60 protein-coding genes (1 of these 60 running past the window's edge) are annotated in these 57,671 nt (G+C 40.3%); 31 read left to right on the top strand and 29 right to left on the bottom strand.

What is annotated here, in order from left to right; translation table 11 throughout:
* Positions 1-114 precede the first annotated feature (114 nt).
* From IQ264_RS09735 to IQ264_RS09760, 6 genes are all read left to right on the top strand, one after another.
* A complete protein-coding gene (locus tag IQ264_RS09735; RefSeq protein WP_193980576.1) occupies positions 115-450 on the top strand; it encodes a rubredoxin in 336 nt (111 codons plus the stop codon).
* Between the two features lie 193 nt (positions 451-643).
* Positions 644-1,651, top strand: a complete 1,008-nt coding sequence (locus IQ264_RS09740; protein ID WP_193980578.1) for a photosynthesis system II assembly factor Ycf48 — start codon at positions 644-646, stop codon at positions 1,649-1,651.
* A gap of 83 nt (positions 1,652-1,734) precedes the next feature.
* A complete protein-coding gene (psbE, locus tag IQ264_RS09745) occupies positions 1,735-1,983 on the top strand; it encodes a cytochrome b559 subunit alpha (protein WP_193980580.1) in 249 nt (82 codons plus the stop codon).
* Between the two features lie 23 nt (positions 1,984-2,006).
* Positions 2,007-2,138 (top strand): cytochrome b559 subunit beta, encoded by a 132-nt coding sequence (gene psbF, locus IQ264_RS09750; RefSeq protein WP_193980582.1) that lies wholly within the window; start codon positions 2,007-2,009, stop codon positions 2,136-2,138.
* Positions 2,139-2,147: 9 nt separating this feature from the next.
* On the top strand, positions 2,148-2,270 hold the full coding sequence (locus IQ264_RS09755) for a photosystem II reaction center protein L (protein WP_073594179.1): 123 nt from the start codon (positions 2,148-2,150) through the stop codon (positions 2,268-2,270).
* A gap of 64 nt (positions 2,271-2,334) precedes the next feature.
* The gene (locus IQ264_RS09760) at positions 2,335-2,454 is read left to right on the top strand and encodes a photosystem II reaction center protein J (protein WP_193980584.1); all 120 of its coding nucleotides are present in this window, start codon (positions 2,335-2,337) and stop codon (positions 2,452-2,454) included.
* A 149-nt stretch (positions 2,455-2,603) separates the two neighbouring features.
* Here the strand turns inward: IQ264_RS09760 and IQ264_RS09765 are convergent, their stop codons facing one another.
* Both IQ264_RS09765 and IQ264_RS33855 read right to left on the bottom strand, forming a co-directional pair.
* A complete protein-coding gene (locus IQ264_RS09765) occupies positions 2,604-4,523 on the bottom strand; it encodes a hypothetical protein (protein ID WP_193980585.1) in 1,920 nt (639 codons plus the stop codon).
* A 120-nt stretch (positions 4,524-4,643) separates the two neighbouring features.
* Positions 4,644-4,760 (bottom strand): DUF4351 domain-containing protein, encoded by a 117-nt coding sequence (locus IQ264_RS33855; RefSeq protein WP_413470344.1) that lies wholly within the window; start codon positions 4,758-4,760, stop codon positions 4,644-4,646.
* Between the two features lie 44 nt (positions 4,761-4,804).
* Here IQ264_RS33855 and IQ264_RS32880 point away from each other — a divergent pair, with 44 nt between their 5' ends.
* The 4 genes from IQ264_RS32880 (at position 4,805) to IQ264_RS09785 (ending at position 7,549) form a co-directional block, all read left to right on the top strand.
* Positions 4,805-4,930, top strand: coding sequence for a CHAT domain-containing protein (locus IQ264_RS32880; protein WP_228061410.1), 126 nt, complete (start codon positions 4,805-4,807; stop codon positions 4,928-4,930).
* 120 nt (positions 4,931-5,050) lie between these two features.
* Entirely contained in the window at positions 5,051-5,842 is a 792-nt protein-coding gene (locus IQ264_RS09775; RefSeq protein ID WP_193980586.1) for a tetratricopeptide repeat protein, read from the top strand.
* Between the two features lie 159 nt (positions 5,843-6,001).
* A complete protein-coding gene (locus tag IQ264_RS09780) occupies positions 6,002-6,724 on the top strand; it encodes an actin-binding WH2 domain-containing protein (RefSeq protein ID WP_228061411.1) in 723 nt (240 codons plus the stop codon).
* Positions 6,725-7,549 (top strand): SirB1 family protein, encoded by an 825-nt coding sequence (locus tag IQ264_RS09785; RefSeq protein ID WP_193980587.1) that lies wholly within the window; start codon positions 6,725-6,727, stop codon positions 7,547-7,549.
* A 10-nt stretch (positions 7,550-7,559) separates the two neighbouring features.
* Here IQ264_RS09785 and IQ264_RS09790 read toward each other — a convergent pair whose 3' ends face one another.
* Entirely contained in the window at positions 7,560-8,027 is a 468-nt protein-coding gene (locus IQ264_RS09790; protein ID WP_228061412.1) for an SRPBCC family protein, read from the bottom strand.
* A gap of 441 nt (positions 8,028-8,468) precedes the next feature.
* Between IQ264_RS09790 and IQ264_RS09795 the strand changes: the two genes are divergently transcribed.
* Positions 8,469-10,163 carry a mechanosensitive ion channel gene (locus IQ264_RS09795; protein ID WP_193980588.1) on the top strand — a complete coding sequence of 565 codons (1,695 nt, stop codon included), beginning with the start codon at positions 8,469-8,471 and terminating at the stop codon, positions 10,161-10,163.
* Positions 10,164-10,473: 310 nt separating this feature from the next.
* Here the strand turns inward: IQ264_RS09795 and IQ264_RS09800 are convergent, their stop codons facing one another.
* Positions 10,474-11,943 carry a GTP-binding protein gene (locus tag IQ264_RS09800; protein ID WP_193980589.1) on the bottom strand — a complete coding sequence of 490 codons (1,470 nt, stop codon included), beginning with the start codon at positions 11,941-11,943 and terminating at the stop codon, positions 10,474-10,476.
* A 121-nt stretch (positions 11,944-12,064) separates the two neighbouring features.
* On the opposite strand from IQ264_RS09800, the gene IQ264_RS09805 reads away from it, so the two are divergent.
* A complete protein-coding gene (locus IQ264_RS09805) occupies positions 12,065-12,328 on the top strand; it encodes a DUF3146 family protein (protein ID WP_193980590.1) in 264 nt (87 codons plus the stop codon).
* 18 nt (positions 12,329-12,346) lie between these two features.
* On the opposite strand, the gene IQ264_RS09810 is transcribed toward IQ264_RS09805, so the two are convergent.
* The 3 genes from IQ264_RS09810 to ntcA form a co-directional block, all read right to left on the bottom strand.
* Complete coding sequence (locus IQ264_RS09810; RefSeq protein ID WP_193980591.1) at positions 12,347-12,805, bottom strand: pre-16S rRNA-processing nuclease YqgF; 459 nt, start codon at positions 12,803-12,805, stop codon at positions 12,347-12,349.
* 98 nt (positions 12,806-12,903) lie between these two features.
* Positions 12,904-14,595, bottom strand: coding sequence for a DUF3084 domain-containing protein (locus IQ264_RS09815; protein WP_193980592.1), 1,692 nt, complete (start codon positions 14,593-14,595; stop codon positions 12,904-12,906).
* A gap of 145 nt (positions 14,596-14,740) precedes the next feature.
* A complete protein-coding gene (gene ntcA, locus IQ264_RS09820; RefSeq protein ID WP_193980593.1) occupies positions 14,741-15,412 on the bottom strand; it encodes a global nitrogen regulator NtcA in 672 nt (223 codons plus the stop codon).
* Between the two features lie 465 nt (positions 15,413-15,877).
* Here ntcA and fabI point away from each other — a divergent pair, with 465 nt between their 5' ends.
* Together fabI and hisB are read left to right on the top strand one after the other, a co-directional pair.
* On the top strand, positions 15,878-16,657 hold the full coding sequence (fabI, locus tag IQ264_RS09825; RefSeq protein ID WP_193980594.1) for an enoyl-ACP reductase FabI: 780 nt from the start codon (positions 15,878-15,880) through the stop codon (positions 16,655-16,657).
* Positions 16,658-16,684: 27 nt separating this feature from the next.
* Entirely contained in the window at positions 16,685-17,329 is a 645-nt protein-coding gene (gene hisB, locus IQ264_RS09830; protein WP_193980595.1) for an imidazoleglycerol-phosphate dehydratase HisB, read from the top strand.
* 127 nt (positions 17,330-17,456) lie between these two features.
* Here the strand turns inward: hisB and IQ264_RS09835 are convergent, their stop codons facing one another.
* Positions 17,457-18,215: a hypothetical protein gene (locus IQ264_RS09835; RefSeq protein WP_193980596.1), complete on the bottom strand. Its 759-nt coding sequence runs from the start codon at positions 18,213-18,215 to the stop codon at positions 17,457-17,459.
* Positions 18,208-19,347, bottom strand: a complete 1,140-nt coding sequence (locus tag IQ264_RS09840; RefSeq protein ID WP_193980597.1) for an AAA family ATPase — start codon at positions 19,345-19,347, stop codon at positions 18,208-18,210. Before IQ264_RS09840 ends, IQ264_RS09835 begins: the two co-directional genes overlap by 8 nt.
* 173 nt (positions 19,348-19,520) lie before the next feature.
* On the opposite strand from IQ264_RS09840, the gene IQ264_RS09845 reads away from it, so the two are divergent.
* The 4 genes from IQ264_RS09845 to IQ264_RS09860 all read left to right on the top strand — a co-directional run bounded on the left by IQ264_RS09845 (position 19,521) and on the right by IQ264_RS09860 (position 24,723).
* Positions 19,521-20,975 carry a folate/biopterin family MFS transporter gene (locus IQ264_RS09845; protein ID WP_193980598.1) on the top strand — a complete coding sequence of 485 codons (1,455 nt, stop codon included), beginning with the start codon at positions 19,521-19,523 and terminating at the stop codon, positions 20,973-20,975.
* Between the two features lie 91 nt (positions 20,976-21,066).
* The gene (locus IQ264_RS09850) at positions 21,067-22,584 is read left to right on the top strand and encodes a carotenoid oxygenase family protein (protein WP_193980599.1); all 1,518 of its coding nucleotides are present in this window, start codon (positions 21,067-21,069) and stop codon (positions 22,582-22,584) included.
* Positions 22,585-22,763: 179 nt separating this feature from the next.
* Entirely contained in the window at positions 22,764-23,981 is a 1,218-nt protein-coding gene (locus tag IQ264_RS09855) for a glycosyltransferase family 2 protein (protein WP_193980600.1), read from the top strand.
* A 211-nt stretch (positions 23,982-24,192) separates the two neighbouring features.
* Positions 24,193-24,723, top strand: a complete 531-nt coding sequence (locus IQ264_RS09860; RefSeq protein ID WP_193980601.1) for a phycobiliprotein lyase — start codon at positions 24,193-24,195, stop codon at positions 24,721-24,723.
* A 38-nt stretch (positions 24,724-24,761) separates the two neighbouring features.
* On the opposite strand, the gene IQ264_RS09865 is transcribed toward IQ264_RS09860, so the two are convergent.
* From IQ264_RS09865 to IQ264_RS09885, 5 genes are all read right to left on the bottom strand, one after another.
* A complete protein-coding gene (locus IQ264_RS09865) occupies positions 24,762-24,956 on the bottom strand; it encodes a hypothetical protein (RefSeq protein ID WP_193980602.1) in 195 nt (64 codons plus the stop codon).
* A 127-nt stretch (positions 24,957-25,083) separates the two neighbouring features.
* Positions 25,084-25,242 carry a hypothetical protein gene (locus IQ264_RS09870; protein WP_193980603.1) on the bottom strand — a complete coding sequence of 53 codons (159 nt, stop codon included), beginning with the start codon at positions 25,240-25,242 and terminating at the stop codon, positions 25,084-25,086.
* Between the two features lie 150 nt (positions 25,243-25,392).
* On the bottom strand, positions 25,393-27,117 hold the full coding sequence (locus tag IQ264_RS09875) for a diflavin flavoprotein (RefSeq protein ID WP_228061413.1): 1,725 nt from the start codon (positions 27,115-27,117) through the stop codon (positions 25,393-25,395).
* A gap of 87 nt (positions 27,118-27,204) precedes the next feature.
* The gene (locus tag IQ264_RS09880; RefSeq protein ID WP_193980604.1) at positions 27,205-27,786 is read right to left on the bottom strand and encodes a phosphate-starvation-inducible PsiE family protein; all 582 of its coding nucleotides are present in this window, start codon (positions 27,784-27,786) and stop codon (positions 27,205-27,207) included.
* Positions 27,787-27,960: 174 nt separating this feature from the next.
* Positions 27,961-29,682 (bottom strand): diflavin flavoprotein, encoded by a 1,722-nt coding sequence (locus tag IQ264_RS09885; RefSeq protein ID WP_193980605.1) that lies wholly within the window; start codon positions 29,680-29,682, stop codon positions 27,961-27,963.
* Between the two features lie 110 nt (positions 29,683-29,792).
* Here IQ264_RS09885 and IQ264_RS09890 point away from each other — a divergent pair, with 110 nt between their 5' ends.
* Positions 29,793-30,539 (top strand): pantothenate kinase, encoded by a 747-nt coding sequence (locus tag IQ264_RS09890; RefSeq protein ID WP_322744650.1) that lies wholly within the window; start codon positions 29,793-29,795, stop codon positions 30,537-30,539.
* A gap of 70 nt (positions 30,540-30,609) precedes the next feature.
* On the opposite strand, the gene IQ264_RS09895 is transcribed toward IQ264_RS09890, so the two are convergent.
* Positions 30,610-31,065 (bottom strand): NUDIX domain-containing protein, encoded by a 456-nt coding sequence (locus tag IQ264_RS09895; RefSeq protein WP_193980606.1) that lies wholly within the window; start codon positions 31,063-31,065, stop codon positions 30,610-30,612.
* Between the two features lie 395 nt (positions 31,066-31,460).
* On the opposite strand from IQ264_RS09895, the gene IQ264_RS09900 reads away from it, so the two are divergent.
* On the top strand, positions 31,461-31,649 hold the full coding sequence (locus IQ264_RS09900) for a hypothetical protein (protein WP_193980607.1): 189 nt from the start codon (positions 31,461-31,463) through the stop codon (positions 31,647-31,649).
* A 131-nt stretch (positions 31,650-31,780) separates the two neighbouring features.
* On the opposite strand, the gene argH is transcribed toward IQ264_RS09900, so the two are convergent.
* The 6 genes from argH to IQ264_RS09930 form a co-directional block, all read right to left on the bottom strand.
* On the bottom strand, positions 31,781-33,169 hold the full coding sequence (argH, locus tag IQ264_RS09905) for an argininosuccinate lyase (protein ID WP_193980608.1): 1,389 nt from the start codon (positions 33,167-33,169) through the stop codon (positions 31,781-31,783).
* A gap of 194 nt (positions 33,170-33,363) precedes the next feature.
* Entirely contained in the window at positions 33,364-33,621 is a 258-nt protein-coding gene (locus tag IQ264_RS09910) for a hypothetical protein (protein ID WP_228061414.1), read from the bottom strand.
* Positions 33,622-33,800: 179 nt separating this feature from the next.
* Complete coding sequence (locus IQ264_RS09915; RefSeq protein ID WP_193980609.1) at positions 33,801-35,315, bottom strand: PP2C family protein-serine/threonine phosphatase; 1,515 nt, start codon at positions 35,313-35,315, stop codon at positions 33,801-33,803.
* Between the two features lie 506 nt (positions 35,316-35,821).
* Positions 35,822-37,567, bottom strand: coding sequence for a signal recognition particle-docking protein FtsY (ftsY, locus tag IQ264_RS09920; RefSeq protein ID WP_193980610.1), 1,746 nt, complete (start codon positions 37,565-37,567; stop codon positions 35,822-35,824).
* 152 nt (positions 37,568-37,719) lie between these two features.
* Positions 37,720-38,346, bottom strand: coding sequence for a transcription antitermination factor NusB (gene nusB, locus IQ264_RS09925; protein WP_193980611.1), 627 nt, complete (start codon positions 38,344-38,346; stop codon positions 37,720-37,722).
* 226 nt (positions 38,347-38,572) lie between these two features.
* Entirely contained in the window at positions 38,573-39,298 is a 726-nt protein-coding gene (locus tag IQ264_RS09930) for a DUF502 domain-containing protein (RefSeq protein ID WP_193980612.1), read from the bottom strand.
* A gap of 403 nt (positions 39,299-39,701) precedes the next feature.
* On the opposite strand from IQ264_RS09930, the gene IQ264_RS09935 reads away from it, so the two are divergent.
* Positions 39,702-40,229 (top strand): type II toxin-antitoxin system HicB family antitoxin, encoded by a 528-nt coding sequence (locus IQ264_RS09935; protein ID WP_193980613.1) that lies wholly within the window; start codon positions 39,702-39,704, stop codon positions 40,227-40,229.
* 98 nt (positions 40,230-40,327) lie between these two features.
* Here the strand turns inward: IQ264_RS09935 and IQ264_RS09940 are convergent, their stop codons facing one another.
* Together IQ264_RS09940 and IQ264_RS09945 are read right to left on the bottom strand one after the other, a co-directional pair.
* Positions 40,328-41,236 carry a glycosyltransferase family 2 protein gene (locus IQ264_RS09940; RefSeq protein ID WP_193980614.1) on the bottom strand — a complete coding sequence of 303 codons (909 nt, stop codon included), beginning with the start codon at positions 41,234-41,236 and terminating at the stop codon, positions 40,328-40,330.
* A 100-nt stretch (positions 41,237-41,336) separates the two neighbouring features.
* Positions 41,337-42,161: an HpsJ family protein gene (locus IQ264_RS09945; protein WP_193980615.1), complete on the bottom strand. Its 825-nt coding sequence runs from the start codon at positions 42,159-42,161 to the stop codon at positions 41,337-41,339.
* A 485-nt stretch (positions 42,162-42,646) separates the two neighbouring features.
* On the opposite strand from IQ264_RS09945, the gene IQ264_RS09950 reads away from it, so the two are divergent.
* Positions 42,647-43,195 (top strand): 3-isopropylmalate dehydratase, encoded by a 549-nt coding sequence (locus IQ264_RS09950; RefSeq protein WP_193980616.1) that lies wholly within the window; start codon positions 42,647-42,649, stop codon positions 43,193-43,195.
* 148 nt (positions 43,196-43,343) lie between these two features.
* A complete protein-coding gene (locus IQ264_RS09955; protein WP_193980617.1) occupies positions 43,344-43,697 on the top strand; it encodes an NAD(P)H-quinone oxidoreductase subunit M in 354 nt (117 codons plus the stop codon).
* Between the two features lie 208 nt (positions 43,698-43,905).
* On the opposite strand, the gene IQ264_RS09960 is transcribed toward IQ264_RS09955, so the two are convergent.
* On the bottom strand, positions 43,906-44,169 hold the full coding sequence (locus tag IQ264_RS09960; RefSeq protein ID WP_193980618.1) for a hypothetical protein: 264 nt from the start codon (positions 44,167-44,169) through the stop codon (positions 43,906-43,908).
* 277 nt (positions 44,170-44,446) lie between these two features.
* Between IQ264_RS09960 and IQ264_RS09965 the strand changes: the two genes are divergently transcribed.
* The 4 genes from IQ264_RS09965 to IQ264_RS09980 all read left to right on the top strand — a co-directional run bounded on the left by IQ264_RS09965 (position 44,447) and on the right by IQ264_RS09980 (position 49,799).
* Positions 44,447-44,704: a DUF6737 family protein gene (locus tag IQ264_RS09965; RefSeq protein ID WP_193980619.1), complete on the top strand. Its 258-nt coding sequence runs from the start codon at positions 44,447-44,449 to the stop codon at positions 44,702-44,704.
* A gap of 74 nt (positions 44,705-44,778) precedes the next feature.
* Positions 44,779-47,088, top strand: a complete 2,310-nt coding sequence (locus tag IQ264_RS09970; RefSeq protein ID WP_193980620.1) for a protein phosphatase 2C domain-containing protein — start codon at positions 44,779-44,781, stop codon at positions 47,086-47,088.
* Positions 47,089-47,190: 102 nt separating this feature from the next.
* Positions 47,191-48,825 carry a CHAT domain-containing protein gene (locus IQ264_RS09975; RefSeq protein WP_193980621.1) on the top strand — a complete coding sequence of 545 codons (1,635 nt, stop codon included), beginning with the start codon at positions 47,191-47,193 and terminating at the stop codon, positions 48,823-48,825.
* Positions 48,826-49,172: 347 nt separating this feature from the next.
* On the top strand, positions 49,173-49,799 hold the full coding sequence (locus tag IQ264_RS09980) for a hypothetical protein (RefSeq protein WP_193980622.1): 627 nt from the start codon (positions 49,173-49,175) through the stop codon (positions 49,797-49,799).
* Between the two features lie 221 nt (positions 49,800-50,020).
* Here the strand turns inward: IQ264_RS09980 and IQ264_RS09985 are convergent, their stop codons facing one another.
* The 3 genes from IQ264_RS09985 to IQ264_RS09995 form a co-directional block, all read right to left on the bottom strand.
* Complete coding sequence (locus tag IQ264_RS09985) at positions 50,021-50,215, bottom strand: hypothetical protein (protein WP_193980640.1); 195 nt, start codon at positions 50,213-50,215, stop codon at positions 50,021-50,023.
* Positions 50,216-50,236: 21 nt separating this feature from the next.
* Positions 50,237-50,800, bottom strand: a complete 564-nt coding sequence (def, locus tag IQ264_RS09990; RefSeq protein WP_193980623.1) for a peptide deformylase — start codon at positions 50,798-50,800, stop codon at positions 50,237-50,239.
* A 69-nt stretch (positions 50,801-50,869) separates the two neighbouring features.
* The gene (locus IQ264_RS09995) at positions 50,870-54,112 is read right to left on the bottom strand and encodes a Calx-beta domain-containing protein (protein WP_193980624.1); all 3,243 of its coding nucleotides are present in this window, start codon (positions 54,110-54,112) and stop codon (positions 50,870-50,872) included.
* A gap of 128 nt (positions 54,113-54,240) precedes the next feature.
* Here IQ264_RS09995 and IQ264_RS10000 point away from each other — a divergent pair, with 128 nt between their 5' ends.
* Both IQ264_RS10000 and IQ264_RS10005 read left to right on the top strand, forming a co-directional pair.
* Positions 54,241-54,432, top strand: a complete 192-nt coding sequence (locus IQ264_RS10000; protein WP_193980625.1) for a hypothetical protein — start codon at positions 54,241-54,243, stop codon at positions 54,430-54,432.
* A 425-nt stretch (positions 54,433-54,857) separates the two neighbouring features.
* Positions 54,858-55,700: a DUF3598 family protein gene (locus IQ264_RS10005; RefSeq protein WP_193980626.1), complete on the top strand. Its 843-nt coding sequence runs from the start codon at positions 54,858-54,860 to the stop codon at positions 55,698-55,700.
* Between the two features lie 50 nt (positions 55,701-55,750).
* Here IQ264_RS10005 and aat read toward each other — a convergent pair whose 3' ends face one another.
* Positions 55,751-56,326 carry a leucyl/phenylalanyl-tRNA--protein transferase gene (gene aat / locus IQ264_RS10010; protein ID WP_193980627.1) on the bottom strand — a complete coding sequence of 192 codons (576 nt, stop codon included), beginning with the start codon at positions 56,324-56,326 and terminating at the stop codon, positions 55,751-55,753.
* Positions 56,327-56,609: 283 nt separating this feature from the next.
* Here aat and IQ264_RS10015 point away from each other — a divergent pair, with 283 nt between their 5' ends.
* Positions 56,610-56,939 (top strand): hypothetical protein, encoded by a 330-nt coding sequence (locus tag IQ264_RS10015; protein ID WP_193980628.1) that lies wholly within the window; start codon positions 56,610-56,612, stop codon positions 56,937-56,939.
* Positions 56,940-57,079: 140 nt separating this feature from the next.
* Here the strand turns inward: IQ264_RS10015 and rpsN are convergent, their stop codons facing one another.
* Entirely contained in the window at positions 57,080-57,382 is a 303-nt protein-coding gene (rpsN, locus tag IQ264_RS10020) for a 30S ribosomal protein S14 (RefSeq protein ID WP_193980629.1), read from the bottom strand.
* 123 nt (positions 57,383-57,505) lie between these two features.
* On the opposite strand from rpsN, the gene IQ264_RS10025 reads away from it, so the two are divergent.
* Positions 57,506-57,671: the 5' portion of a GIY-YIG nuclease family protein gene (locus IQ264_RS10025; protein WP_193980630.1), read on the top strand. Its footprint extends 101 nt past the window's final position; 166 of the gene's 267 nt are visible here — the first part of the coding sequence; its start codon is at positions 57,506-57,508; its stop codon lies off the right edge, out of view.

Below are 57,671 nucleotides of genomic sequence, written 5' to 3' on the forward strand. Positions count from 1 at the left end.
ATCTCCCCATCTCCCCATTTCTTCAACTTCTGAGCCAGAAAGACATAATATGTCATAATCTGTAACAGATATTTTAATATTTCCGCCTGCTTTTCTAATAATCCAAAGAGAGCAATGACCAACCAAGCTGTTGATCCGAATCCGTTGGATCGATATGAGTGTAATGCCTGCGGCTATGTTTATGAGCCGGAAAAGGGAGACGACAAGAACGATATTGCTGCTGGAACTCCCTTTGAGCAATTGCCAGCAGATTGGCGCTGTCCCGTTTGTGGCGTGCGGCAGCAAGCCTTCCAAAATATTGGGCCAAAAGGAACTGCATCGGGATTTAAGTCTAATTATGGCTATGGCTTCGGTGTTAATACTCTTACACCCACACAAAAAAATCTCCTGATTTTTGGTGCCTTGGCACTGGGCTTTTTGTTCTTCCTCAGTCTGTATGGATTACAATGATAAGCTTTGGCATTCACAGTAGGGCGAAGCATTCTGGCAATAATTTGTTGGTTGTGAACCTAAAGATATTTGCTAGAGTGCTTCGGCCTTACAACATCCCCGATGCCGTAGGATGAAAAATTGGCTGATTTTGAGAAGATTAAAAGTTTGGCAGAAAAACTAGGCAAGACAAGTTAGAGAATACTGGGCAAAAATGCGATCGCTATTAAGAAATTTGCAAAAATTAGGAGTGCTGCTAGCAGTTGTCCTGCTTTGTGTAGCTTGTAGTAAAGTACCCACTATCAGCGACAATCCTTGGGAAATCCTCAATTTACCCACAGAAAGTAACCTGTCAGATGTTGCTTTTACTGAAGACAAAAATCACGGCTGGATAGTGGGAAGCAACACCACTTTGCTAGAAAGCACTGATGGCGGCAAAACGTGGCAACCAAAAGTTCTAGATTTAGGTGAGCAAAAGTATCGGTTTAGTTCAGTCAGTTTTTCTGGCAAAGAAGGATGGATTGCTGGACAACCTTCCCTGTTGTTACACACCACTGATGAGGGACAATCTTGGTCACAGATTACTTTGAGCCAAAAGCTTCCAGGTAATCCTAATACTGTGCTTGCCCTTAGCCCAAACTCGGCAGAAATGACTACTGATGTAGGCGCAATTTACCGGACAGCTGATGGCGGTAAAACCTGGAAAGCAATGGTGGAAGAAGCTGTCGGCGTAGTGCGAAATATCTCGCGTTCGGCTGATGGTAAGTATGTGGCGGTTTCCTCACGGGGAAATTTTTACTCGACTTGGGAACCGGGGCAAAGTGCCTGGGTACAGCATAACCGCAACAGTTCTCGCCGAGTGCAAAACATGGGTTTCACCAGCGATGGTAGATTGTGGATGTTAGCTCGTGGTGGTCAACTGCAATTTACTGACCCTAAAGATCCAGAAGTATGGTTAGATGCTGATTATCCAGAGTTTTCCACCAGCTGGGGTTTGCTGGATGTAGCTTACCGCACTCCTGACGAACTTTGGGTGGCTGGTGGTAGCGGGAATTTACTTCGCAGCTTAGACGGTGGAAAAACTTGGGAAAAAGACCGTCAGGTGGAAGATGTGCCGTCTAATCTTTACCGAATCGTGTTTCTGAGTCCAGAGCAAGGATTTATTATCGGTCAGAATGGCACTGTGCTGAAATATAACCCGAATATTGTTGGCGCAGCTTAAACATTCTCAATCTTGTCTTGTGAGAGTGTTTAATATTTCGTATCATTTGTTTAAGCTTTGATCTTGTTGTTGGAGGATGAAGAATGGCCGGGACTACTGGAGAGCGTCCGTTTTCGGACATTGTTACTAGTATTCGTTATTGGGTAATTCATAGCATTACTATCCCAATGTTGTTTATTGCTGGTTGGCTGTTTGTGAGCACTGGGTTAGCATACGATGCTTTTGGCACCCCTCGTCCTGATGAGTATTACACTCAAACTCGTCAAGAATTGCCGATCATTAACGATCGTTATCAAGCAAAAGACCAAATTCAAGAGTTTTCTGGTAAGTAGTTTTTAATCATTGGTAGCGAAATATGAATACTCCCTCGAATCAACCCGTTTCTTATCCGATTTTTACTGTGAGATGGCTGGCTGTACATACACTGGCTGTACCTACAGTTTTCTTCCTGGGCGCGATCGCCGCTATGCAATTCATTCAACGCTAGGAGAAACTAATGCCTACTCGTACCCCGAATCCTAATAATCAACCAGTTGAGTTAACCCGGACGGCTCTTTATTTGGGTTTACTCTTGATTTTCGTTCTTGGTTTGTTGTTCTCCAGTTATTTCTTTAACTAACTGGTTTTCAGTGATATTCTGTTTCAAAAAATAGAAAGTTGTTGTTTAAATAGGAGGTAATGCTGTGTCTGGAAGTGGAAGAATTCCTTTGTGGATTGTTGCTACCGTAGCAGGTTTAGGCGTAATCACCGTTGTCGGCATTTTCTTCTATGGTGCATACGCTGGTTTAGGTTCTTCTTTGTAAGAATTATCTAAGTTTAAATTTTCGCAAAAAAACCGCTTACCTAAAATTAGGAGAAGCGGTTTTTAATTTTTTTGGGATTTGGGATTAGGGACTGGGGACAAGGGGACAATTTAATTCTCCTCTGCCCTTCTGCCCTTGAAGCCTTTCCGTCACAAACTATTTAAGTCTTCGGAAAACTGGGGTAAGTCTGGGGGAACGACGCTGCGATTAACTTGGGCTTTGTGACTTTCTTGTTTGGTGGAAATGTCGGAGGAAATTGCTTCAAAGCGAATTTCTAAGCAACCGAAAGGAACTGTCATTTGGAAAGATGTTTCTAAGTTGCCCCAAGCGTCGAAATAAAAATCACCTAACCAGTGTGGGCCTTCTACGAGCGATCGCGTTTGCAAATCTACTACCCAAAACTTTACACCGAGTCGGGGTTGTCGCATTGGTACTTTGACTCGCACCCGAATTTGTTGTCCGGCGGTTAGTTCTCCTTCTGGTACATCTAATTCTGGGGTTGGTAAAGCTTCCACTTCAGTTTCATCACCAGAACTTTCGCCAAGGGAACTAAGACTATTTTCTGGTTTTCCTGGTTGTTCTTCTTCTACAACAAACTCCATTGCGGCTAATTCGGCATCTGGGCCAGTATAAATAGCAGCAGCAGGAGTTTCGGTTTCTTCTTCTATGTCTTCAAAAACCGGATCTTTAGTTAATTCTGTGGATAATTCTGCATCTGCGGCGATCGCATTTAGACGCGACCAAAAACGCTCTTCTAATTTTAAAGATTGAAAAGCTGTATCAATATTAGCTGGTTCTGTTTCGGGTACGTTTGAATCTTCATCAACAGTAACTCGATCGGAAATTTCTGCTGCTTCTGTATCCATCTCAGAAGTAATACTTTCTTCCGTTAAAGTTGTTGATTCTTTTGATTCTATTTCCGAACTTTCCGTTGTTTCAGGAGTTGCTTCAGGATTGCCAAAATTCCCAAAACTTGGCAATTCTATCTTTTTAATTGGGTTTCTGATCAAATCTGGTTGATAGATTTGTGGTGGTAAAATTTGTTTGCCACCGGGTTGAAAAACTGGAAAATTCAGATTTGTTGGGGTGGTGGCTTGGTTATATGCTGCTAAGTCTAAAGCTGCTGATTTAGATTGATTTGCGGACATTTCCAAGACTTCTGTTTCATGGAAGTTATCTGCGATCGCACTCAGTAAATCGTCTAAATCTGCGGTAATACTAAAAGATCTACTTGCCAGAACCAATGGAGTATCATTTGGTATTTCTGGCACATCATAAATAGTAACTTCACCTAACAGTAAATGAGTTTTACTGTGGGCTGGAATGTGAATGTTGCAAGCAAAAGAAAAAGGTATTTCCTGTGTGGTTAATTGCTGCTGACGTTGGGCTAAAACTTGTCCACTTTGGGGATCGCGTAGACGAATTCGCATTTCTCCTGTTAATGCTAATTCTTCCTCAGTCTCCTGATTTTCAATTGGATTTGGCAGTTCTACATATCCTGCTAAATTAATTGATTGTCCAGCACGCGCCATGTATGTTTCTTGCTTGAGAGTTAAGCGCAAAGGATAAGGATCGGGGGTCGCAGATTTAATACTAGAAACTGGAATTTTAGATTGATGAGAAATGGTTAAATCGCCAATTTTTCCCTGTTCTCCTACTCCCGTATTACCATCTTTTGCTGATTTTGGCTGAGGATCAGGGGGCAAAATATTTAATTTGAGGGTTTTTTGCCAAGATTCTCCCATTAAATCTTCAAACAAATCTGGCAAACAACGAAACTCCCAAATTCCCGGAGCGAGATCGGTAAAAGGAATCAGCACCATTAACCCTTCGGAGTTGATGCGACGCGATCGCTTTTGTAACCTACGCTTAGGCGGGTTTTCGTGGATTGAGTGGTGAATGATGCGAATGTCTATATCGGTGTCTGCACGGTTGGAACGCACTACAAGACGATACCTGCCTTCAGGAAGCTCAACTTCGGGTGATTTCAGGGATTGCCAAGAGCGATCGTTTTCTTTTTGAATGAGAAATTCCCAGTATTCCATCGGTAGCCGGAAAGATAGCGCCAATTCACCTTAATCGTAGACTAGGGAAGGTTACACGGCAAATGTTTGTTGGTTAGAATCTAGGCGATTGAAGTCGCAGCTACACAAACTAAGTCCGCCTACGCGGACTGAAGAAAGCTTTGTCTATGATTGGTAATTTTGCAACCAAGTAGTTAAATCTGAGGGTTGGCAGAAATCTAATAGTGCTTCTGCCAAGTCTTCTATTTGTGAAATCGATAAAGTCTGAATTTGCGCTTGGATTTCGGGAGTGACTTAGCCAATTTTACGGGGAAGCAGGCGCGGTAATGAGTTTGTGGCCCGTTTTAGATAAAGCAACTGCCTTATTAATGGAGCGTTTTTTTGATAATTTGGCACGCGGGTTTGGTTTTATTGGGGTGCTTGGGTATGTCAGGGAGAGACAACAAAATTAAAAGATATTCTTAGTCTAAAAAATTTTTCCAGCATAACTGCATAGGTCGTTTTCACCCAGACATATAGAGGAGTAGACAGGCAAACAAATCTTTCTACAACTGACTTTGGATGTAGGGACTATGAAATTTAATTTTAAACATCTCAGCTTGATTTCTTTAACTTTAGTAATTGCTTTGGTTACTCCAGTTTCTGCAATTACAAATGTCAAAACACCTGTTATCCAAGCGCAAGCAGATAATTCTAAATTAGAAGCAGCGACTCAATTGTATGAACAAGGATTAGAACAGTACAAACAACAACAATTTTCAGAAGCATTACAAACTTTTACCCAAGTTTTAGGAATGATGCGGAAACTTGGTTACAGTCAGGGAGAAATGTTAACTCTTTATCGATTGGCGATGATTTACGAAGATTTGCAAGATTATCCTCAAGCGCAATCTGCTTATGAAAAGGCGTTGGTAATTAGCCGTAAGTTGAACGATCGCTTTAATGAAGCTGCATACTTAGATTATTTGGGTGTTGTTTATAGAAGACAAGAAAAATATCAGCAAGCACTTGATTATCATCAACAATCTTTGGCACTTTTTCGGCAATTAAAAACTCCCCGTAGTGAAGCAATTGTTCTCCGTAATTTAGGTATGGTTTACCTGGGACAAGAAGAATATGAACAAGGATTAAACAGTTTTCAAACAGCTTTAAAAATAGAAGAATCTCTGAGTCAGCCAAGAACTAAAGCTGTTACTTATTATATGATTGGTTTAACTTATGGTTATCTGAATCGCCAGCAAAAAGCAATGGATTCCTATCAACAAGCATTGTCTTTGTTCCGGGAAGTTGGAGATGAAGAGGCTATGCAACAAACTCTCCGCCAAATTCGCGAAGTCCAACAAGCACTGTCTCAAGTTGGATAGGAAAAATTTAACTCAAAAAACTTACGCTAATCTCACAAATTTTAATTGTGTACGTTGTTGCGCTGTCTTCGCCCAAGGGCAACAACGTACATTTTGGAGCAAATTCTAAAGCATTCTGGAAAAGTTAAAAGTTGTCATGTAGCTATGGAGGATGTAAATATGGTTCCGGGAGAAGGGAAAATGCAGCATTCTTTTAAAGTGGGTAATTATTTTGGAGTGTTAATTGGGCTTTTGCGCGATCGCAAAACCTTTTTAGAAGAAATTCGCCAAGGCACCAAAATTCATCATAAAATTATTGCCTTACTGGTTTGTAGTTCCATATTTTTCGCCATTTATGGAGCAATTATCGGTCTATCTCATAGCCCAATTCAAGCTTTATCTGCTGCTATTAAATTACCAATTCTTTATTTACTGACAATTTTAATTTGCTTACCTACTTTGTACATTTTTAATATTTTCTTTGGTTCTGGGCGCAGCCTAGCAGCGCATTTTTTGGTTGTATTAACGGCTGCATCGGTGATTAGTGCGCTTTTAATTGCTTTTGCACCAGTGACGTTGTTTTTCCTGATCACTACTAATAATTACCAATTTTTTAAATTACTAAATGTTGCTATTTTCATCTTTACAGGCGTAATTGGTGTACACTTCCTTTATCAAGGAATGCAACTAATTTCCGATCCTGACAAAGAAGGTCAAACAACCCGAACTCGACTGTTACAATTTTGGTTAGTCCTTTATGGGTTTGTTGGTAGTCAACTAGGATGGACACTTAGACCAATTTTTGGTTCACCAAACACAAAATTTGAGCTATTTCGTCAGTTACAAGGTAACATTTATCTTGATATCGTTAAGGCAATTTCCGAAGTACTAGGTTTTCACTAAATGAACTTTCCTCTGGCGCGGCAATATTTTTACAGAGAGATTCATCAGGCTGAGAAAAACATTAATCTAGCAAAAGCAGCCTTGTATATTGCTCAGGAAGAATATCCCGACCTCGCTCCAGAGGAATATCTTAATGCTTTAGATACAATGGCGGAAGAGATTGAGGAACGTTTACCCAGGGAATCTTATCCTTTACGGGTTATCCAATGTATTAATAATTATCTTTATGATGATTTGGGTTTTACTGGTAATAGTGATGATTATTATGACCCACGAAACAGCTACTTAAATCAAGTGATTGAACGGAGAACTGGAATTCCAATTACTCTTTCTTTGGTTTATTTAGAAATAGCTCAACGTATAGATTTTCCAATGATGGGCATCGGAATGCCAGGTCATTTTTTGATTCGTCCCGATTTTCAAGATGTGGGAATTTATGTGGATGCTTTTAATAGAGGGGAAATTTTATTTGAACAAGATTGCGAACAAAGATTGAGCCAAATTTATCAGCAATCTGTAAGGATTTCTCCGAATTTATTAGAACCTGTAACTCCCCGTCGCTTTTTGTCAAGAATGCTGATGAATCTGAAAATGATTTATCTTAATCGCGGGGAATGGCAGAAGGCTTTGGCAAGTATTGAACGGATTTTATTGTTGTTTCCTGGGACTCCGACAGAGTTGCGCGATCGCGGTTTGCTCTATTATCAAATTGGCGAGTTAGCACCAGCTTGTCAAGATTTAGAAAATTATTTAATCCAGGTTCCTAACGCTGAAGATGCTAGTTTTATTCGTCAATTAGTAGCACAGATTCGCCAAAATCTTTAAACTATAATTATTAACTAATTCCCTTGGCTTGTTCTTGAGCAACTATTTTTAATCTGCGTAATTGTGCTTGCATATCTTCCTTTGTCCAAGCCGCAGCGAAAGTATTAAATCCCCAACTAATTAACGGGTTAGCAACTGTAAATTCAAAGCGATTAATTAATAGTGTACCATCAGCTATAGGTTGACATTCCCAGCGATCGCGTCCTTGGAAAAATCCCGTAAATTCCCACACAATTAAACCTGGTTCCCGTTCTACTACTTTACTGTTTAAAGTCGGTTGTAAAATGGGAATTTGAATCACAAATCGACTGCAACTACCAATTTCTGTACTCCAATCACCTACAGGATCGCAACGCAATGCTGGATTTAACCAGCGGTGCATTAAAGTGCGATCGGTAATACAGCGTTCTACTACCGTAGCACTAGCTTTGATCTGAATTGATTGCTCAAAAACTTGCCAATCTGATGTCACGTTCAATTTTATCCCTTTCTACTCAAACTCAGGGACAATGATTCAAAGATAAGGTCTGAGTAAATATTCTCATTTACGCTATCATATCTTTGAACTATCCTCTAAAGTAATTATCAATCAAGTTTTACACTTTTGGATTAAGAGAAACCATAAATTTTGCTGATTTTAGCCAAACTTTTCTTTGAATAGGAATTTAATTAATATTTAACCTTTGACAAAGGGTAATCAAAAGCACTATGGCAAGAGGTTGATTTTACTTAATTCCTGAAGCAGGCTATTTTGAAGATTTGTTAATTGGTTAAATAATTTACCCTTCATCCAAATAAATTCCCCGGTTGGCTATTTACCTATAAAGGTAGATGACAATAAAAAATCGTGAATTTATGGTTAGCAAAGACAAATTTATGGTATGTTAACCAACAATTCTGACAATAAATCAGAAAAACTATGAATAACATTTGGCAAAGTACAGCACATTTAGTTGTGAGTGTGCCGACTCCTCCTTATCCAATTGTGGCGCAGGTTACAAAGACAACTAACCCAGTAAATGAAACGGTTGATGTTGTCCAGCGAACCACTAGCAACATTGGTAACTTTTTACCCAATTTGTTAGGTGCGATCGTCATCTTAGTTGTTGGCTGGCTATTAGCGATTATCATCGCTTGGGCAGTCAAGAAACTGCTAAATCGCACTAGCATTGATAATAGGATTACGGCTTGGGTGACAGGGCGGCCTGACGCGGAAAGTCTACCTGTAGAAAAGTGGATTTCCGATGTAATATTTTGGATCATTTTCATCTTTGCCCTAGTCGCTTTTTTACAAGCACTTCAGCTAACGGCGGTTTACGAACCGCTCAATAATTTACTCAATCAGGTCTTTACTTTCCTGCCAAAATTAGCAGGAGCAACGATTCTTTTAGCTATTGCTTGGGTAATAGCAACAATAGTTAAATTGGTAGTTACACGCTCATTACAAGCTGTGAGATTAGATGAGCGTCTCAACCAAGAAGTTACTGATACAAACAACCAATTTTCTATCAGCGAAACAATTGGTAATACACTGTATTGGTTTATCTTTTTACTGTTTCTTCCCTCAATTTTAAGCACATTAGAATTAGAGGGAACTTTACAACCAGTACAGCGATTACTTAATGATATTCTGTCAATATTGCCCAATATATTTGCGGCGATTTTGATTGGTGCAGCAGGTTGGTTAGTTGCTCAAGTTGTGCGGCGAATTGTTACCAATTTGTTAATAGCTGCGGGAACGGATAGATTAGGGACTCGTGTGGGAATTAATCCTTCAACAACGGGACAATCTCTATCTTGGATTATTGGTACAATTGTCTATGTACTAATTTTAATTCCGGTGGCGATCGCAGCTCTGAATGCTCTAAGAATTAGTGCGATTTCGATTCCCGCGATCGCCATGCTTAATGATATTCTCAGTGCAATTCCGAGAATTTTCACGGCTGGAATTATCTTAGCTGTAGCTTATGCGATCGGTAGATTTCTAGCAGATGTTGTCACCAGTATCTTAACAAGTATTGGCTTCAACAACGTTTTCAACTGGATTGGTTTACCAACACCCAGACAAACCCGTAGTAGAATTATTGTCTCTCCATCCGACATCCCTGCTGATAGTCCGATACCAGAAACAATTGAAGAAAAAACTACTTCGAGAACTCCGTCGGAAATTGTCGGAATTATTGTGTTAGTGGGGATCATGCTGTTAGCTACAGTCGCAGCTGTAGAAGTTCTCAACTTTGCAGCCCTCACCGCAATTGTTTCGGGAATTGTGGCTATAGCTGGGCAAATTTTAGTTGGTTTAGTGATATTTGCGATCGGTTTGTATTTAGCAAATCTCGCTTTCCATCTGATCACCAGTTCTGGAAATCAACAAGCATTAATTCTAGGCAATGCAGCGCGAATTGCGATTATTATCTTAGTTTCAGCGATGGCTTTACAACAAATGGGTATTGCTGCGGATATCGTTAATTTAGCCTTTGGTTTATTGCTTGGTGCGATCGCAGTAGCAACAGCAATAGCCTTTGGATTGGGTAGTCGTGATGTCGCTGGCGAACAAGTTAGAGATTGGTTAGAATCCTTTAAACGCAAAAAGAATGAACCACCTCGAATGTAGTTAAGCAATTCAACAATTTTAATCCATAAATTAGGGTGCTTTCCAAAATACAAAAAGCACCCATTTTTATCATTTATATTGAATTAAAATTAAGTCCGTTGTATCGACTTCAGTCGTACCTATCCTAAAGAAAAACACTAAAGTGTTTACAACGAACCAGGTTTGTTGTATCGACTTCAGTCGTACCTATCCTAAAGAAAAACACTGAAGTGTTTACAACGAACCAGGTTTGTTGTAAACACTTCAGTCGTATTTCTTCCAAAGAAAAACACTAAAGTGTTTACAACGAACTAAGTTTGTTGTATCGACTTCAGTCGTTTGATATTCTGCTATATAATTTTGCCCGCAATTCGTCTTTTAAGCGATTCAAAATCGAATCTTCATCCAAAGAAGATAAAATTTGATCTACCACAGCTTTTGGCCCTGCTGGGCCCCAAGAAGCACCATTTGCTAAATAAGCTTTAGTAACTTGTCCAATTCCATAAGAAGAAACACCAGCTACACTCGCTTGAGTTAATGCCACAGAAAAATAAGCACCTAAAGATAAACCTCCGGTTGCTGGTGCGCTTAAACCTAACAAACCTTTTAAAGAACTTAAGCCCAAATTTGCGACTAATTCACTAGCAGTTAAACCGCCCATACAAAGAGCAATTCTTTTTAATAAAGATACTGCTCCTTCTTGAGTCATGGAAATGCCGTAAAGTTTGGACAAAGTTAAAATCAAAGCTACATCAATGATTGCGCCACTAAATAAGTCTACTACTGTGACTGGGTTAAGTGCGATCGCCAATGCTTTTGTCACCGAAGCATTCCAAATAATTCGATTTGCGCTATTTTCCCGAATAGCCATTTTTCGCTCTAGCACTCGATCGTTTACTTCATCAGCAAACAACATCGAATTTAATGCAATTAAAGACTTACCTTCTCGGTGTAAAATTTCTAAAATCTTTAATTTTAATTCCTCAATTTGCGGTTCTCCCGATTTCATTTGTACGCCTAAACTACCATCTTGTCGGCGCACAGCTTGGGCGATTAAAGGAGAAGCCGCAGCCATAACAATTTCATCAGGTGAGAGTAATTCTCGCACGCGATCGTCCCGGATTTTTTGATAAATTGCCATGCGATCGACTTCGGGATATTGGTCTATTTTGTTAAATACCAATAAAATTGGTTTACCAGCCGATCGTAATTCCGAAAGCGCACTATGTTCCACTTTCGTCATATCGCCAGCAATTAAAAATAAAATTAAATCTGCTTGTTTCGCCACATCTCGCGCCAAAGCTGCACGAGTTTCGCCATCTACTTCATCTAATCCCGGAGTATCAATTAATTCTACTTGCGAATTCCCTTTTCCAGGTAAAGCAACTCTTAAAACTTGAGAATTCCCATCACCCACTGCTTCTTGAGAATAGTACCAATTTGCCTTTTGACTGTTGCGAGTTACGCCATGCAAAGGGCCTGTTTCAAACACTTTTTCTCCTAGTAAAGCGTTGAGTAAAGAAGATTTACCCCGCCCTACCATGCCAAACACAGCAATTTGCACCACTGAACGTTCTAACTTATCCAGCATATTCTGCAAATCATGAATTACTGGCTCTAGTCCGGCTTGTTCTTGAGGCGAAAGGTCTAAATTAGCAACAATCTCCCTTAAGGCTGTTTGCGCCTGTTTATAATTTAGTTCTTCTTGAATATCAGTAAAGCTAAAAATAGCATTGTCCAGTTCCCTTTCCAGGTCTGGGGAATTTGCGGCATTGTTTTGTGACCCAGAAAAAGTAGTCAAAGTGTATCCTCCGGTCAACTGTAAGGTAGGGTGGGCATATATTTTGATCCTAGTGAGATTGACTCAAATTGCCATCCGTTTACTATGAGAAAAGAGAGTTAAAGTAGATTGTCCTGAAATCGTGAGCACAAAACGTCTACCAGAAACAACTGCCTTTGTCCGCATTACTGAACTGTGCTGGCTACAGGGCAAAATTGCCGGGGAGGTGAGAGCCGAAGATTATGAGTGGCACTTCCAATGGTGTTTTAAACAGGGTAAGTTGTCTGTTCAGCCTACTCTGGGGCGTGCTTTAATTATCGAGCCTTTGGGTAGGTTTTTAGAACAGTCCGATTATCAACTAGAGCCAGGGGGAGATTACGCTTTCACAATCCGGGCTAAGTTTTAAAAAGTTTTGAGTTTTGTCTTAGCAACTCACTAAACGTCCTAAATATCTTTCGATGAGTAGAATGGCGACAATATCATCTACTGGTCGGGGTAAGGGTCGCATTCCTTGGGGGATTAATTTATAAAGTCCTTGAGGTGGGTACATTTGCCAATAGCGATCGCGTGCTTCTAAAGTACTATATCGTTCATCAACCAAAATAATTCGCAAAGGTTGTGGCAGTTCTTCATTAAGTCGCTTTTTCCAAGTTTTAGCGGTAGTTTGATCTCCCATTACTAACACAGAGATTGGATAAATTTGTCGTAATTCTTGAATGGTAGCGATCGCATTTTCCGCAGCAATAACTTCGTGGTAGTGTAGTTTGCGATCGACTGCCATCACTGCGAAACCACATTTTTGCCGACCAGGATCGAAACCCAAAATTACAGGCTGTTTGGGTGATGCACTAGATTCAGGTTTAGGACTATCAGGAGAAAACATAAGTCAATTTTAGATTTTAGATTTTAGATTAACCTCTACAAATCAGGAGTAAAAGGGTAAACCGTAATTAATCCTTGTCCCCTTGTCCTCAAATACCTTCACCCCGTTGGCGTTGTCCTAAAAATTACTTGTCCACCTTGAATTGCGACTAAATCCATTTTGACTGGCCCAGCAGTATAAGTAGTATCTGATGCTACCACTTGCACATCTACTGGCTGTTTTGATTGTTTTAGTTGCTCTAAAAAGCGGGTTAATGTTTCGATGCGATCGTCTCCTATTTGCATTGTATTAGCGACAATTCCCGCACGTCGAGCGCGATACTGAGATGCAGCGATTAATAACTCAATTCGCTGACGCAATTGCTCTTCTGTCATCTTTGAGGGATCGGCTGAAGTTGCTGCTAACACTTCACCAGCTTTAAAAATCACGCGATTAGGAGCAACATCAGCAAATACCTGCACGGGCGATTCTCCCAGAACATAATTACCAGCTGAAATAATGCGGACTACATAATCATTGCCATCATCTATTGTGTCAATTAATTGTTTGACTTCTGTTTCTCTAATTACAATTACCTGTTCTTTAAAGTTATTGTCTCCAGGTTTTGTGCGTTGGATTGCCGATCGATTAGCTTGTGATAATAATTGATCTACCACTGAACGAGCAGCTGTCGGGTCTACAATCCGAAATACTCCTGATGCGAGCACTTGACCTCGCAGCAATCTCACATTACCTTGACGTAATTCTTGATAATCCTGATAATACTGTTCTAATGTAGCAACTTCCTGTTGCAGGAGGTCTAATTCTTTCCCTCTTTGACTAAGTTGCTTCTCTTTTTCTGTAATTAATTTTTCCCGTTCGGCAATTAGTTGTTCGCTTTGGTTCAGTTTGGCTTCTAAAACTTTCAGGCGGTTTTCCTGTTGAGCAATAACTTGGTCTTGGATTCGCATTTTTTGAGCGCGAATGCCAATTTCTTGTTCTCTTTGATAAATCCGTTGATCCTGAGTCCTAATTCTTTGATCGCGCTGATTTATCGCTGTATCACGAACAGCAATTTGTTCATCTTGTAACCTAATTGTGCGATCGCGTGCTGCAATTTTTTCATCTCTTTGATCGAGTTGGGCTTTTAGTTGAGTAATTTGTTGCTGAACTTGATCTTTTTGCGCGATCAATTCTTTCCTTTCTGATTGCAGTTTAGTAATCTCTCCTCGCAAGTTTTCTGTTTGCTGAGAAGCTACTTTTAACTGTTCCTGAGTTTGACTCAACTGCCCTTGAGTTTGAGTCAGTTGCCCTTGCGTCTGATTTAATTGTGCTTCTGTATGAGCTTGTTTGGCAACTGCTTGCGAAAGTTTTGCCAATACCATCTGCAACGCTTTATTTGTGTCATCCAAGCGTTTCTGTGCTTCTGCTTGCTCTGCTTTAGCTTGCGCTAACTCATTTTGTACTTGACTTTTTTCCTGTTCTACTTGAAATTTCTCTGCTTCTAGAAGCAGTTTTTCGCCTTTAGTTTTTTCCACCTCTTGGCGGGCGTTTTTGAGGTTTCTTTGTATCGTCCCTAATCTAAAAACACCTGTACGCAACTGATCGCTGGCGGCAAATAAAACTGCCAGTGTGGAACCAGAAATTAAACTACCTGTCAGGAGGGTGATCAACACCGCTGTGTTTTTTGGTCGTAAATTGAACAAGCTCAGTCTAGCTTTGCCCACTTTCGTACCAATGCGATCGCCCACCGATGCGATCACGCCTCCCAACACCAAAACTGCTACTATCAGGATTAACCCGGTGGTCATATTCAGCTAATTTAGCTCCATATCCAGACTATCTCACACCCTAGTAAATATTGAAGCTAGTAACTTAAATAGAGTGGATAAATTTACACCTATTTAAGTTTTTCCCTGACAGGGGAGGGATATTTTAATTGCTGTCAAACCGCAATTAGGTAAACTGTTGGCTTAACGCTACTGGGTTATGAACAGTAATCTTTTTCTTGTGGATGGAGATCATTTTTTCCTGCCTAAGATCCCCTAGCAAACGAGTCACTGTTACGCGAGTGGAACCTATGGCTTCAGCGATCGCCTGATGGGATAGCTTCAAATCTATAGTAATCCCATCTTGACCAGAAACACCAAAATCGCGGCAAAGAATTAATAAAAAACTCACCAATCTTGAACCCATATCTCTGTGAGCTAAGGTTTCAATCATCATCTCTGTTTGCAGAATGCGTGAAGACAAACCTCGCAGCATTAACATTGCTAACTCAGGGTTATCTTTCAGTGCTTGTTCTACTTGATCGATTGGTGCTGAGAGTAATTCCGCTGGTGTAAAAGCTACCGCATGATAAAACCGATCTGAGCGATTCCCTGTAATCAGAGATAATACACCAAACACACTATTTTCTCGCAGTAGCGCGACTGTAATTTCTTCCCCAGCTTCATACACTCGCGAAAGTTTTACCGCACCTTTGAGGAGGAAATATACCCTTTCGGCTGGATCTCCTGGGAAAAAAATGGTCTTTCCCCTTTCAAAGGTTTCTACAACTGGTGGAAATGCACCACCTCCTATTTGCCGAAATACAGATGCAAGCGGTCTATCGTCTAAAACGACCATGTTTTTTTACCCTCACCGACACCCAAGAAAATTTCTTAAATCTTGGCAATTAACCTTAGCAATAACTTCTCCCATCCCAATTCCCAAAATCTAGCTTATGAGTTTTTGCTCCTTGGTCAAGATGTAGTTTATTTGATGTTTGTGTTTTTGACTATTAGGCGCTCCAGCACTTCCATAATTTTTACTCAATCGAGTCGGATATATATCAAATTCCTGTGCAATATAACACATAATAGCTACTTACATAATTGCATCTTAACTCCTCATGTTTACAAAATTTTGCCAGCCTGAAATAGAGAGTTAATTTTTCGCAGTTAAACACTAGAAATTAACGCTAAATTTCAAGTATTTGGGGGGATTTTCTGTATTTTAAGACACATTCTTCCGAAATGTGGGGGAATTTTAGCGAGATTATGGGAAATTTAGGGCTGTTTCCGGCGCAACTCTCAGATATAATGAACGACTATGCTGAATTTAACCGGAAAAAACGCTCTTGTAACTGGCATTGCCAACAATCGATCGATTGCTTGGGGCATTGCCCAACAACTTCATCAAGCTGGTGCCAACCTTGGCATTACCTACTTGCCTGATGAAAAAGGTCGCATGGAAAATAAAGTGGCTGAGTTGGTAGCACCTCTCAACCCCAGCTTGTTTTTACCATGTGATGTCCAGAATGAATCCCAAATCCAGTCCACATTTGAAACTATCCGCGAAAAATGGGGTAAGCTGGATATTCTAATTCATTGTTTGGCTTTTGCCAAAAAAGATGATTTGTCAGGAGAATTTAGCAAAACCACTAGAGAAGGCTTTAATTTGGCTTTAGAAGTCAGCGCCTATTCGCTGATTCAATTGAGTGGAGCAGCTAAACCTTTGATGACAGAAGGTGGTAGCATCATTACGCTATCATATTTAGGCGGCGTGCGGGTGGTTCCTAACTATAATGTAATGGGAATTGCTAAAGCAGCTTTGGAAATGAATGTTCGTTACTTAGCTTCTGAATTAGGCCCGCAAAATATTCGGGTAAATGCGATTTCAGCAGGTCCGATCCGGACTTTAGCTTCTTCGGCAGTTGGCGGAATTTTAGATATGATTCACCATGTCGAGGAAGTGGCACCTTTAAGACGAACTGTTACCCAAACTGAAGTGGGTAATACGGCTGCTTTTCTATCCAGTGATTTGGCTAGCGGCATCACAGGTCAAGTTTTGTATGTGGATGCTGGTTATGAAATCATGGGCATGGGATAAGTTAATTTATTGATTTGAAATTAGTTTATGCAAATTAGCGATCGCCAAGTTCTTTCTCAAGAACATCCAGAGCAAATTACCCCCGCACGTATAGCAACTGTCAGACGGACTACGGGCGAAACAGATGTGCAGGTAACTGTTAATTTGGACGGTACAGGGGTTTGTGTTTCCAAAACGGGAATTCCGTTTTTAGATCACATGATGCACCAAATTTCTTCACATGGATTGATAGATTTGGATGTGCAAGCAACGGGTGATTTGGAAATAGACGATCACCACACAAATGAGGATGTGGGGATTACTTTGGGTCAGGCGTTGGGGAAGGCTTTAGGCGATCGCAAAGGCATTGTCCGTTTTGGTAATTTCCTCGCGCCTCTGGATGAAGCTTTAATTCAAGTGACTTTGGATTGTTCAGGAAGACCTCATTTAAGTTATGGTTTGGAAATTCCGACGCAGCGAGTAGGAACTTACGATACTCAATTAGTTAGGGAATTTTTTGTGGCGTTGGTGAATCATTCCCAAATGACGTTACATATTCGTCAGTTGGATGGGATTAATTCTCATCATATTATTGAGGCGACTTTTAAGGCTTTTGCTAGGGCGATGCGAATGGCTGTGGAATTTGATGCCCGTCGTTTGGGGAGTATTCCTAGTTCTAAGGGGGTTTTATAAGATTTTTTTGAACCACGTTCGCGTAGCGGTGCGTAGCACTTAGACACGAAGGAAACGAAGAAGGAAACCGCAGAGACGCAGAGGGCGCAGAGGAAAGATTAGAGAGATTTTAGGATTTTTACTCGGCTTAAATGATGGGAGTTAAGTGTTGCTCGATTTCTTGAAGATAGTCTGTTAAACCTGTATAGATACCTCGTTTTCGGAGATGATCTAAACTTGTTTCTTCCCAACATTGCTGTTCGCGTTCCATCTTTCCTTCTGTTAACTTTTCGACAACGACTTTAGGGTTTCTAATGCGATCGGGTTCTTCAAAGGAGTTAGAGCGTAATCTGTGTGAATCTTCGCAGGGATCGAAATTTAATTTGGTCTTTATCTCTTCTAAAATTCGTCTTTCCTCTTGGTTAAGTGGAATAAATCCATTCAAAACCCATGCTTCGCGCATTCTGTTGGCTGTACCAATAATAATTTCTAATTTCGGTTGGCGATCGATCTGTACCAAACGTGCTTGCTCAAGACCTTCTCTTCGCTCAGGTTGATTGTCTAAATCCCGAATAAAAATAACTGCTTTAATGTTTCGTGTTTTTTGCAAATAACGGACTAAATTCATAATTTTTATAGCTGCTGCACCATCACTTTTTAATGCTCCATCTTTATGACCTAAATACCTTGGTGGGCGAAATCCTAAGTTTTTAGAGTTAGTAATAATTTGATTAATATCTTTCCAGCAAGAATGTTCTGTACCTGCTTCTAAACCAGTCCACCGAAATAAATATTGCAGTTGTTCAGGTTCTAACCAATCAATTTTTTCTACTAAAATGCGATCGGCTAATTTTGTAGCGGTTCGTGCATCTGCACTACTTTCTACAATCACCACAAACTCAATCATTCATTTCTCCAGCAACTACCCAATCTTCCCCTTCAGCATCCCAAAATTCCCCAGTAGTTAAAGTTTGTTTTGCCCATTCTACATCAGGATGTTCGTCCAATCTTTTACAACGAGTAAAACCTGATTCCGTATTACTTAATACATGAACTTGTGAAGGTGTAAGTTCATCCACAATATAAGGAGAATGAGTAGTAAAAATAATTTGTAGATTTGGATTGGCTTGAATAATTTCCTTAAAAACAGCCATCAATTCTCTTTGTGCTTTGGGATGAAGTCCCTGTTCCACATCATCTAATAATACTAAATTTGGTTGATTAGGATTCATCAAAACAGTCAATAATCCCAGCGCCAGCATTGTTCCTTCACTAATGGCATGGGCGGGAATGCGATCGCCCGTATTCATATCTAAGACAACTTCTTGCCCTACGATTTCCCTACTTTCTTCATAAGGGATTAACTGACCAGAAATTTCAATTGAATTTAGGCGTTTAAGTGTTACATTAGCTCGTCTTACTCTTATTTTCTGTACACTTGGAACAATCTTTTTCAACATTTCTTGTATAGATTGAAATCTCTCTGGAGCTTCATTACGAAGATAGTCTAAAGTAGGTGCTAACCCTGAACCATCAAACTCAACTTGTGGCTTAATTGCATCACTATAAGCTGCTTTAGCAAGATTATTAGCTACTAACTTTAAATAAACTGTATATTTCAAAGATTGGGTGATGGGATCTGGGTCATTATAGATCAATGAGCTTTTCCATCCCTCTAAACGGTTTATCTCTTGCCCGATTTTCCATGATAACGTCGGAATCCAAAAAGGATTAATGTTTTGTTGCTGAAACTTAAAGAAAACTTCCCAATCTTGGCGATATTTACCTTCCCAAAAACCAGTGACAAAAACAGACATATTATCTTGTCCAATTGTTGTAATAAATTGAGGCGCTTGGTCATTATTAAAAATATTTGTAAAAGATAAATCAGCAAGCAGACTCATATAATATAATGCTTGCAAAACTGATGTTTTACCAGAACTATTTTGTCCTACCAATGCGTGTAGGCGAGAATTATCGAAAATTAGTTCTGTAGATCGATGACTTTTAAAGTTATAAAGTCCTACTTTTTCTAGCATTTTTCTCAAAAAGAAAGCTCATTTTTACACCTCATTCAAGTTCTAACATTAGCAGCAAATCACCCGATTTTCAGGCGATTGCCAGACTAAAACCACCCTTCCCTCCATAGGCAGACTTCAGCCACCAGAGCGAATATGTTATAAAAGTCATAATTCTTAACTTTTATTTATCAATGGTGGTTTCCTCTGGCTTGTCCAAGATTCAAAGTTTTTTGACAAAAAGAACTTTATTTGGTAAAGAACTTACTCCTGAATTAGTCGCCATTTTATTGGTGTACTTCGTTCAGGGCGTTTTAGGGTTGGCACGCCTAGCTGTCAGCTTTTTCCTCAAAGATGAATTGGGACTAACTCCGGCTCAAGTGTCGGCTTTGATGGGAATTGTGGCTTTACCCTGGATGGTTAAACCTTTATTTGGCTTTATTTCTGATGGTTTGCCAATTTTGGGTTATCGGCGACGACCTTATTTAATTCTCTCTGGGTTTTTGGGATCTGCGGCTTGGATCGGTTTGGCGACGGTGGTGCATAGTGCTTGGGCGGCGACATTGGCGATCGCTCTTTCCTCCCTCTCTGTTGCCATTGGTGACGTAATTGTAGATTCCCTAGTCGTAGAAAGAGCCAGGGGAGAATCAATTAGTGATGCCGGATCTTTACAATCTCTTTCTTGGGGCGCTACTGCATTAGGAGGTTTAATTACTGCTTACTTAAGCGGCTTTTTATTACAACATTTCAGTACCCGCACTGTATTTGCTATTACCGCAACTTTTCCCCTCATTGTGTCGATCGTGGCTTGGTTAATTGCTGAGTCACCAACGATCGAAAAACCAGATTTTTCCACAGCTTGGCAACAAGTTAAACAACTAAAAAAAGCTGTTACTCAAAAAGCAATTTGGTTGCCCACAGCATTTTTATTTATCTGGCAATGTACCCCCACTTCTGATGCAGCATTTTTCTTCTTTACAACTAATGAATTGGGGTTTCAGCCAGAATTTTTGGGCAGAGTTCGTTTAGTAACTAGTGTGGCTTCTTTGATCGGAATTTGGCTGTTTCAAAGATTCTTTAAAAATGTTTCTTTCCGCACCTTTTTTGTCTGGACAACTGTGTTGTCTGCGGCGTTGGGAATGACAGCACTACTACTAGTTACCCACACAAACCGCGCTTTGGGAATTGACGACCATTGGTTTAGTTTGGGAGATAGTTTGATTCTCACAGTTATGGGACAAATTGCTTATATGCCAGTGTTAGTTTTGGCAGCAAGGCTTTGTCCTCCCGGTGTAGAAGCTACTTTATTTGCATTACTGATGTCAGTGACTAATTTAGCAGGTTTACTCTCTTATGAGTTTGGTGCTTTTTTAATGCACTGGCTGGGAATTACAGAACATAATTTCCAATCCCTCTGGTTATTGGTAGTGATTGCTAACTTAAGCACTCTTCTACCTTTACCTTTTGTCAATTGGTTGCCTCAAGGCGATCCCCAAGCAGAAATTTCTGAGCAACATCTCCAACCAATTCCTGCTTTGGAACTAGATTCTACTGCTTCAAAACATATAGCACAACCTTTTTTTCCTGATTTAATGTCAGAATTGATGCCTCACTCTTTGTTAAGAGAAACAGAAAAATCGGCTGAATAAGTAGAGATGTTGTATACAACGTCTCTACTAAAAATTATATGTTCTGAAACACTCTCAAGTAATACCAGCTACCAAATACCAATTACCAACTATGCAGAACTTCCAACTTTACGAACACGCATCTACAGTTCCAGTCAAATCTTACGATCGCCAAAAGTGGCAAAAAGGTTATCAATCACTTAAAAGAGAATTTAATTATTTGATTGATGATATCGAAGGAGAAATTCCTCCCAATCTCCAAGGAACTTTATTTCGTAATGGCCCCGGTTTATTAGATGTTAATGATCAAAAGTTACATCATCCTTTTGATGGCGATGGGATGATCTGCTCTTTCACTTTTAATAATGGCAAAGCTTATTTTCAAAATCGCTTTGTACGGACTAAAGGTTTTGTTGAAGAACAAAAAGCAGGCAAAATTCTTTATCGTGGCGTTTTTGGTACTCAAAAACCTGGTGGCTGGTTAGCTAATGCTTTTGATTTAAAAATTAAAAACATCGCTAATACTAATGTAATTTATTGGGGTAAAAAACTCCTAGCACTTTGGGAAGCGGCTGAACCCTATAGCCTCAACCCGAATAATTTGGCGACTTTGGAAATGGAATATTTCGATCGCGTTTTACAAGAAGGAGATGCTTTTGCTGCTCATCCTCGTATCGATCCTAGTTGTGAGTGGGATGATGGAAAACCAAGATTAGTTAATTTTTCCATTAAACCAGGACTCTCTACTACTATTACTATTTATGAGTTAAATGAATCTGGCAAAATTGTCCAGCATCATGCTCATTCTGTTCCTGGTTTTGCGTTTATTCACGATTTTGCTATTACCCCAAATTACTGTATTTTCTTTCAAAATCCCGTAACTTTTAATCCTTTACCTTATGTTTTTGGGTGGCAAGGTGCGGGTCAATCTGTCAAATTTAATCCCCAAGAAGCAACACGCATTATTATCATCCCCCGCCATTCTAATACTGCTATTCCGGGAGTGAAAATTTTAGAAACTCAATCGGGTTTTGTTTTTCACCATGCTAATGCTTTTGAGCAGGATAAGGAAATTTATATAGACTCGGTTTGCTATGAATCTCTCCCTACCGTTGAGCCGAATTCTGATTACCAAGAAACAGATTTTGATGCACTTTCTCCGGGACAACTTTGGCGGTTTGTGGTTAATTTGAATGAGCAAACTGTCCGGCGAGAAATGTTAGAAAGCCGCTGTTGTGAGTTTCCTTGGGTGCATCCCGCCAAAGTCGGTAGGTTTCACCGTTATTTATATCTTGGTGCGGCTCATACAGCGTCAGGAAATGCACCGCTTCAGGCAATTTTAAAAATTGACCAAGTTTCTGGAGAAAGACAGCTTTGGAGTGCTGCACCAGAGGGTTTTGTCAGCGAGCCTGTTTTTGTTCCAGCTCCTGATGCTGTCAATGAGGATGATGGTTGGATAATGACGTTAGTGTATGATTCGTCACGTCATCGATCGGACCTCGTAATTTTAGATGCTCGCAATTTGCATCAAGAACCAATAACTAGGTTACATTTGAAACATCATGTTCCTTACGGATTACACGGAAGTTTTACACCAGAGGTATTTGAAATTCAAGAATTACGGAATTAAAATAATAAATTGGTAAAAAACTTAATCTTTGGCGAGTTAGTTTGTATAACTTTTGTGGGATTTATAATCTTAGAGGGTTGACGGGGAAAAATATAAACAGTAATAGTAATGCCAATCAAAGCATTAGTTACTACCCCCTAGATTAGCCAATCAACAGGGTGCTAGCCAGGTAAACCCAGATGAAATTCACCATAGTTATTACTACTTACAACCGTCTGTCTTTGTTAAGACGCTCTATAGCTTCTGCCTTGGCTCAAAGTGTACCCTGTGAAATAGTAGTAGCAGATGATTGTTCTTCTGATGGTACAGAAGCATATATCTGTAGTTTGCGGGAAGAACTTTGTGCCAGGGGCGACAATCGTTTAGTTTATCACCGCAATTCACACAATATGGGTCATGCGGCTACAATTAATGCTGGAGTAAAAGTGGCTACGGGAGATTGGATTAAGCCTGTAGATGATGATGATTATCTAGCCACTAATTGTATTGAGGAAATTACACAAGCGATCGCTCTTCGTCCCCAAGCTGTAATTTGCTCTTGTCAAGCAGCACAAGTAGATGTTAACCAACATGAACTTAGCCGCACCCGCAAAACTGGTCCTGGTAAAGTTTTTTACATTCCCCAAGAAGACATTCACTATGGAATGCTACTCGAACAAATTCCCTTTGGTACTCCGATTCAAGTAGCCTTTCGTCGTGATGCTTTCCTCAAATCAGGAGGTTGGGATTCGCGGTTAGATGTTAATTTTGATGATATTGATTCTTGGGTAAAAATTGCTCAATTTGGCGATGCTATTTTTATTAATCACTGTTTAGCTTATCGCACGGTTTGGCCTGGTGGTTATAATAAAAAATTCTCTCTGCAAAGGCGACTAGATACTCATATTGAACTCAAGGAAAAAATTTACACTTTAGTTGATGAAAAGCATCGTCAAAATATTCCTAGTATCCGTGCTTTTCGGAATTATCTCAAATTACACTGGGCTTTGGTTGCTGCTAAACAGCGTAGTTTGAGCATTACTTGTAGATTTGCTTTACCTGCTGCTTTTTACATTCCTGCCTGGAAACTTTTATTCACCGCCATCCTTACCCGTTACAATCAACAGTTTTTATTACACAAGCAATTGGATAAAAACATTTGGGTATGGACAAAACTTTCAATTTTGGTTGGTGAAGATAAATGTTCTACTTGCTCATATTTCCACAATATTCGCAATTACTTACGATTACGTCATAGTTGGAGTGCTCTGAAGCAAGGCAAATTTACGATCGCCATCAAACTCGCTTTTCCCGCTGTGTTTTCTTTCCCAGCTTGGAAGCTGTTTATTAAATCAATGATTTCATCCCACCAAAGCCAGAAAGATTCTTTGATTCGTAGGTTGGTGTTAATTAATTAATTTTTAGTTTTGGCAATAAATAAAATCCGCGTTTAGAGTGAGACACTTTTCGTTTTGGGAATGTAACTTGGTAGTACAAGGAAATGCTGTGTTGGTTCTCTGGGTAGACCAACAATAAGTAATTTTACGTTATATTAAGTTAAATTGCAAAATGTAAAGAAATGCTTGTCAATGGCACGATCGTAATTACTTCGTACTAGGACGAAATTCTGTGAACTCACTACTACAACTTTCCCAAACAGAAGATTTAATAGCCGCGTTTTTCCAAGAGTCTGAAGGCATTTGGCATTCTGAGAGACGCTACTACACTTTGCCACAGGTGGAAACCAAAGAGATGGTGAGTATACTAACCATTGAATTTCTGGAAGCGGGGAGGGAAGAACTGCGAAAGTTAGCACAATTGCACGGTTTAAGTGATGAAGTAATTCTCACTTGTGGTGCAAAGGTAAGTTGGGAAAGTAAAGAGTCAGTAAGTGAGAAAAAGCAGTCAAAAGGGGAAACTTTGTTTGGTGCGTTTTGTAATATTTTGTATCGCGATCGCGGTTTCGCCACTCCAAAACCTGTAACCGCAAAATATAATTTCTCCAATCCTCAAACTTTGTGTTTACGAACAGAATACAAGGATTCTGTGTTTGAAGAAGAGTTAAAATTAGTAGGAAAAAATTATCGCACCAGACAATCAATTATTTCCCGTGCAGGCGAACAGTTGATGATTGGACAGTATTTGGAAAAAAGAATTTGATAGTAATTTCTGATTGACTTATTTTGCACTTATTTGCTTTAAGATAAATTTTTGGTTGATACTTTCCAACCAGACGCAGCTAAAATATCTATATGACAGCAGAGACTAAAACCGAGTTTTGGATTGTAAAGGGTGGCATAAATTCCTAAATTTGTTTCGTCCAATTGCATAATATAAGCTTCGGTACCTTTGAGATCGCATACTAGTTTTTGTCCGACTTTCCAAGCTGTCATTGCTTCTACCTGAACTCGTCTTGTTAACTAATTTACTATCAAGTTAACCAGGTATAAATCCTCCTGTTGAGTCATTCTAATGGGTGAATTAGCGATCGATTATTTATTTAGTTTTCTATCTCGATTATTATTTTTTAAAAGTAATTAATTCTGCTTTGCTAACTTGCAAAACTAAGTTGTACGCTTGCTCATTTGTTAAATTCAAATAATACTTATTCAACCGCAAAAAAGTATCCATCACCGCCAAATCCGTGCGGTTATTTCCATCAATAAACGGATCATTCATGGAAATATAATAAAGATAAGCCTAACTCCAGTTTAATACCAAAATTGGTCATTAGTCATTAGACAGAATCGATCTTCATCTGCGGTTTAAAATCACAACTTCGCAATTTAACCAAAAGCTACAAATGACTGATGACCAATGACAAACAAGTTAATAATAACTTCCAGACTTGCGGTGATGAACAGCAGTAACGCTATCAGATGCTAAAACTTTTCCTTCATCTGCTGTAGCGTAAACTAACCAATGATCGCCACATTCCATCCGATTTTGCACTGTACATTCTAGATAAGCTAAAGCACCAGTTAAAATTGGAGCACCGTTTTTCGCTTCTTCAGTTTCAATATCTGCAAAACGGTCTTCTCCGGGAGCAAAGTTTTTCATAAAATGCTTCCGTAACTGTCGTCCTTCTGCCAAAATATTCAATACAAACTTATCACCAATGTGAGTCATTGTTTCTAAGGCGCGGTCTTTAGCGACAGCAACAGTCAGTCCTGGTGGGTTAAAAGTTGCTTGGGAAACCCAGGAAGCTAACATGGCGCTTTTTAAGTCACCTTTTTTAGTAGTAACTACACACAAAGAGCCGACAATTCTACCTACAGCTTGCTCAGTTCTTGCTGCTTGAGAGTCGCCTACAGGTTGACGCGAAGGGCGAATTTTTTTGGCTCTTTTCAATGCTTGAGCAAAGTCAGTTCCGGCTTCTTCACAATATTGTAATGTTGTATCTTCGGGTTTAAATTTAACCCGAATTGTTTCAAATCCAAACCGATAACCTGCGTCTTTTAGTTTACCTTCAATCAAATCAATTGCTTCACCACTCCAACCAAAGGAACCAAAAACGCCTGCTAATTTGGTTTTTGCCGCAGTTGATAAAACTATTCCTAAAGCTGTTTGAATTTGGGTTGGTGCATGACCTCCTAATGTGGGAGAACCGATAATAAATCCATCAGCTTTTTCAATTGCAGCTTGAATTTCTGTAGGTTCAGAAAATTCACAATTGATTGTTTCAACACTGACTCCAGATTTTGTAACGCCGCGTGCGATCGCCTGCGCCAAAGCAGCAGTATTACCATAAGCGGAAGCATACAAAAGCGCCACAGTTGCTTCTTGATTCTTCTGTTGCTGACACCATTCCCGGTAAGATTTGGTCAGGTCAGTTAAGCTATAAAGCACCAGAGGGCCATGACCTGTAGCATAGAATTTGACGTTAAATGTGGCTAATTTGTCAAGGGCTGTTTCCACTTGCCGTGCATGAGGAGCCATTAAACAATCGAAATAATAACGTCGATCTTCTTGGAAAATAGTCCAACCTTCATCAAATACTTGATCGCCGCAAATATGCGCCCCAAAAAGTTTATCAGTGAAGAGAATTTGTGTTTGGGGATCGTAAGTACAAAGTTGATCGGGCCAACGAGGGCTAGGAGTAGCAATGAATTCTATATGGTGTCCTTTTCCCAGGTCTAAAGATTCTTCTCCCTTGACTACTAAAATATTTAATTCCTGTTCAGCAAAAGCATTTTTTAGAGCGATCGCACCCGGATTAGAACAAACAAAAGTAATTTGTGGTGCTAGTTCTAACAAAGCTTTTAAAGAGGCGGCGCGATTGGGATTAACATGACCCAAAATTACATAATCTATACTTTTGGGGTCAATATATCTTTGTAAAGTTGTTAAGAAAATTTCTGTAAATGACTCTCCAGGAGGGTCAATTAATACATTTTTTTCGCCTTGAATTAAGTAGGAATTAGCTGTTGTTCCCCTTTGTAAAGCGTATTCAATCTCAAACTTTAGCCGATCCCAAGTGCGCGATCGCATTACTACTGTGTCTAAGCCGATCGGTAGAACTTGTACATCTCTTTTCTTAGTTGCTTGTATCATAATTTTTCCAGGGATTTGGTAAAGGTTCTTGGGGACATTTAACTGCTAGCAAAATTAGACAGTCTATAAAAAATGGCAGTTATATTTTTAGTGATGTTCGCTCGTTACATTGCTATTGCTGTCTAAGATATTAGCAGGCATTTTGTAATCTTCTTGTTGCTTCATTACCATTTCTGAAGATTCATTCGCTTCCTTTCCTTTGTATCTTAAAGAAATCATTTTTTCTGGGTCGATGCCACTAAATGTGGGTGGTAGCCATGCTCTTACTATCAACAGTATTGCCATAACTATCAAGAAAGCACAAGCAGATAAAATTTGCGTCCAATGTGCTTCTAAAACTCCACGCACCAACACTTCTCTTAATACAGACACAATGGAAACTTCAACTGCAACTCCGATCGATACCCGTTGTTCCTGTAAGTAAATAATCAAAAGTCGGAACAATTCAACCAAAATTAGCAAGAACAGAATATCCGATGTCACCACTTTAAAATTCAGCGGGGGGAGCAATTCAAAAAACATTGCTCTTAGCTGAATTGCCATCAAAGTAAATAAGCCAATGCAAAGAGAAATGATTAACAAATCCTGAATGGTTTCTAAAACACGAACTATTCCGCCTTTATTTAACCATCCACCACTAGTTTGCTCATTTTTGAACACTTTGTACATTTTTTGTCCCTCTATCTTGATAGTTTTAGCATATCTTTAATTAAGTTATAAGTTAAGCTATTTACTATCAAGATAACTAATAATTAGCATCAATTAAGTAGCCTGGAATGAGCATTCATAGTAATAAAGAGGTAGGTAAAAACCTACCTCTAAAAAGCAGCAATCAAGCATAAATTAGTAGTGATTTCCTACTTTTCTGTGGTGAACTGCGGTGAAAGAATCAGCTTTACTAACTCTGCCACTTTCTACAGTTGCATAAACAATGTAATGATCGCTGCATTCCATCCGACTAACTACCTCGCATTCTACATAAGCTAAAGCATCGGTTAAAATTGGGCAACCATTTTCTGCGGGTTGAGTTTTTACCCCAGCAAAGCGATCGGCCCCTGGAGCAAAACGCTTTAAAAAGTGTTTCATTAATGCTTGATAATTGCCTTCTTCCAACACATTTAAAACAAATGTATCTCCCGTGTGCATCAAAGATTCGATCGCCCGATCCTTAGCTACAGCAATGGTAATACCCAAAGGTTTGAAACTAGCTTGAACTACCCAAGAAGCTAGCATCGCGCTGCTAACATCGCCTTTTTTGGCAGTAATAATATAGAGTCCACCGCTAATTCTTCCCAAGGCTTTATCTAAATCACTATCCAGCGATTTCATTTGCTTAATACTGCGGTCGCGACTCAAAAACTGCCCTAAGTCTGTACCCGCTTCTTCACAAAGTTGGTAAGTTCCTTCTGAGGGAGTTTCCGTAACTCGAATTGGAGGAAAAGTTTCAATTAATCCTAACTCTTTAAACTTGTTTCGTAGGGGATAAACTGATTCATCTTCACCACCACCAGACTCAAACAAACCAAAACTTTGTTTCGCTTTTGCAGCCGCCAAAATTGTACTTAAACCAGCTTGTGCCACATTAGCACCTGATAGCGGAGGCATTCCAATGACAATACCCGAAGCATTGCCAACTAATTCGGTAATTTCTTGCGGTTCAGCTGATTTTAAATCCATCATTTCTACCGCTACACCAGTTTTGGTAATCCCGTGAGCAATAGTTTGGGAAAGGCGATCGCTAAAGCCATAATCAGAAACATAAAATACCGCCACATTTGTTTCTGCTTTTGTTTGTTCTTGGCTCCACTTACGATAGCGACCAGTTAATTCGCTCACATGATGTTGTAACAAAGGGCCATGACCTGTAGCAACAGTAGTAATTTCTGGTAACTCTCCCATCCGCTTCAATGCTGATAGCACCGATCGCGCATTTGGCCCCATTAAACAATCGTAGTAATGTTTAAATTCTTCTTCAAGTACTGCCAAATCTTCATCAAAAAAGGTATCGGAACAGTAGTGCATTCCAAAAGCATCGCAAGTGTAAAGAATGTGGGTTTTGTGGTCAAAAGTAAAAATAGTATCCGGCCAGTGTAAATTAGGCGCACTCACAAATTCCAATTCATGACCGTTACCTAAATTTAGTTTGTCGCCATTTTTAACAATGCGCCGCTTAAATGGATGATGTACTAAATCTTCTAAAAATTGAATCGCAACTTTCGAGCCAACTACTGTAACGTTAGGCGATAGTTGTAAAATATCCTTGACTAACCCACTATGATCTGGCTCAGTATGGCTGATAATTAGATAATCAATCTTTGCTGGGTCGATCGAGCTTTGAAGAGTGTCCAGATATAACTGGCGAAACTTTTCATGGGAACTATCGACCAAAGCAGTTTGCTCACCCTGAATTAAAAAGGAATTATAAGTAGTGCCATTTTGCAAGCTAAATTCAATGTCAAAGCGATCGCGATCCCAATCTAACGACCGAATTGCCTTAGTCTCAAGCGCAATATCTTGCGTCTGTATTGTCAACCGCTTTTGGCTTTTATCAGTGAGTAATACCATGTCAAGCCTCCTTTTTGGCAACCCGGAGAATTTATCTGACTTCATTGTTACATGATTAAACTTTAAAGATTTATTAAAAAACCTATAGGTGAGTTAAAAAACATAAAAGAGTGAAACGGCAGAACAACAAAACACAAAATCCTTGGTTAGCTTTGATGATCGGCAATTCCCGGTTACACTGGGCTAAGTTTAACGGCGCAAAATTTGTAGAAGCCTGGGATATAGAGAATTTTGGGGCTGGCGATCGAAGATTAGCTTCAGGAGAATGGAAGAAACTCCCGCTATACATTGCTTCAGTAGTTCCTTCAGAAATGGTATTCTGGCAAAATTTACCCAACGTCAAGATAATTAACCGCGATCAAATCCCGCTCAAAGGGATGTATTCTAGCTTAGGGATCGATCGCGCCCTAGCAGTTTTAGGTGCAGGAGTCACTTCCGGCTGGCCTATATTAGTTATTGACGGTGGTACAGCCCTGACTTTGACAGGCGCAGACGAACAACACCAACTCATCGGCGGCGCAATTTTTCCCGGATTAAAGTTACAAATCAAATCCTTAGCACAGGGAACTGCTGCATTACCAGAAATTCCCCTACCTAGTCAACTTCCCCCCCGTTGGGCATTAGATACAAAATCAGCAATTCAAAGCGGGATCGTTTACACAGCATTAGCGGGAATTGTCAACTATATGCAAGCTTGGTGGCGCGAATTTCCTAAAGGACAAGTTGTGTTAACTGGTGGCGATCGTACAATCCTTTTTAGCTATTTGGAATATTTATTTCCCGACATAGCTAAAAAAGTCAAAGTAGATCCCTATTTAATTTTTTGGGGAATGCGAGATTTAGTTATTAATCATTAGTTATTTGTCATTATTTGTCATTGGATAAAGGTAAAAAGCGAAATTTTTCCTTGTCCCCTTGTCCCCTTTCTTAGGCTACAGTAGTCACGCCACTGAGGTAATCTTGTAATTGACGATCGTGGTCGTGACTTAAGTCGCCTTTAGGTAAAGATGCGATCGCAAAAGCTTCAACTTCACTCACCTCTAACGTATCTTGCGCCCCCATAATTCCCTGAACGGATGCTTCCACCAACACCGAAATGGAATGAAGTCGCGGATCGCGATCGGGTGCAGAATAAACACCAACTAAACGATGTATTTTCACCAAATTCAGTCCAGTTTCTTCCTCTAACTCCCGTTCCACCGTCGTTGGAATATCCTCACCCCAGTTAACGATTCCCCCAGGTAAACCCCATTGTCCCGTATCACGCCGCCGAATTAACACAATTCGACCATCTGGCAAAATTGGAATCATCGTCACACCTGTAACAGGATGTCGAAATAAAATACCAAGTACAGTTTGAAAAAATTGCCATAGTCGAAGCATATACACCAACAATAGTACAACCAGCGGTAATTTTAGCTTTATTTTATGAATTTAACAGATACAAAGACTTTCTAATATAAAACTAGAAGTCTCCTGTTATTATCCAGTTTAGCGAGAGATGAATTGCTACTAAATAAATAATTCTAACCCTCTTTGTACTAAAATAAATAGATTGGTCAGTGACAAACTAAGGCGATAATGTCAAGATCAACACTACGGATGCAACTAATGAACTTTCGTCTGAATCGCTTATTCAGAATTGCAGAGCAGTAGATTTCAGTGGTCATTGAATTCCCAAAATCTCTTAAGCTCAGGCGTTCGGGTATTGTAATCAAGACGGCAAGTACTAAAATGCCCTAAAGTGATACTTCTGGTAGTTTATCAATGAGGTGAATATGTCGAAGCGCCGCAACCCCAAAAAAGAAAAGGCGCAGCGTAATAAAGCTTATGCTCGCAAGTTTCGCAAACGCCAAACTACAGGTCGATTCTCTAAGAATCGTAACTGGAAAAGCGGGAAAAGCAGTGAAAATGCCGCAGAAAGTCAAGATGATGAGCTAGAAGCAGGCGGACAAGATCAATATTAATCCGTCTACCTAGCCCGAAGGGAGTAGTTAGGGCGCAACAGGGTAATTAACTAAAACTAAATTAATGTTTTTGCACCCCTGAACCCAGCTCTCCCTGTTAATTTGGCGATAATCAAGCACTAAACAACTTTTTAAGAGTTTTTGCTGCGAGAGCGAGCGGCTTGAATAGCTTGTCTAACCTGCTCAAAACCAGTACCGCCACAACTGTTGCGGGCTGCTACTACTTGTTTGGGAGCGATCGCCTCATAAATATCTGCTGCAAAAGCTGGGTGAAGTACTTGCCATTCTTCTAAGGTTAAGTCCTTCAACAGCTTATTCGCAGCGATACAAGTTTTCACCACCTTACCTACTAAATTGTAAGCTTCGCGGAAGGGAACACCCCTAGCAGCTAGGTAATCAGCCACATCTGTAGCATTAGAAAAATCTTCTTCCACAGCTGCTGCTAGTCGCTGAATCCGAAATTCTAAACCTTCCCGCAATAAAATAGTCATTGCTTCCAAGCAAGCTTTTACCGTCTTCACGCTATCAAACAAAGCTTCCTTGTCATCTTGTAAGTCTTTGTTGTAAGCTAACGGCAATCCCTTCATCAGCACCAATAAAGCTTGTAGATGTCCAAATACTCGCCCTGACTTTCCTCTGACTAATTCTGGTACGTCCGGGTTTTTCTTTTGCGGCATAATGCTGGAACCAGTGGCGCAGCTATCTTTGAGAGTGACAAAGCCAAATTCTTGGGATGACCATAAAATTACCTCTTCACTCATTCGGCTGAGGTGAACCATAATTAAACTAGCGGCGCAGAGAAACTCGATCGCAAAATCTCGATCGCTCACCCCATCCATACTATTAGCGTAAACTCCCCCAAAATTCAGTAACTCGGCAGTATAATGACGGTCGATCGGGAAAGTCGTCCCCGCCAAAGCGCCAGAGCCCAAAGGCGAAATATTCACCCTTTGGTAAATTTCCCCCAACCTTTCCCAATCCCGGTTGAGCATTTCAAAATAAGCTAATAAATGATGAGCTAAAGATACAGGTTGGGCGCGTTGTAAATGAGTATAACCAGGAATTAAAGTTTCTACATTAGTTTCCGCCAAATCCAGCAATACAGCTTGAAAACCTCTAATTTGCTGACGAATTTGGCTTATTTGGTCACGTAGATACAGCCTGGTATCAGTTCCTACTTGATCGTTCCGGGATCTTGCGGTATGTAACTTTTTACCCACATCGCCTTTGAGTTCTGTCAGGCGACGTTCCACCGCAAAATGTACATCTTCTGCATCTACTCCGGGATGGAAAAGCCCTTGACGATATTCTTGACGAATTCGTTCTAGTCCTTCCACCAATTGTTCGCCTTCTTCAGGCGAGATAATGCCTGTTTTGGCAAGCATTTTCGCATGAGCGATCGATCCAGAAATATCATACTCAATCAGTTCAATGTCAAAACTGATACTTGCATTGAAACGAGCGATCGCTGGATGCAAAGCTGATTCAAAGCGTTGACTCCAGGTTTGTTGTTCAGTCATTCGATTTTGGATTTTAGGTTTTAGATTTTATATTGCCCCGACGGATTAATCTGTAGCCGCTGAACTAAACGCGAAAAATTTTTTCTCCATGACTTCAGTCGATCGGACATTAGAAAGTCAAGTATAAAATGGAGAATTTTCTGCCTTACCAGCAGATTTGATTCAGGAAACTATTGTCAATAATTTGCGGCGAATTAACCAAAGGTAGTGAATCCTTTAATGAAATAGCCCAGAATAAGCCCAATAATCATTGCCCAGATTTGACCTGTTTGGACAAAATGATTCCAAGCACCTTGCACTTGTCCCCAGAGATTAGTCTCTCTAACGTTATATGCCAATACTATAGACCAGTAAGGCATTTTCGCGACTAGCATCGGCAGTGTATCGTTTCCATAAACTTGAACCGATAACCAACCAATCATTGTTTGCATTAAGTTAGCAACCATAGCCACTTTTCCTCACCATAATTTCCTGTTGTTTATTGTATGGTGAAGATCACCTAACGAAAACTAATTATGTAAAATCACTAAAAAAAGAGTTGCCCAATAATTAATTGTCAACCACCTTTTTTACGTATTCTTTTGTACAGGTGCGGTCAAAAGCCTTAGCTGATTTCCTTTCCTCTTTCTCTTTATCCCCTTGTCCCCTTGTGTACTCGCATTACTACCAGCGTCATATCATCACCATTGCGATTTCCTTGACCGATAAATTGCTGTACTTGGTCAAACAGATACTCCAAAATTGCTTGAGGTTCCTGGCAATTTTGACACGCTTTCTGAAAAACCTGCATCAAATTTTCTTCATCGAAGCGTTCTCCATTCGGGTTAGCAGCTTCCGTAAAACCATCAGTGTAATAGATAATTGTGTCGCCAGCAGCTAGTTGAACCTGTGCCTCTTCATACTGAGAATTAGAATCTAAACCGATCAACATTCCCAAAGTATCCAAGCGTCGGACAGAATTACTGCTTGCTTGCCACAACAATGGCGGATTATGAGCCGCATTGCTGTAAGAAAGAATACCCGTTTGTAAATCGTATTCTGAATAAAACAAAGTGACAAACCGATGGGAATTTTCTAAATCGGCATACATCACTTGATTTAAATGTTGCAAAATTTGACCGGGAGAGTGTCCGTTGAGAACTTCTGCCCGTAGCATTCCCCTAGTCATAGTCATAATTAAACCAGCTGGCACACCTTTACCCATAACATCGCCAATCACGATGCCCCAACGTCCTTGAGCAGATTTCACCGGGCTATTTTTATTAATGTCTGCGCCCTCAGTTTTCCCCGGCTGGACATAATGAGTGGGAATAAAATCATAATAATCTCCGCCTACTCGGTTTGCAGGTTGACAACGAGCTGCTAATTCAAGACCGGGAATTTGCGGACATTGCCGAGGTAGCAACCGCTGTTGAATTTCTGCGCCAATTTCTAATTCTCTGTCTAGACGTTCTTTTTTGCGGAGTTCTACAGTTAGTTCATCATTTGCGATCGCCACTGCTGTTTGATCTGCCACCAACCGCACCAACTTCTGTCGCGTCTCCGTCCAAGTATATTCTGGATCGCGGCTAAACACATATAGCCGCCCTCGTTCCATTTGCTTGACTAAAATTGCTGTCCCAAACAAATGAATATCCGATCCTAAACAGCGACTTACTTGAGCATCTAAAAGCGCCAGTCCTTTTTCCACTCCCGATGCTTGCTCAAGATTAAATTGCTCGCTCTCAGAATCTGCTAAAGCAGTACTTCTCGCCGTTGCATCTTTCACCTTTAAAGTTGCTGTTTCGATCGCTTTGCGAATATCTATTCCCTGAAGATTATCTTGGTAGTGTAATTGTTCCAGCTTTACTTGACCATTGGGTTTTAATAACACTAGAGCACTACCATCAGCATCAGTGACTCTGGTTGCCATTAAGGGAATTAGCTCTAAAAATTGGTTCAGATTGTTGAACGATCTGAGCGCAAACCCTAAAGAACTCAACAAATCTTGGATTTTATGCTGTTCCCGATACAAACGCGCTACCAACTGTTTAAGTGCAAACACAGGAGTTACATCGGAAGTGTTTTCGCCGCGATTCCCGTAATTATCGCTACGCGAATCGTCGCCGGATTCAGATGAAAGTTGAGAAAGGGGCACAGTATTCATTACCTAAGCCATCTGGATTAGTTTATTTAGCGATAAAAGCAATAGCAAATTGAATAGCAAGGGGTTTACCTAGCGCATCAAGATAAAGAGACAAAAGTATGGATTGCTCTTCATTCTGCCTTGATTATTACCAAGAAACAAAGTTCTATCAGATCAATGGCAGGGTGGTCAACATTTTAACCGAGTCTGGGTAGGATAGCACCTTTAACTATTGGGATAAATTCTAGCGAATGATTCCACCATAACAGTATTAATATCTACTACTGGCTTATATCTAAAGATAGTATCTACCACAGTTCTAAAATTATTTTCAACTTTTATGTATTTATACTCACTTAATTTTTATAATTCCGTTCCCAGTATGTATTAATTTGCTAAAAGTAACCAAAAAATTTAAGATTGTTTACAATTCGGTCAGGTAAGGGAACAGAGAACAATTATTTCTGTATCCTCTGTTCCGGCTTCGGTTGGTAGTCTTCCCTCCAAATAGCAAAAAATCTTCAGCTTTAACCACTTAACAAAGCTTCTACAAATTCGTAACTAGAAAAGGGTCGTAAATCTTCAATTCCTTCTCCCGCACCAATAAAACGAATTGGTAAACCCAACTGTTTTACTACAGCTAAAGCTACCCCACCCTTGGCAGTTCCATCTAATTTGGTTAATACTACACCACTGAGTTGGGCTGTTTGCGCGAAAACTTCCGCTTGGCGCAAGCCATTTTGACCGAGAGTTGCATCGAGAACTAATAGAGATTCTATCGTCGCTTCTGGCGCTTTTTTGTCAATAATTCGCCGAATTTTTGATAATTCGTCCATTAAGTTCTTTTTGTTTTGCAGTCGTCCAGCTGTATCAACTAAGAGTAATTCTGTACCCCGTGATTTTGCTGCACTAATAGCATCAAATACTACTGCTGCTGGATCGGTATTATTCCCTGGATTGGCAACTACTTCTACACCACTGCGTTGTCCCCAAACCTTTACTTGTTGTACTGCGGCGGCGCGGAAGGTATCAGCAGCAGCAATTAAACATTTGTAGCCTGATTTGTCGGCAATGTGTGCAATTTTACCAATTGTTGTGGTTTTTCCAGCTCCATTTACCCCAGTAATTAGCCAGATATTAAATGTGTCTTTTTCGGGGGCAAAACGGGGTTTTGCCGATTTTTGCAGGGGTGATTCGAGCATTTCCCGGAGGATTTGCTTTAAGTAGGCGATCGCAGCATCCGGCGGCAAAGCTTCTTCCCGTAGTTTACTTTGTAGCGCACTTATGATATAATTTGTCGCCTCAACTCCTACATCAGCTTGTAACAGCAAAGACTCTATTTCCTCTACTGCATCTTGATTGAGCGGCCCTTGACCAACGATCGCTTTTAACTGATTAACAATATTGCGTCGAGTTTTGTCTAAACCTTGCCGCAGTTTCTTTAACCAGGTAATCTCTTCAATAGAAACGTCTTCTGGACGACGACCTTGGGCGGCTAAAACTTCCGCCGACCAGACAAAACCATCATCAAAAGCAAAATCAGGAATTTCTTCTACTGTTACAGTGGTTTCTGGTGTCGCTACCTTCGCCGCTGTTTGTACTTCTGGTTCTGGTTCTTCAATAGCTGTAGCTTTTAACCGTTCTAACCTCGCTTGGCGATCGTCTTTTGCCCAAAAAGGAACTTGAACCGGAGTTTCCACCTCTGGCGCTGCTTCCACCTCTTCAACCACATCACCAGTTTCTGCAACTGTTTCGAGGACAGGAGTTTCCGGTGCAACTTCTTCCCTAACCTCACTTTCGGTTACTATTTCAGTTACAGGAATTTCCGGTGCAGTTTCTCCCGTAACCACGCTTTCGGGTACTTTTTCAGTTACAGGAATTTCCCCCGTCATTGCTTGCGTAACTACAATTTCGGGTACGGTTTCAGTGACAGGAGTTTCCGGTGCAGTTTCTTCAATAACAATATTTTCGGGTACTGTTTCAGTTACAGAAGTTTCTGCTGTTTCTTCAGTTTCAATGACAGGAGTTTCCGCTGCTGTTTCTTCAGCAGTAACATTAGTTTCTGTAGTTGTTTCTGACTTCTGTTTAGCCTGAATATTTTTATAAGCAGCTTTTGCCCAAGCTAAATAATCATCCGTCGCTTGTGGCTGTGGCGAAACTGAGGGTTCAGTAGATTCTACCTTAGACTCTGGAGGCGGAGTTGTCTCTGGTTGTTTCTCAGTTTTTTCTTTATCTTTATCGTTATATTGACGACGAAACCAGTTAAAAACCATAACACTTACATTTCATTTAGTCACTAAACAGTTATCCAGCTTTTCCAGAAGGGAAAAACTTAAAGGATAATTTCTATCTGTATCTTTTACCCTTTAATCTTTCCCTGTTGCTCCTCGCTTTTTGGCGATCGCTTTATGCCAATTATCAATTATCAATTACTAATTGGGGATTTTAATTTGTCACTAACTCGACGTAAAACTCCATTAATAAATTTGTAACCGTCTTCACCGCTGTAACGTTTAGCTAATTCTACAGCTTCATTAATCGCGATTCGTTCAGGAATGCCTAAAAATAGGATTTCACAAACAGCAATTCTGAGGATATCGCGATCGATTCTAGCTAACCGATTCAATTGCCAATCTACCATTGCTGACGACAACAGTTCATCAACTTCCTCGCGTTTAACCATCATATTTCGCACAATATCTTCAGCATAATTGCGAACGTCTCTTTGGTTGGCTAGCTGAATAAATTCGGGTATTTCCACAGAGCTACCCATGCGGTTAATTGCCCCAGAAGCTAATTGTATAGCTTCTTGAACCATCTTTCTCGCACTTTGGATATCCACAGCACGAGTTTGGCTGTGTAATAAGCGATCGTCCGCACGTTGTAATTCTCCAGCAGCTTCCTCCAAAGCTTCTTTAACTTCTGTAGTTAAAGTTCGGATCGCCGCAATAATAAAATCAGGGATTTCCTGTTCCGAAATCTTTTCAGGATTTGTCGGCATCTGAGATAAACTCAGTAAAGCCAATTCACGGGCAACTTGACGAGACTGCATAATATTTCCTGTGATTACTAATTTTTGTCTTTTTTGTTGATTGCTGAACAGCTAATTTACATAGCAGATAGCAAATAAATTTCTAGTACAAGATAGAAAAATTCAGTAGGGGGATCGGGGTACAAGGAGAAAAAGGGAAATTCGCTACCAGGATTTATTGATTTACATGATAATCAGGATTAATCAAAAAATCTGGTAAATCTGTAAATCCTGATTAAACTTTCCCCTAAGCTTCTTCTAAAGGTAAGACTTGCAGTTTACTTTCTGGTAAAGAACTTTCCAACTGCCGTTCAGGAAACCTGGGAAGAGATGCGGGAGCTAAAGGACTAGGGCTAACAATACCACCGGAGATAATTACCTTAAAGGCTTCTTCTACCGACATACCCAAGTCTACCACTTCGTCTTCTCGCACAACCGCATACCAACCTGTAGCCGGGTTGGGTGTAGTGGGAATAAATATACTCAGCATTGGTTTGTTGGACAAGTGAGCTTGCATTTCATTGCTGAGAGTGCCTGTAACAAATGCGATCGCCCAAATTCCCCGCCTGGGGTACTCCACCAAAATAACCCGGCGAAACTTCCCACCACTATCCTTCAATACAGTTTCTAGTAATTGTTTCAGCGTTTTATAAACCGATCCAGCTAACGGAATAGCGTGCAGTACTCGTTCCCCAACATCCAAAAACCAACGACCGACAAAATTACGCGCCATCAAACCAATTATCAAGATGCTCAACAAGGGAACAGCTAGTCCCACAGCCAAATCCAGCAAATTCACTAAAATTGGATGTAGCCCATCAAAAGGATTCAGCCACTTGGGAATTCGGGTGAGAAAATCAATTACCCAAGTTGCTACAGTCACCGTCAACCAAATAGTGGTAGCAAGGGGAATAACTACCAACAGACCTGCAATCAGGTCATTTTTTAAATCCTGCTTCAAGCGTTGGAACACAGATCGCCCACTCTACTATCTACCCTGTTGGAAAAATTATAAAACTTAATAAGTAAACCCTCTTTCACTTTGCCGTACCTTAAGCAAGCGGTTTTCCCACTTCGGCAGGCAACTCAGTATAAAAGGGATTACTGATGATAGTATCAGCGATTACACTTTTCTGCATCTAATTTAAAACCAAAAGAGCAGAGCAAACAAGTTTATCTGCCAAATAGCCAAATATTTGGTATAGCGAAGCTTTTTGCCAAATTAGCACTCTCGATCGGTGGTTTTTCGGGTAGCTTCCGCTTTCACCCTTCTTACTTAAATTTGGTACTATATTTAGTACTAGGAAAGAGTGGACAAAAAGTTAAAGCAACTTATGTAGAAGAAATCATTAATTTATTGAATTTGGATAAATGGAATGAAGAAGAGTCCGAAGAAGACTCCAGATGAAAAGAATGAACAATTAAAAAAACCATCTTTGGAGTACTACTTAAATCTTAAATATCCGGTAACAGTATATCCCGAACCAGAAGGCGGATATGTAGCGCAAATCAAAGATCTACCTGGATGTTTAACTCAAGGGGAAACACCTGATGAAGTTCTGTCCAACATTCAGGAAGCGCGGGAATTGTGGATAGAAACTGCCTACGAATTTGGAGATGATATTCCCTTACCTAAAACTGGGAAAGATTACAGCGGTAAGGTTTTACTCCGAATGCCTCGATCGTTGCATCGACAATTAGTAGAGAGTGCTGAAAGTGAAGGAGTCAGTTTTAATCAATATGTAATATCTCTATTAAGTGAAAGGAACGCTTTAAGGGATTGTGAAAACATCAACAATCAACTCGAAAGGATTTATAAAATTCTTTCAGAGCGCACAATTACCTTAACTGAACAACAGATGGAGACTTTTAAGCAATTAGTGGTTGTAAATAGTGAGATATAACTATTAGACATCTCCAAAAAAGCTGGGAGAGACGTTATATATAACGTCTCTCCCAGCTTTTCAGGTAATGCACCTTTAATTTCTGGAGATGTCTACTTTTAAGTAGAAGAACTCAACTTAGCTGAGTCGGTAGTTGCTTCGACAACAGCGGACTCAGAAGTAGGGAAGTTGTGAGTTACTTCAAAGTTGGGTAAAGGCTGATGCTTGAGTTCCCAAACTTTGAGCATAATGAGATATTCGTAAAAAGCTTGTAGGGTACACCAAGCAAATCCTGCTCTTCCATCGAGTATTCCTCCGAGTAAAAAATACATATAAATGAATCGGATTAATGGTCGAAATGGTAAACGCAGAGATAAATCTTTGAGTGCTCTTCTTCTTTCTACTTCGCTTTGCCCAAAAAACAACTCTCGCCAGTTAACCTCACCTTGTTGTAGCTGACGCAGAGTTTCTTTTGCTTCGTCTGTGGAGTAACGGTTATGTTTTTCAATCCAGCGACTTAATCCTTTGCTACAGGTGTAGTGGGGGTAAGTTTCTTTGAGAAAACTGGTGGCACCGTTGCAGACTTCTCGCTCTGTATGACCATAATCAGTGAACCAAACTTTGTCTTTGCGGAACAGACGCATTTGGTAACGCGGATATTGGGTGCTGCGGCGAATCCAGCTACCCAGAAACATGACTCGTTCAGCTACGTAGTAACCGATGTATTCCTGACTCTGAGTTGCTTGTAGACATTCCTGAAATAGTTCGGGAGTCATACGTTCATCAGCTTCTAGGATGTACACCCAGTCATATTTGGCGGGAATTGATTGTAGCATCCACGTTCGCTGTTGTCCGTGACTTTCAAATTTATGCAGAACTGTTCGCACTGGGTAGCGATTGGCGATTTCTACAGTACGATCGCTACTTACAGAATCTACTACAATCACATCGTCAGACAGCATTGCTGACTCAATGCAAGCGGCGATATCAATTTCTTCGTTATAGGTCAGGATGTAAATCGAAATCATGTAAAACTTCCAATTAGGCGAAAAGATAAAGATTGTTTCGATCTTTGCCTTAGAGTACCCTGACAATCAACTCTGACGATACATCGTTCAAAGTCTCTGTTTATCGCTTTGGTGACGAATTTTTGCGGGGTGCTGATGGGAGGTTCACTATACCTCTTAATCCCGTTCCCGCAGTCATAAAAAAGCCTAATGCTAATAACACACTGCTGAGTCCAATTTGAAGTTGAGATTTTAATGCCGCAGTTTTAGCTTGACTTTCTATTTGTTGTTGGCGTTCCCGAATTTGAGTCAAAGTTTGGTTACTAAAGCTTTTAGCTTGTTGATTTAAGAAGTCATCAAGTACTTGGGGATTTGCTTTGGACTGCTGAAGTATATCTTTGACTTCTTTGGGTACTTGTTGGCTTTGCAGTGCTTGGTTATACTTTTGGTCGTCTTTGATTAGTTCCCCAATTTGGTTTTTAATTAGGGTGCGTCGCTGTTCTACTTGGGTTTTAAACGCATCACTAGATAATTGAGTTTCTGCTTGTTTGGCTTGTTCATCTACTCGCTGGATCGCTGTATTAGCCTGAATCCGCACATTATTGACGTGCAAAGGCGCAATTAGCAGGTAAAGTAAGCCTAAAATTCCCGAAAGTACCAATGCGATTAATTTGACAATTTGCCAAACAGGGGTACCTTTCCCAGATGTGTCAGCTACACTATCGATCCAAACGCCAGCAAACAGGAATGCCATCCCCACTAAAGGGATAACTCCCCTTTCTACTAGCTGTGTTGTTAAGTTAATTTGCCATCCGCGATCGGTAGGATTGAAGGGAATTAGCAACGTGATTGCGTCTACTAAAAAAGACAGTATACAGATTAATCCAATCAACTTGAGAATTAAAGCAGCTGGTGGAGATAATGGACGGTTTGTACTTGCTTTCATGGCTCTTTTTACTAAAATCTCGAATCGTTTAGTTGAATACGATCGTTAACTACCTCTAGTCTGTCATGGGTTTTCTGATGCCGACAGCGTTCCGAGTAGTCTGAAAGCTTGATTTATCAAGAACAACATTCTTTAAACCTTACTTTTTTCTCGACGCTGGCTCAGACATTTAATAATGATTTAGGAGTTCCTCTCATTACTTAGATTTAATATGGATGAGCATCTGAATTCCCTGCACATCATATTCTATTACCTAGAATGCCCTCTAATTTCCAGAATCTCACAATTTGTAAATCTTTTTTCGGGTTGTTCGCCCCATCCTCAGATCTGCTGAAGTTATAACCAGCTTTTACTACCTGTTCAATCAGTAAATTCCCTGTACAATTATTGAAAGTTACTTCCAGGTTGATGGTAAAAATAACTTATATCATCTACTGCTGAGTAAACTCAAACTGTTGTTAATCTTAAAATTAGAAAATTTAATCATGGACAAAGTAATTCGGGGACTTATTTTTGTTGTTGATGACAACATTGATACTGACCAAATCATTCCCGCTGAATATCTGACTTTAGTCCCCTCGAAGCCAGATGAATATGAAAAGCTAGGCAGTTATGCGATGATAGGATTACCCGATCGCTACGGCAAGTTTATCTCCCCTGGGGAAATGAAAACCCAATATCCGATTATAATTGCAGGGGAAAACTTTGGGTGTGGGTCTTCACGGGAACACGCTCCGATCGCACTAGGCGCATCCGGCGTTCAAGCAGTAGTCGCCCAATCTTACGCCCGGATCTTTTTCCGCAACTGTTCCGCCACTGGAGAACTTTACCCCTGGGAATCTACGGAACGATTATGCGAGTCCTTCACCACTGGTCAAGAAGTTACCATTGACTTTGGCAAAAATCAATTAATCAATCATACACTAGGAAAAACTTTCGACCTTAAACCACTAGGAGAAGTCGGCCCAGTAATTGATGCAGGCGGCATCTTCGCCTACGCAAGAAAAACAGGCATGATTGCCAGTAAAGTCTGATTTTTACTAACCTAAGCCCTGGAACATGGTGACAAAAGTATTTGTTCCCTGTTCCCTGTTCCCTTAGCCTCTAAAATTTGCGATCGGTTAACAAGGCTTTACAATACAATTTAAGCAAACGATTCCTGGCATTAGAACTATCCTGACTATGCTACTCAAATCTACAACCCGTCATATCCGCATCTTTACTGCTGTAGTTGAAAACAACGAATTGGTTCCTAGTGAAAATGTATTAACTTTAGATATCGATCCAGATAACGAATTAAATTGGAACGAAGAGTCTTTGCAAAAAGTTTATCGCCAATTTGATGAACTAGTTGAAACTTGTAACGGCGAAGATTTAACTGAATATAATCTCCGACGCATTGGTTCTGACTTAGAACACTTTGTTCGTACCATGCTCCAAAAAGGTGAGATTAGTTATAATCTCAACAGTCGTGTTGTCAACTACAGCATGGGTTTACCACGAGTTGATTCTCAGGGCGAATTAAAACCATCTTAAAATTAAAAATGAGCAAAGGGGAAAGCAACAAACCCGCGTTTTATCCCTTTGTCATTTTCCAATTTCCCGAATTAACTTAACTAAAGTCGCTAGTTATGTTCATTGAGTCTGGGATTGAGTAAATTGTTGCGCTTTAGTGCTTTTATTACCACTGGGATAAGAACACAGAAAGTACAACAACATTCCATTTCTAGCAACTTTAGTTAAGTTAGCTGTTTTTCTGCAAATCTTTTTGTTGTTCCACTAAATTTTTTAAAGCTAATTGACGATTGCTCATAAACCGATGCCAAAATCCTGGAAATAAGTCATCCATAGTAGCAACAATAGCCCAAGTTTCCAAGTTCATTAATCGAGTTAAATGTTGGCGAGAAAGTTTCAAATCATTCAGCGTTTCTTGAACTTCACTCTTTGGAGAATGATGAATTGACGAATTTTTTTGTCCAGGCGGATGATGCAATAAGTTTTCCCACATAGATAACACCCTGATATTTAGAAGAAAGCATAAACAGTCAGACTAAAGGTAATTTTAAATAAATAATACCTTTAGGTAGAAACTGACAGTTTTGCTATTTGTAGATTAACTATTATCTTTTAATCTAAACCAACTAAGGGGAAAACAAAAGCGGGGTTTCACCCCTACTTAAAATTTGTCTTAATGACTTAAACAATAACTATGTATTGCTAAGAGTTTTAAGTTACCCTGGAATCTTAACCTCAGTTCAAAGCGTAAATCAAAAATCCCAAATCGAATGACAGGACAAAAACCTCTCAATCCTTGGAACTACAAACCTTGGTGGTGTCAGCCTTGGTCAATTCTCCTAACTGGTACTATATTGATTAGTGGTAGTTGGTTCATTTTGCGGACAGTTTGGTTAACATTAGTGATATCTATACCAATATTGGCTTGGATGGGTTTCTTTTTGCTAATTTGGCCGCAATTAATTAGACAAAGTGGTATTCTCGAACATTATCCTGCACCAACTTCAGACCAGGATGAGAGTAACTGATTCAGACTCAAACGCTAAAATGAACGATGATTCGGTTCTTTATGTTCCAATGGCGATCGGCATGAGAAAATGATATGGGAGATACTGCACAAATTATTTGCTTTAATTTAAACTGTCAGGCTCCCAACCCAGAGACTCACAGGTTTTGCCAGCAATGTCGCACCCCCTTAGAAAAGCGTTATTTATGGGTGGTGGGAAAAGGAGTCGAGGCTTTAAAGCCTGGAAAGTTGATTGGCGATCGTTTTTTGCTGAAACAGGAGCGGATTCTCTTAGATACTCAACCTGGGATACCTTTACCTTATACAGAAGATATTGCTGATTGGATATTACCTTATCTGCGATTGTTTCCCTATCAGCTCCAGGTTCCTCAAGTATATGGAAAACTACCACCACATAAGAAAGGTAAGTATACAGATATTTGGTTGTTAGAACAATCTGCTATTCAGGTGATTCCAAATCAAAAACCTGGAAAATCACCTATGTTAATTTTATTGCCAGAATTAACTAAAGTTTGGCATGATGCTACGCCAATGCGTCAGTTAAATTGGTTGTGGCAAATAGCTCATTTGTGGCAACCTTTGGAGAGCGAAGGGGTAGCTGCCAGTTTATTAGATTCGCAATTATTGCGGGTAGAAGGTCAGGTGGTGCGGTTGTTAGAATTACAGAAATCACCTGTACCAGAACCAACTTTAAGAGAATTGGGACAGTTTTGGTGGCAATTAGTCCCTAAAGCTAAACCAGAAATTGAAGAATTTCTCGAACAACTCTGTCAAAAAATGATCGCAGAAGAGTTGGAGAGTAGTGAAGAGTTGATTGGAGAGTTAGATCAAATTTTAGAAGTTGTGGGTCGATCGCAAACTTGCTCTTATCAAATTATTACTCTAACAGATACAGGGCCGACCAGACAACGCAACGAAGATGCTTGTTTTCCTCCCCCATCACCGCAAGGGGTAAAACGTGCCGAAAATTGTCACAGTTCATCCCCCACAGTAATTGTATGTGATGGAATTGGTGGGCATGAAGGGGGAAATGTGGCTTCTGGGTTAGCAATTGAAACAGTACAACAGTGGTTAGACAAATTTCCTCAAAAGTTAAATAGTAATCATTTTGATTTAGTTACAGAATTAGAAAATTCTGTTTGTGAAGCTAACGATCGCATTAGCCAACGTAACGATAACGAAGGACGTTCCGAACGACAAAGAATGGGTACAACTTTAGTCATGGCAAAAGGTTATCCCCATGAAGTTTATATTACCCATGTTGGTGATAGTCGCGCTTACTGGATTACCTCTAAAGGTTGCCATCAAGTTACCCTAGATGATGACATCGCATCAAGAGAAGTTCGCTTAGGTTACTCACTTTATCGGGAAAGTTTACAACAAGTAGGAACAGGCGCTTTAGTTCAAGCATTGGGAATGAGTTCTTCTCATCATCTCCGTCCTACCGTGCAACGTTTTATTATTGACGAAGATTGTATTTTTCTGCTTTGCTCAGATGGACTTAGCGATAACGATCGCGTAGAACAAAATTGGGATAAAGAAATACTCCCGGTTCTAGAAAAGAAAATCAATTTATCCACAGCAGCAGCTAAACTAATTGAAATAGCTAATATCCAAAACGGTCATGACAATGTTACCGTCGGGTTAGTTTACTACCAAGTTAAACAAAATTCGCCACAGCAAACACAGGAAAGAGCGATCGGGGAACAAGGAATAGCAATTAATTCCCCATTGGGAAGACAAACTGAAAATAATCAATTCTCAAAATTCAAAACCCGTTTATTGGTAACTAAAAATAACTCACCTAGCCTATTTCCACTTTTAGCCGGAATCACTTTTTTATTAGGTTTAAGTGGTTTACTAGCTTACCTTTGGGTTCCAGCGATCGGTTATCGAGTAGATACCTTAGTCAGTAATTTTAAACAGCAACAACAACCAACGGCAACTACTACTCCTCCCCTAAATAACCCAAAACCAGCTGCTTCTCTGAGTCCAGGAACCCTGATCCAAGTTAAAATTCCCCCATCCCCAACTAATCAAAATCTGAAAACCCTATTGCTGCGGAAAAGCTCTCAACTTCCCGAAAATCAAGCAATAATAGGCACTATTCCTGATAATACTATTCTAGAGATTGAACGCAAAGACTTGCGGGAACAAGAACGCTGGCTGTTAGTGAAAGTTTGCTCTATTCCTCAACAACCAAAAACCAACAATCCCAACCAAAAACCGATTCAAGCTATTTCCTCTACATTTCAGGTAATTAAACCAGGCCAACAAGGTTGGATTAAACAAACTGAGATCGAACCTTATATTCAAGAATATTCCCCTTCAGAATCGCCCCCATCAGGACGATGCTATTCTCAGAATGGCAATAGCGAAACATAATATTTGTGGCTGGAATAGCATCAGAATGAGTTAAAGAATCGATACACTGTTAATTGAAAGCAAAAATCGCTTCCATCCAGGTCAAATATTCAAGAGTTCTGAATGTTGCCAACTAAAAGCCTTTGCCTCAACATCTCTATTGACCGACTGCATCAAGTATCTGGTAAGGCAGAACATTTTGCCGTTTGGGTTTGGAATGCACCCTATCCTGGTGGGCACGTCCATCATGATTGTATTTTTCCCGAATCTTTAGCACAAACTTGGTTAGTTTGGCAGGATATGTTCTCTCCTTTTAGTTGGTCGCAGTCTGCTAAAATGCCCGCGCACCAGAGAGCGATCGCGCCAACTTTAGTAGTAATACCAGACAGTCCCAGTAAAGCAGGTGCGACTTACAGCGGACATCTGATGCAACAGCTGGGAATTGACCTGTGGAAATGGTTGTTTGATGGGCCAATTCAAAACTGTTTGGAACGTAGTCAGGGAATTGCTATTGGTATTGGGCCAACTCAAGCTTTGCGGTTACGTTTAGAAGTCCGTGACCCAGATTTAATCCTCATGCCTTGGGAAATTATGCAACCCCAAATAGGCAAACAGGCAATTTCTCTAAGTCAACAATTATTATTTAGTCGTACTACCAGCGATGTTGCACCTTTACCCCCGCTAAGAACTGAACAAAGTTTAAATATTCTTTTAGTTTTAGGAGAAGAATCAACAGGACAAAATTCCTCTAGTAGTGGCTGTTTAAAGTTAGAACAGGAAGCTAAGTTACTGGCATCAACTTTAGAAAATAGTGTGTTGAATAATACTAGAGCTTTGGGAACCTTTGTTCCTTGTCAGGTAGACACATTGATTATGCCAACCGCTGCTGAATTAATTTCCACCTTAGAAAATGGCATTTATAATGTGTTGTTTTATGCCGGACATGGCACAGCAGCACCAAATGGTGGTTTGTTGTTTCTGCGTCCTGGTGTGGCAATGAACGGTACAGAACTGGCGCAGGTGTTAACTAGATGCCGAGTCACGTTAGCAGTATTTAATTCTTGTTGGGGGGCGCAATCAGCTAGAGTTGATAATCAAGCAATTGGGCGTAGCAGTTTAGCTGAGGTACTGATTCATCATGGTGTACCTGCTGTGTTGGCAATGCGAGATGCGATCGCCGATCGAGAAGCAATTAGTTTTATTGAAGCTTTTTCCCGTGCTTTAGCAGAACGAAAACCAATTGACCAAGCAGTAGCTATAGCTAGACAGCAGTTATTGACTCTTTATAAGTTTAATCAGCCAGCTTGGACTTTGCCTGTGTTGTACATCCATCCAGAGTTTGATGGTCAACTACTCGAAGTTATCCCCGATATTACTGAATTACCTCCTGATTCGCCCACTTCCGTCGGTCGTCCGCTCCTAAATGCTTATCTCCGTCCAGTTGGTTTTACGGCAAATATCTCTCCTATCAACAGCGGCTTGCTCCGCATTGGACGCGCTCAGAAAAATGACTTGGTAATTGAGGAAAAATGGGTTTCCCAAACTCACGCAGAAATTATTTGTCGCTGTACTAGTTTGAATACTAATAGTGCTCAGCCAAATTACTTTTTACGGGATTTTTCTCGGTTTGGTACTCTAGTTTCCGGGCCTGATGGTATACAGAAAGTCCATCATGAGCAAGTACCCCTCAAATCAGGAATGGAACTAAAATTTGGTAGTTCCAAAGGTCAGGCTTGGGAGTTTGTAATTGGAAGTTAAAGTGGCTATTGGCTTGCCGAGTGGGATATTTTACTCAGGGAAGGGAACTCCTGAACAGGGAATAATTTCTGTTAGCTTGTCCCAGCTTGGATTGGTAGCCCTTAAAGTTAGGAATCAGGAGAAGTTAGTACATGGTAAAAATTCAGTGTATTATTAATGCTTTACCTCTTTTACTTGTTCCGTGATTCCTCAATACAAAGTTGGGCTGAAATCATATCCTAAGCTACTCTCGAAACCAAATTCCTGTTTTATAGTGAAAAAGCAGAAAGTTACGGAACTGGTGGGAGTGCTGATGTAGTCTAACTACGGACAGCGTTAGTTAAAAATAAGACTCAGGAGCTAAAATCATGGCTAGTCAAACTAGGGGTTCAGGATGTTTCCCTTCTTTCTATTCTCAAGCAAAACAAGAGTTATTACAGGTCTTGCTGCAAAATGAGGAAGAGTCAGTTTATTATTGGAATCCTACGGAACAAGATGCTGATTGTTATTTTGCTCAGTTAGAAAAGACATTTCAATTAGATGATTGGATAGAAGAAGTAGAAGAAAAAGCCCAAAGTTTCTATAACCAACTTGACGCAATTTGGGCTATTGATGTTCCCCAGTTAGGGGCAGAAGATATTTTTGCTATTTTGCAACAAAAGTTTGCTTTTCGTGTACCAAGTGCTTGGTTAAAAACTATTTCTCATAAAGCTTGTCAGCTGAAGTTTGGCAAAGAGCGTGCTGATAATCAAATGAATTTGGCAGATCAGTTGGTATGTTGTGTACAAGAATTATTACCTAATTGGCCGGAGGGAGATTTATATTTATTTTCTCGTCCTTTGGCTTTTGCAATGCGGGGAACAGAAACAGCTGTTATTGATTCAATGATTGCCACAATCAGGGAATTACCTTTTTCTGATTTATCTGACGTGGAACAAGCACGCTTAGGATTAGCGATCGCTCGTTATGCTTTAGCAGAATTAGATCACGAATAATTAAATCGAAAGCTTTAGCTATTTACTTTTGTCTGTCACTAAAAAGTAGTGAAAGTTTGCTCCTTACCTTTTATTTATAGATTGCTAAATTTGAGATTTTGCACTGCTAAAACAGATGTCAAATCCTCGACTCACTACTTACAAAAATTAATAAAATTTTGGAGTTAGGAGAGAATGTAAAATCAAACTCTCTCCTAACTCCTTTCTATCTGATGCAATTATTATTGATTAGCTTGGGCACTACGAACAGCTGCAAAGAAGAATAATCCTCCCAATGGCAAACTAATAGCGAGAATAATTCCAGTTGTCAGGTTGCCGAGGTCTGGATTTCCTGAAGACAGCTCAAAGATTGAGCCAACAGCTGCGATCGCAGATACACAAGAAGCCATCAAAAACAGACCACTTTTGGGAGTCATTGTACCCACAACTATTTCTCCTTATGCTATTGGCTTAACAGCTTGAGTGGAAAAGCCGTATTTTTTCAGTTCTTGGTTTAAAGCTAAACCATTTTCCACACGGTCTACAAACAAAACACCATTAAGATGATCCATTTCATGTTGAATGGCGCGTGCTAATAAGCCATTAGCAGAGAGAGTGCGGGGACGACCATGTTCGTCTTTGAAACTAACTTCGATCGCTTCTGGTCGTTTCACATCTAAATAAACTTTAGGAATGCTCAAACAACCTTCCTGAGCCACACAAATCTCCCGACTCGCAGCTTTGATAGTGGGATTAATCAACACCAAAGGTTGATTAGCGGCATTATCAGGTTCACAGTCAATCACGATTAATTGCTTATGAACAGCTACTTGGGGTGCTGCTAAACCAATGCCGTCAGCACTATACATAGTTTGCAGCATTTCCCGCACTAATTGACGAATTTCCGCATCTACTTTAGCGACGCGCTTTGCTGGTTGACGCAAAACGCGATCGCCCAAAGTATGGATTTCCAAAGGCGGTTGATCTAACTTTTTCTTTTCGACTAAAACCTCAGATGTCATGGAAGATAATGGCGAGTAGGACTAAATTCACGCTGTCACTTTTCTTAATTTTATCTTGCCATTCCCAGCTTAGAAGGGAGCAGTAGCAAAGGGGTTAAAAGTGACAGAGTTAGCACCTGTGCCAGTAATAGCATTTTGTCCAGTACCACCTACTACTGGCCCTGTTGGAATACCCCACCAGTTATTTGTCGCATCAAGGGTACCACCAGTAGCACCATTTAAAAGACCAGCTTTCGCGTTACCGATCAAATTGTTTTGGTTGACTTTAACAGTATTGGGAACTACCACTGCCGCACCTGCTGGATCTCCCGCTTGGAATGGTCGAATCACAAATCCATTCACAGAGTTGGTGATCACATTACTGGTAACATTCACAGTACCTAAAGTTAAATTTCCCGCAAAACCGGAATTTCTCAGGCGGATACCACCATTGTTAGGATCTTCGTCACCAGTATTCGGGTTTTGATCTGGCCCCCGGTTAGCGTTTGTGATGTTATTGTTCGAGATCGTACCGTTACCACCCGCGAACTGGATACCATTCTCCCCGACATTACTTACAGAGTTATTAATTATCAAACCTTGTCCCGTAATCGAATCCATCACAATTCCTGGCCCTCTGAGGTTAGCAACCACGTTATCTGTAATTGTCACGTTGTTAATCCGAAATGCCTGGATAGCACTGGTGACACTACCAGCAGCAGTTACCACGTCACGAATTAAGTTGTCTACAATTGTCGCCGAACCAGTATTATTCACAAAATCTACACGGATGACTCCACCGTTAGAAGGCCCTGTTCCCAGAAATTGGTTTTGGCGAATGACAAGATTGCTGTTGCTGGTAAGTCCTTGGATCAAATTCTGAGCATTAGCATTCCCACTAATACTCAATCCTTCAATAGTAACAGGCTGACTAGTAGTAATCGTGAACACTGGTTGACCGACAGCACCATTAACAATACTCTGGGGACCTAAAGAACCACTACCAGGACTAAGACCAGCATTCGACCCACGCACAGTCAAAGGTTTGTTGATCAGGACAGGACCCGGTTCATTGTATATTCCTGGTTGCGCCACAATAATGTCGTTATCGTTAGACGCTGCAACCGCATCAAAAAAAGTGGTGTAAGATCCTGCTTGTAAAGTTCCACTCAAGTTATACCGAACTATCGGGCCTTGACCAGCAGGGGGAGCAACTAACGGGTTAGCTTCCAAAATACTCACAGCCGCACTACTTTGTGAGCCTACAACATAATTGGAGTTTTGCAGTGTGGATACGACAACTGTCTCAGTTGGCTCGATAATGTTATCAGATGAAGCTGTAATTGTAATTAGGTCTGAGACAGTCTGATTTGCGGCAAAGGTGATCGTACCGTTCAAAGTTGGAGTGTAGTCAGTACCAGGAGTAGCTGTACCTGAAACAGTATAATTGACCGCCAAAGGTTGAGTAATATCACCCCCGGTACGTGCAAACTGAAATGTACCCGCAGGAGTACTACCCTCTTTAGTTGTAGGTTGAGGTGCAGTGACGAAAACCACGGGTTTATTTGTAGTTTGCACAGCATCTAATATTGTCACTGTGGCACTTTGAGGCGTTCCTGATACAAAGCCAGCACCTTTAGCATTTAAGGTAACTGTAACTGTTTCAGGTGTTTCAGTTACACTATCTGCCAGCGGAACAATGGGAATAGTTACTTTATCGGAACCTTTCGGAACAATGACTACACCGCTTAAACCTTCAAAGTCAACACCTGGAGTAGCTTGCCCACTGACGGTGTAAGTAATTGGTAAATCGCTATCAGCTTCACAGGGAAGAAAGATGGTAAATTCGCCGTTGTTTTGCAGAATGCCATTAGGTGTGGTTATTGGTTCAACTGCTATAGGATCGGTAGCTACAATAATTGCTCTAGCTGGGCCAAACGTACCATCACTATTAATGAACGAGGTGCCGTCTATACTGTTCAAGCTGACATTCTTGAGGACTGCTAAAAACTCACCTGCACCATTACCTTTAAAAGTATTGGAAATTGAAACAATTGTGTTGCCTGCGTTTGCACCAGTGCCTTGTGCTAGAACTATATCGTCGAAACTTAGCCCACCTGTGAGGGAAATTTTATCTATACATTCATCCCAGTCAGTAATAACATCGGCATCTGCTATGGTAAGACCACCTGTGGTTTTAGCCGTTGCGTCACCAGTTAAACCAACGACAAAGATATCTTGAGTACCTGGATCGCCACTATTCCCAGTGAGGGTATCTGCGCCTATGTCACCGTAAATAGTATCAGAACCTTTGTCACCAAATAGGGAGTCATTGCCTTTCCCTCCCCTCACTATGTCATTACCTTGACCACCATAAACGGTATCGTTGTCTTCATTGCCATTGAGAGTGTCGTTGTCTTCATTACCGTTGAGGAAATCTGCCCCTACGCCACCAAACAAACTATCATTGCCGAAGTTGCCAAAGATTGTATCGTTGCCTTTGTCACCGTAAAGTATGTCGTCGTCTTCGCCACCAAAAATTGTGTCATTACCTTGACCACCAAAAATGGTGTCTCTGTCTTGATTACCGTTGAGAAAGTCGTCATCTTCACCGCCTAAAATGCTATCACGGCCTAAGTTACCGAAGATGGTGTCTTTCCCTTTGTCGCCAGATAGGAAGTCGTTGTCTTTGCCACCAAAAATGCTGTCATTGCCTTGACCACCATAAACGGTATCGTTGCCATCATTCCCACTGAGGAAATCATCTCCCTCGTTACCGTTGATGTAGTCATCGTCCTCACCACCATAGAGGGAGTCGTTCCCTAAGTTACCAAAGATGGTGTCAAGTCCTGTGTCTCCAACTAACAGGTCATTACCTTGACCACCGTATAGTAAATCGTTGCCGTCACTACCAAAGATAGTGTCGTTGTCTTCATTGCCGTTAATGAGATCATTACCTGCGTTGCCATCGAGGTAATCAAATCCAGCACCACCAAAAATTGTATCGTTATCTAAGTCACCGAAGACAGAATCATTTCCTAAGTCTCCAAATAGTAGATCGTTGCCTTTACCTCCGTTTACTTGGTCATTATTTGCGCCACCATATACGGTGTCGTTGTCTTGGTTGCCGTTGAGTAGATCTTTCCCTTGGTTGCCGTTAATCAGGTCGTTGCCTAACCCACCAGAGATGATATCTTGACCCTCATTACCAAAGAGGGTGTCTTCGGCTTCTAAACCTAGTTCGGTGTCATTACCTGCTAACCCAAGTATCAGGTCAGCATCTTTTGTACCTACTAGAAAGTCGTTACCTGGAGTACCGATGATAGTTGCCATTGTCTATATCTCCTCACTACCTAATCCATATAATCTAACGATTTAGGTCTAAAAAGAGTCATTATTCGCATTTATTTCAACAAAGATACTTTTGTGTGTCAGCTTTATTGGTTTAAGAGTAATGACTGATGCACTTTTTTTTAGCTTCTGTACTACTGGAGGTTGCCAGAACTCTGGGAGTTTTGGTGATAAATGTAAACTATACGAGCTTTTCACTGGCGCTTACTCCAGTTAATCTTTGGTTGAACTATTATGGCAAGTTGATTGTCACTATTTGTGATATCCAAAGTTTAACTCTACCTTTATCAATAGCAAGCTAATTTTGCTACATTCTTTTACTGATAAAACTAACATATTCAATAGAGGTTTTATGGTTTTAATGGAGCGGTGGTGTAAATAAAAGCACAGATTTTACTATGCTTTTTTTGTCTGATGCTACCCAGGTACAATGTTCACCCTGGTTATAGATGCTTTAGCCAACATTAGGGATGCAGAGTTGACCGATCGCGTAGCGTACTAAATAGGTGATAAGCCTATCTAATTTAGGATGAAAGTCAATTAATATTTTAAGCAAACTATACCTGATTTTGCCAAGTGTTTAATTACAAAAATTAGTATATTTTTTGAGAGCTTCTGCTGGAAAGAAGACACTAATACAAGATATGACTTCCAACTCTAGCCAAAAGTTACTTGATATGATATAAATATAAAGTTTTATATTAAAGCAATATCATTGTTTAACAATATGAAGTCTCAGTGGGAATGTTTATTAGAAAATTTGGGAGAATGGCAAGGTTCTTTTACTCGGTTTTCGCCAACGATCGAATTAGTGGGCGATGCTCCGACAATAGTTTCTTTAGAAGGCTTAAATAATAATCAGACTATTCGCCAAAAAATTGTGAGATTTTTACCTACTGGGGAAGTATCAGAAACGGTTTTAGAATATAGTTCTTTGGGACGTGGTGTTTTATTTTTTGAAAATGGGGCTTTTTCTCAGGGATCGATGCAAATCGGGCCTTTTTCGGAGTTTGGGGCGGAGTTGGGATTGATCGCTGGCGATACGCCTAACAGCACGCTACGCGATCGCCGTTTGCGCTTAGTACAATTGTTTAATAAAAATAGTGAGTTAGAACAAATTACTTTGATTCGGGAGATTTTAGCTGGTACTCAACCGAGAGAAATTCCTGATTTAACAGTTGAACAATTGTTGGGAGAATGGGTAGGTGAAGCTGTAACAATATATCCTGATTGGCGATCGCCTGATACCTATCCCACTCACTTAAAAATTAATCTTAATGAATCAGGGGAATTGTTGCAACAGTTATGTTTTGCTAATCGCACTATTGAATCAGTTGCGAAAATTCAAGGTTCAATTCTCTATTTTGAACAAGGCACCCAAAAAGTACAAGTTTTATTGTTACCTAATGGCGCTTCTTCTACTTGCCCAACTAAAATTAAATTTGGGCAAAGCTTTTTTTTAGAAGTGGGTTGGTTACATTCTCCAGAAGAAAGACAAAGATTAATTCGTAGTTATAATGAAAAAGGGGAATGGGTGAGTTTGACTTTGGTAAAAGAAAGAAAGTTATAATTAGATCCCTGACTTCTTGAAGAAGTCGGGGGTCTCGGTAAGGTAAGATTTTAACAGAAAGAACCGCGATATTTTAGAGCTTTTTTGAGTAAGATTTGATACTCTTTATCTGTAACTATGAATGCACCAAAACGTTCTAAGTGGGGATTGTTCATTTGAGCATCAAAAAAGACAAATTTACGCGATCGCAAATGTTCTACTAATTTTACCATTGCCACTTTTGATCCTTCAGGAATCCGGTAAAACATTGACTCGCCAATAAATGCACCACCAATGACTATTCCTAAAATTCCCCCAGCTAATTGATCCCCTTGCCAAGTTTCAAAACTATAAGCCCAACCAGCGTGGTAAAGTGCTTGATAAATCTGCTTTAATTCGGGAGAAATCCAAGTAGTTTCTCGGTTAGCACAACCTTCTACTACAGCATTAAAATCTCGATTGATGGCAACTTGAAACCGTTCTTGATTAATCACCCGACGAAGAGATTTGGGATAACAAAAGCGATCGTCAAGTGGGATTAAAGCACGTTTATGGCTAGAGTACCAGTTTAAAATACCAGTTTCATCTGCCATTAAAAAGAAACCTTGGGCATATCCCTCTATAATTCCTTTAATTTCAACTTGCATGGATTAGTTAGTAGCTCAAGTTGCTAGTTATGAGTTTATCCGTTTTTAATTCCCTAAATTTCCCTGATAAACTGTCACGCATCTAAATTATTTATTGAGACAGCTAATCCTTCAGGAGTTACAATCATAACCAGAAATCATCCAAGCAATTGTAGTACGGAGTTCAGCTACAGTTGGCAACGCATTGTACCAAATTTTGTTTTTTAATATACTTTGCGTCCGGTTTCATGCCCTCCTGAAAAAGGTAAGGTTCTCACCCTCCCACACTATATTCCGATCGAAAATGGCAGAACTAATTCCATCAATTACACTTCCATCCGCACAAAACCCTCAACAAGAGGCAGAATGGTTACGCATAAATTTACAGAGATGGCTCGATCGAGAATTTATCCCAGAAGCAGTTAATCAGCAAATTGCTCATCGCGCCGCGCAAATTTATGCGCGACAACGCATGGAAGGGGAAAACGACTTAGGATCTCTGGTAATTGCCATTGTCACAGAGATGCAGGCGTTTGACTTTTCTCAAAGTTTTTATAGTGAGTTTGCGATCGCCAACGCTGTCAGTGACATACTTTTAGACAGTTTAGGGATCGATCGCTGTTGTGGACAATGATAATGATAGTTTTGAGTTGTAGGGGCGGGTTTGGCAAATAGCTCTTTATTCATAGCAAAAGAATTAACAACAAAACCCGCCCTTACAGAATTTTGAGTTAATAATTGACTCAACACTCATAACTCAACACTTGTCATTATCTACCAGCTAGACTTAACAACCCCAGGTAATAAACCTTGGTGCGCCCATTCCCGGAGTACGTGGCGAGACAAACCAAAATCACGATAATATCCTCTGGGGCGGCCAGTCACCCAGCAACGATTCCGCAACCGAGTAGGAGCACTATTGCGAGGTAATTGTTGAATTTGACGATGAATTGCCAACCTTTCTTGTTGAGTAGCCGCACTAGCAAACTGGTCTAATAAATTTTCCCGCTTTTCCGCGTACTTTTCCACTAACTTTTGGCGCTTTTTCTCGCGCTCAATCATGCTCTTTTTAGCCATGAAAAACTTTTGTTCCTTGTAGAACCATTAAGACAGCATTTTTTATCATAACTTTTTTGGGCAATTTTTTAACAGGGAGTAGGGAAAGTTTTGAGTTAGGAAGAAAGTTTCAAGTTTACAAGCGTGCCTGCCCGCTCTGGTATCTACGCATTTCGCCATCAATCTGAGGGTATTCTCTATATAGGGAAAGCTGTTAATATCAGGCAAAGGTTACGAGGTGGGCATAAAGCTTTAGCTTGGGCATTTATCGATCGCCTCAACCCAAATGATGTAAGAATAGTTGCAACGG

The organism is [Phormidium] sp. LEGE 05292, assembly GCF_015207735.1.
Lineage (GTDB): Bacteria > Cyanobacteriota > Cyanobacteriia > Cyanobacteriales > Aerosakkonemataceae > Floridanema.

Bases quoted from the DNA above. Each gene is read 5' to 3' on its own strand.
- IQ264_RS09755 (WP_073594179.1), top strand. From the start codon at position 2,148: ATGCCTACTCGTACCCCGAATCCTAATAATCAACCAGTTGAGTTAACC.
- psbF (WP_193980582.1), top strand. From the start codon at position 2,007: ATGAATACTCCCTCGAATCAACCCGTTTCTTATCCGATTTTTACTGTG.
- IQ264_RS09870 (WP_193980603.1), bottom strand. From the start codon at position 25,242: ATGAATGATCCGTTTATTGATGGAAATAACCGCACGGATTTGGCGGTG.
- def (WP_193980623.1), bottom strand. From the start codon at position 50,800: ATGACATCTGAGGTTTTAGTCGAAAAGAAAAAGTTAGATCAACCGCCT.
- IQ264_RS09855 (WP_193980600.1), top strand. From the start codon at position 22,764: ATGAAATTCACCATAGTTATTACTACTTACAACCGTCTGTCTTTGTTA.
- psbE (WP_193980580.1), top strand. From the start codon at position 1,735: ATGGCCGGGACTACTGGAGAGCGTCCGTTTTCGGACATTGTTACTAGT.
- IQ264_RS09810 (WP_193980591.1), bottom strand. From the start codon at position 12,805: ATGTTTTCTCCTGATAGTCCTAAACCTGAATCTAGTGCATCACCCAAA.
- IQ264_RS09915 (WP_193980609.1), bottom strand. From the start codon at position 35,315: ATGAATACTGTGCCCCTTTCTCAACTTTCATCTGAATCCGGCGACGAT.
- IQ264_RS09965 (WP_193980619.1), top strand. From the start codon at position 44,447: ATGACAGGACAAAAACCTCTCAATCCTTGGAACTACAAACCTTGGTGG.
- IQ264_RS09840 (WP_193980597.1), bottom strand. From the start codon at position 19,347: ATGCTAGAAAAAGTAGGACTTTATAACTTTAAAAGTCATCGATCTACA.
- nusB (WP_193980611.1), bottom strand. From the start codon at position 38,346: ATGCAGTCTCGTCAAGTTGCCCGTGAATTGGCTTTACTGAGTTTATCT.
- IQ264_RS09935 (WP_193980613.1), top strand. From the start codon at position 39,702: ATGAAGAAGAGTCCGAAGAAGACTCCAGATGAAAAGAATGAACAATTA.
- IQ264_RS09945 (WP_193980615.1), bottom strand. From the start codon at position 42,161: ATGAAAGCAAGTACAAACCGTCCATTATCTCCACCAGCTGCTTTAATT.
- IQ264_RS09815 (WP_193980592.1), bottom strand. From the start codon at position 14,595: ATGACCACCGGGTTAATCCTGATAGTAGCAGTTTTGGTGTTGGGAGGC.
- IQ264_RS09735 (WP_193980576.1), top strand. From the start codon at position 115: ATGACCAACCAAGCTGTTGATCCGAATCCGTTGGATCGATATGAGTGT.
- rpsN (WP_193980629.1), bottom strand. From the start codon at position 57,382: ATGGCTAAAAAGAGCATGATTGAGCGCGAGAAAAAGCGCCAAAAGTTA.
- IQ264_RS09775 (WP_193980586.1), top strand. From the start codon at position 5,051: ATGAAATTTAATTTTAAACATCTCAGCTTGATTTCTTTAACTTTAGTA.
- IQ264_RS09835 (WP_193980596.1), bottom strand. From the start codon at position 18,215: ATGATTGAGTTTGTGGTGATTGTAGAAAGTAGTGCAGATGCACGAACC.
- IQ264_RS09985 (WP_193980640.1), bottom strand. From the start codon at position 50,215: ATGACTCCCAAAAGTGGTCTGTTTTTGATGGCTTCTTGTGTATCTGCG.
- IQ264_RS32880 (WP_228061410.1), top strand. From the start codon at position 4,805: ATGAGTTTGTGGCCCGTTTTAGATAAAGCAACTGCCTTATTAATGGAG.
- ftsY (WP_193980610.1), bottom strand. From the start codon at position 37,567: ATGGTTTTTAACTGGTTTCGTCGTCAATATAACGATAAAGATAAAGAA.
- IQ264_RS09900 (WP_193980607.1), top strand. From the start codon at position 31,461: ATGTCGAAGCGCCGCAACCCCAAAAAAGAAAAGGCGCAGCGTAATAAA.
- IQ264_RS09845 (WP_193980598.1), top strand. From the start codon at position 19,521: ATGGTGGTTTCCTCTGGCTTGTCCAAGATTCAAAGTTTTTTGACAAAA.
- IQ264_RS09795 (WP_193980588.1), top strand. From the start codon at position 8,469: ATGAATAACATTTGGCAAAGTACAGCACATTTAGTTGTGAGTGTGCCG.
- hisB (WP_193980595.1), top strand. From the start codon at position 16,685: ATGCAAATTAGCGATCGCCAAGTTCTTTCTCAAGAACATCCAGAGCAA.
- IQ264_RS09995 (WP_193980624.1), bottom strand. From the start codon at position 54,112: ATGGCAACTATCATCGGTACTCCAGGTAACGACTTTCTAGTAGGTACA.
- IQ264_RS09850 (WP_193980599.1), top strand. From the start codon at position 21,067: ATGCAGAACTTCCAACTTTACGAACACGCATCTACAGTTCCAGTCAAA.
- IQ264_RS09865 (WP_193980602.1), bottom strand. From the start codon at position 24,956: ATGACAGCTTGGAAAGTCGGACAAAAACTAGTATGCGATCTCAAAGGT.
- IQ264_RS10015 (WP_193980628.1), top strand. From the start codon at position 56,610: ATGGCAGAACTAATTCCATCAATTACACTTCCATCCGCACAAAACCCT.
- IQ264_RS10005 (WP_193980626.1), top strand. From the start codon at position 54,858: ATGAAGTCTCAGTGGGAATGTTTATTAGAAAATTTGGGAGAATGGCAA.
- IQ264_RS09740 (WP_193980578.1), top strand. From the start codon at position 644: ATGCGATCGCTATTAAGAAATTTGCAAAAATTAGGAGTGCTGCTAGCA.
- IQ264_RS09875 (WP_228061413.1), bottom strand. From the start codon at position 27,117: ATGATACAAGCAACTAAGAAAAGAGATGTACAAGTTCTACCGATCGGC.
- IQ264_RS09895 (WP_193980606.1), bottom strand. From the start codon at position 31,065: ATGCTTCGACTATGGCAATTTTTTCAAACTGTACTTGGTATTTTATTT.
- IQ264_RS09780 (WP_228061411.1), top strand. From the start codon at position 6,002: ATGGTTCCGGGAGAAGGGAAAATGCAGCATTCTTTTAAAGTGGGTAAT.
- IQ264_RS09950 (WP_193980616.1), top strand. From the start codon at position 42,647: ATGGACAAAGTAATTCGGGGACTTATTTTTGTTGTTGATGACAACATT.
- IQ264_RS09980 (WP_193980622.1), top strand. From the start codon at position 49,173: ATGGCTAGTCAAACTAGGGGTTCAGGATGTTTCCCTTCTTTCTATTCT.
- IQ264_RS09975 (WP_193980621.1), top strand. From the start codon at position 47,191: ATGTTGCCAACTAAAAGCCTTTGCCTCAACATCTCTATTGACCGACTG.
- IQ264_RS09880 (WP_193980604.1), bottom strand. From the start codon at position 27,786: ATGTACAAAGTGTTCAAAAATGAGCAAACTAGTGGTGGATGGTTAAAT.
- IQ264_RS09940 (WP_193980614.1), bottom strand. From the start codon at position 41,236: ATGATTTCGATTTACATCCTGACCTATAACGAAGAAATTGATATCGCC.
- IQ264_RS09970 (WP_193980620.1), top strand. From the start codon at position 44,779: ATGGGAGATACTGCACAAATTATTTGCTTTAATTTAAACTGTCAGGCT.
- ntcA (WP_193980593.1), bottom strand. From the start codon at position 15,412: ATGGTCGTTTTAGACGATAGACCGCTTGCATCTGTATTTCGGCAAATA.
- IQ264_RS09885 (WP_193980605.1), bottom strand. From the start codon at position 29,682: ATGGTATTACTCACTGATAAAAGCCAAAAGCGGTTGACAATACAGACG.
- IQ264_RS09955 (WP_193980617.1), top strand. From the start codon at position 43,344: ATGCTACTCAAATCTACAACCCGTCATATCCGCATCTTTACTGCTGTA.
- IQ264_RS10000 (WP_193980625.1), top strand. From the start codon at position 54,241: ATGCACTTTTTTTTAGCTTCTGTACTACTGGAGGTTGCCAGAACTCTG.
- fabI (WP_193980594.1), top strand. From the start codon at position 15,878: ATGCTGAATTTAACCGGAAAAAACGCTCTTGTAACTGGCATTGCCAAC.
- IQ264_RS09960 (WP_193980618.1), bottom strand. From the start codon at position 44,169: ATGTGGGAAAACTTATTGCATCATCCGCCTGGACAAAAAAATTCGTCA.
- IQ264_RS09785 (WP_193980587.1), top strand. From the start codon at position 6,725: ATGAACTTTCCTCTGGCGCGGCAATATTTTTACAGAGAGATTCATCAG.
- argH (WP_193980608.1), bottom strand. From the start codon at position 33,169: ATGACTGAACAACAAACCTGGAGTCAACGCTTTGAATCAGCTTTGCAT.
- aat (WP_193980627.1), bottom strand. From the start codon at position 56,326: ATGCAAGTTGAAATTAAAGGAATTATAGAGGGATATGCCCAAGGTTTC.